The sequence below is a fragment of the Burkholderia sp. AU33545 genome (assembly GCF_020419685.1).
Lineage (GTDB): Bacteria > Pseudomonadota > Gammaproteobacteria > Burkholderiales > Burkholderiaceae > Burkholderia > Burkholderia diffusa.
The window spans coordinates 1-57671 of record NZ_JAIZRQ010000013.1 but is presented as its reverse complement, the minus strand read 5'-3'; the positions used below and the strand labels follow the sequence as shown (position 1 = coordinate 57671).

General features: G+C 67.2%; 44 protein-coding genes and 1 pseudogene (1 of these 45 running past the window's edge). 18 read left to right on the top strand and 27 right to left on the bottom strand.

Translation table 11 applies throughout. The annotated features are described in order from the left end of the window. Positions 1-596 carry the end of a phospholipase D-like domain-containing protein gene (locus LGM71_RS32525; protein WP_226118611.1) on the top strand. It extends 1231 nt beyond the left edge of the window, so only the last 596 of its 1827 coding nucleotides appear in the window; its start codon lies off the left edge, out of view; its stop codon occupies positions 594-596. Between the two features lie 123 nt (positions 597-719). On the opposite strand, the gene LGM71_RS32520 is transcribed toward LGM71_RS32525, so the two are convergent. The 3 genes from LGM71_RS32520 to LGM71_RS32510 all read right to left on the bottom strand — a co-directional run bounded on the left by LGM71_RS32520 (position 720) and on the right by LGM71_RS32510 (position 4494). Continuing rightward, the gene (locus LGM71_RS32520; RefSeq protein ID WP_059464545.1) at positions 720-1394 is read right to left on the bottom strand and encodes a TetR family transcriptional regulator; all 675 of its coding nucleotides are present in this window, start codon (positions 1392-1394) and stop codon (positions 720-722) included. A gap of 115 nt (positions 1395-1509) precedes the next feature. Next, on the bottom strand, positions 1510-2778 hold the full coding sequence (locus LGM71_RS32515) for an NAD(P)/FAD-dependent oxidoreductase (RefSeq protein ID WP_226118609.1): 1269 nt from the start codon (positions 2776-2778) through the stop codon (positions 1510-1512). Positions 2779-2913: 135 nt separating this feature from the next. After that, positions 2914-4494: an amino acid permease gene (locus LGM71_RS32510; RefSeq protein ID WP_226118607.1), complete on the bottom strand. Its 1581-nt coding sequence runs from the start codon at positions 4492-4494 to the stop codon at positions 2914-2916. A gap of 652 nt (positions 4495-5146) precedes the next feature. On the opposite strand from LGM71_RS32510, the gene LGM71_RS32505 reads away from it, so the two are divergent. Then, positions 5147-6658 carry an aldehyde dehydrogenase family protein gene (locus LGM71_RS32505; protein WP_059598724.1) on the top strand — a complete coding sequence of 504 codons (1512 nt, stop codon included), beginning with the start codon at positions 5147-5149 and terminating at the stop codon, positions 6656-6658. Positions 6659-6789: 131 nt separating this feature from the next. On the opposite strand, the gene LGM71_RS32500 is transcribed toward LGM71_RS32505, so the two are convergent. Next, the gene (locus LGM71_RS32500) at positions 6790-9249 is read right to left on the bottom strand and encodes a DUF3772 domain-containing protein (protein ID WP_226118605.1); all 2460 of its coding nucleotides are present in this window, start codon (positions 9247-9249) and stop codon (positions 6790-6792) included. 419 nt (positions 9250-9668) lie between these two features. Here LGM71_RS32500 and LGM71_RS32495 point away from each other — a divergent pair, with 419 nt between their 5' ends. Continuing rightward, positions 9669-11087, top strand: coding sequence for an MFS transporter (locus LGM71_RS32495; protein ID WP_226118603.1), 1419 nt, complete (start codon positions 9669-9671; stop codon positions 11085-11087). Positions 11088-11414: 327 nt separating this feature from the next. Then, positions 11415-12641: a hypothetical protein gene (locus LGM71_RS32490; RefSeq protein ID WP_226118601.1), complete on the top strand. Its 1227-nt coding sequence runs from the start codon at positions 11415-11417 to the stop codon at positions 12639-12641. 78 nt (positions 12642-12719) lie between these two features. On the opposite strand, the gene LGM71_RS32485 is transcribed toward LGM71_RS32490, so the two are convergent. Next, positions 12720-14918 carry a penicillin-binding protein 1A gene (locus LGM71_RS32485; protein WP_226118599.1) on the bottom strand — a complete coding sequence of 733 codons (2199 nt, stop codon included), beginning with the start codon at positions 14916-14918 and terminating at the stop codon, positions 12720-12722. 97 nt (positions 14919-15015) lie between these two features. Then, on the bottom strand, positions 15016-16569 hold the full coding sequence (locus tag LGM71_RS32480; RefSeq protein WP_226118597.1) for a PLP-dependent aminotransferase family protein: 1554 nt from the start codon (positions 16567-16569) through the stop codon (positions 15016-15018). Positions 16570-16695: 126 nt separating this feature from the next. On the opposite strand from LGM71_RS32480, the gene LGM71_RS32475 reads away from it, so the two are divergent. After that, complete coding sequence (locus tag LGM71_RS32475) at positions 16696-17334, top strand: FMN-binding negative transcriptional regulator (protein WP_226118595.1); 639 nt, start codon at positions 16696-16698, stop codon at positions 17332-17334. A gap of 26 nt (positions 17335-17360) precedes the next feature. On the opposite strand, the gene LGM71_RS32470 is transcribed toward LGM71_RS32475, so the two are convergent. After that, positions 17361-17942, bottom strand: a complete 582-nt coding sequence (locus LGM71_RS32470; protein WP_226118593.1) for a thioredoxin family protein — start codon at positions 17940-17942, stop codon at positions 17361-17363. A gap of 228 nt (positions 17943-18170) precedes the next feature. Between LGM71_RS32470 and LGM71_RS32465 the strand changes: the two genes are divergently transcribed. Then, positions 18171-18911 carry a response regulator gene (locus tag LGM71_RS32465; protein WP_226118591.1) on the top strand — a complete coding sequence of 247 codons (741 nt, stop codon included), beginning with the start codon at positions 18171-18173 and terminating at the stop codon, positions 18909-18911. Beyond that, a complete protein-coding gene (locus LGM71_RS32460) occupies positions 18908-20230 on the top strand; it encodes an ATP-binding protein (RefSeq protein ID WP_226118589.1) in 1323 nt (440 codons plus the stop codon). The genes LGM71_RS32465 and LGM71_RS32460 overlap by 4 nt, the downstream gene beginning before the upstream one ends. A 45-nt stretch (positions 20231-20275) precedes the next feature. Here LGM71_RS32460 and LGM71_RS32455 read toward each other — a convergent pair whose 3' ends face one another. From LGM71_RS32455 to LGM71_RS32440, 4 genes are all read right to left on the bottom strand, one after another. Beyond that, on the bottom strand, positions 20276-20887 hold the full coding sequence (locus LGM71_RS32455; protein WP_059598715.1) for an alpha/beta fold hydrolase: 612 nt from the start codon (positions 20885-20887) through the stop codon (positions 20276-20278). Between the two features lie 53 nt (positions 20888-20940). Continuing rightward, the gene (locus LGM71_RS32450) at positions 20941-21675 is read right to left on the bottom strand and encodes a metallophosphoesterase family protein (RefSeq protein ID WP_226118587.1); all 735 of its coding nucleotides are present in this window, start codon (positions 21673-21675) and stop codon (positions 20941-20943) included. A 97-nt stretch (positions 21676-21772) separates the two neighbouring features. Further along, positions 21773-22309, bottom strand: coding sequence for a GNAT family N-acetyltransferase (locus LGM71_RS32445; RefSeq protein ID WP_226118584.1), 537 nt, complete (start codon positions 22307-22309; stop codon positions 21773-21775). Positions 22310-22351: 42 nt separating this feature from the next. Further along, the gene (locus LGM71_RS32440) at positions 22352-22984 is read right to left on the bottom strand and encodes a LysE family translocator (RefSeq protein ID WP_151050782.1); all 633 of its coding nucleotides are present in this window, start codon (positions 22982-22984) and stop codon (positions 22352-22354) included. A 314-nt stretch (positions 22985-23298) separates the two neighbouring features. On the opposite strand from LGM71_RS32440, the gene LGM71_RS32435 reads away from it, so the two are divergent. Continuing rightward, positions 23299-24492 carry a porin gene (locus LGM71_RS32435; protein ID WP_226118582.1) on the top strand — a complete coding sequence of 398 codons (1194 nt, stop codon included), beginning with the start codon at positions 23299-23301 and terminating at the stop codon, positions 24490-24492. A 680-nt stretch (positions 24493-25172) separates the two neighbouring features. Further along, entirely contained in the window at positions 25173-27095 is a 1923-nt protein-coding gene (locus LGM71_RS32430) for an SMP-30/gluconolactonase/LRE family protein (RefSeq protein ID WP_226118580.1), read from the top strand. Between the two features lie 34 nt (positions 27096-27129). On the opposite strand, the pseudogene LGM71_RS32425 reads toward LGM71_RS32430, so the two are convergent. Together LGM71_RS32425 and LGM71_RS32420 are read right to left on the bottom strand one after the other, a co-directional pair. Then, positions 27130-27418, bottom strand: a pseudogene (locus LGM71_RS32425) (c-type cytochrome); the annotation flags it as partial. Positions 27419-27472: 54 nt separating this feature from the next. After that, the gene (locus tag LGM71_RS32420) at positions 27473-29659 is read right to left on the bottom strand and encodes a TonB-dependent siderophore receptor (protein WP_226118578.1); all 2187 of its coding nucleotides are present in this window, start codon (positions 29657-29659) and stop codon (positions 27473-27475) included. A gap of 421 nt (positions 29660-30080) precedes the next feature. Between LGM71_RS32420 and LGM71_RS32415 the strand changes: the two genes are divergently transcribed. Beyond that, entirely contained in the window at positions 30081-30527 is a 447-nt protein-coding gene (locus tag LGM71_RS32415) for a hypothetical protein (protein ID WP_151050977.1), read from the top strand. A gap of 21 nt (positions 30528-30548) precedes the next feature. Here LGM71_RS32415 and LGM71_RS32410 read toward each other — a convergent pair whose 3' ends face one another. The 5 genes from LGM71_RS32410 to LGM71_RS32390 form a co-directional block, all read right to left on the bottom strand. Next, positions 30549-31643, bottom strand: coding sequence for a porin (locus LGM71_RS32410; protein WP_226118576.1), 1095 nt, complete (start codon positions 31641-31643; stop codon positions 30549-30551). Between the two features lie 100 nt (positions 31644-31743). Continuing rightward, positions 31744-33087, bottom strand: a complete 1344-nt coding sequence (locus LGM71_RS32405) for an MFS transporter (RefSeq protein WP_319000407.1) — start codon at positions 33085-33087, stop codon at positions 31744-31746. 152 nt (positions 33088-33239) lie between these two features. After that, positions 33240-34301 carry an aromatic ring-hydroxylating dioxygenase subunit alpha gene (locus tag LGM71_RS32400; protein ID WP_226118572.1) on the bottom strand — a complete coding sequence of 354 codons (1062 nt, stop codon included), beginning with the start codon at positions 34299-34301 and terminating at the stop codon, positions 33240-33242. Positions 34302-34349: 48 nt separating this feature from the next. Further along, a complete protein-coding gene (locus LGM71_RS32395; protein ID WP_226118571.1) occupies positions 34350-35315 on the bottom strand; it encodes a PDR/VanB family oxidoreductase in 966 nt (321 codons plus the stop codon). Beyond that, complete coding sequence (locus LGM71_RS32390) at positions 35312-36391, bottom strand: Rieske 2Fe-2S domain-containing protein (protein WP_226118569.1); 1080 nt, start codon at positions 36389-36391, stop codon at positions 35312-35314. Before LGM71_RS32390 ends, LGM71_RS32395 begins: the two co-directional genes overlap by 4 nt. A 198-nt stretch (positions 36392-36589) precedes the next feature. Between LGM71_RS32390 and LGM71_RS32385 the strand changes: the two genes are divergently transcribed. After that, the gene (locus LGM71_RS32385; protein WP_059532660.1) at positions 36590-37078 is read left to right on the top strand and encodes a MarR family winged helix-turn-helix transcriptional regulator; all 489 of its coding nucleotides are present in this window, start codon (positions 36590-36592) and stop codon (positions 37076-37078) included. A 69-nt stretch (positions 37079-37147) separates the two neighbouring features. On the opposite strand, the gene LGM71_RS32380 is transcribed toward LGM71_RS32385, so the two are convergent. Next, positions 37148-37894, bottom strand: coding sequence for a TetR/AcrR family transcriptional regulator (locus LGM71_RS32380; RefSeq protein WP_059599719.1), 747 nt, complete (start codon positions 37892-37894; stop codon positions 37148-37150). 171 nt (positions 37895-38065) lie between these two features. Between LGM71_RS32380 and LGM71_RS32375 the strand changes: the two genes are divergently transcribed. The 5 genes from LGM71_RS32375 to LGM71_RS32355 all read left to right on the top strand — a co-directional run bounded on the left by LGM71_RS32375 (position 38066) and on the right by LGM71_RS32355 (position 45116). After that, positions 38066-39247 carry an isovaleryl-CoA dehydrogenase gene (locus LGM71_RS32375; RefSeq protein ID WP_059599720.1) on the top strand — a complete coding sequence of 394 codons (1182 nt, stop codon included), beginning with the start codon at positions 38066-38068 and terminating at the stop codon, positions 39245-39247. Positions 39248-39278: 31 nt separating this feature from the next. Beyond that, on the top strand, positions 39279-40886 hold the full coding sequence (locus LGM71_RS32370) for a carboxyl transferase domain-containing protein (protein ID WP_151050990.1): 1608 nt from the start codon (positions 39279-39281) through the stop codon (positions 40884-40886). A gap of 17 nt (positions 40887-40903) precedes the next feature. Next, a complete protein-coding gene (locus LGM71_RS32365; protein ID WP_124629762.1) occupies positions 40904-41689 on the top strand; it encodes an enoyl-CoA hydratase/isomerase family protein in 786 nt (261 codons plus the stop codon). A 36-nt stretch (positions 41690-41725) separates the two neighbouring features. After that, positions 41726-43726 carry an acetyl/propionyl/methylcrotonyl-CoA carboxylase subunit alpha gene (locus tag LGM71_RS32360; RefSeq protein ID WP_226118567.1) on the top strand — a complete coding sequence of 667 codons (2001 nt, stop codon included), beginning with the start codon at positions 41726-41728 and terminating at the stop codon, positions 43724-43726. Between the two features lie 247 nt (positions 43727-43973). Continuing rightward, positions 43974-45116 carry a DUF2827 domain-containing protein gene (locus LGM71_RS32355; protein ID WP_059599724.1) on the top strand — a complete coding sequence of 381 codons (1143 nt, stop codon included), beginning with the start codon at positions 43974-43976 and terminating at the stop codon, positions 45114-45116. A 283-nt stretch (positions 45117-45399) separates the two neighbouring features. Here the strand turns inward: LGM71_RS32355 and LGM71_RS32350 are convergent, their stop codons facing one another. Further along, positions 45400-45936, bottom strand: coding sequence for a hypothetical protein (locus tag LGM71_RS32350; RefSeq protein ID WP_226118636.1), 537 nt, complete (start codon positions 45934-45936; stop codon positions 45400-45402). On the opposite strand from LGM71_RS32350, the gene LGM71_RS32345 reads away from it, so the two are divergent. After that, positions 45859-46662 (top strand): EAL domain-containing protein, encoded by an 804-nt coding sequence (locus LGM71_RS32345; protein WP_059599725.1) that lies wholly within the window; start codon positions 45859-45861, stop codon positions 46660-46662. The genes LGM71_RS32350 and LGM71_RS32345 overlap by 78 nt on opposite strands. Positions 46663-46724: 62 nt before the next feature. Beyond that, on the top strand, positions 46725-47165 hold the full coding sequence (locus LGM71_RS32340; RefSeq protein WP_226118565.1) for a hypothetical protein: 441 nt from the start codon (positions 46725-46727) through the stop codon (positions 47163-47165). Between the two features lie 40 nt (positions 47166-47205). Here LGM71_RS32340 and LGM71_RS32335 read toward each other — a convergent pair whose 3' ends face one another. The 7 genes from LGM71_RS32335 to LGM71_RS32305 all read right to left on the bottom strand — a co-directional run. Beyond that, positions 47206-49176 (bottom strand): FkbM family methyltransferase, encoded by a 1971-nt coding sequence (locus LGM71_RS32335; RefSeq protein ID WP_226118563.1) that lies wholly within the window; start codon positions 49174-49176, stop codon positions 47206-47208. Positions 49177-49199: 23 nt separating this feature from the next. Next, positions 49200-50336, bottom strand: coding sequence for a DUF2827 family protein (locus LGM71_RS32330; RefSeq protein ID WP_059532471.1), 1137 nt, complete (start codon positions 50334-50336; stop codon positions 49200-49202). A 28-nt stretch (positions 50337-50364) separates the two neighbouring features. Next, positions 50365-50832, bottom strand: a complete 468-nt coding sequence (locus LGM71_RS32325) for a DUF4019 domain-containing protein (protein WP_226118561.1) — start codon at positions 50830-50832, stop codon at positions 50365-50367. Between the two features lie 25 nt (positions 50833-50857). After that, on the bottom strand, positions 50858-52012 hold the full coding sequence (locus tag LGM71_RS32320; protein WP_124906270.1) for a DUF2827 domain-containing protein: 1155 nt from the start codon (positions 52010-52012) through the stop codon (positions 50858-50860). Positions 52013-52026: 14 nt separating this feature from the next. Then, positions 52027-53172, bottom strand: coding sequence for a DUF2827 domain-containing protein (locus tag LGM71_RS32315; RefSeq protein WP_174913350.1), 1146 nt, complete (start codon positions 53170-53172; stop codon positions 52027-52029). Between the two features lie 402 nt (positions 53173-53574). Then, complete coding sequence (locus LGM71_RS32310; RefSeq protein ID WP_226118559.1) at positions 53575-54243, bottom strand: OmpA family protein; 669 nt, start codon at positions 54241-54243, stop codon at positions 53575-53577. A 123-nt stretch (positions 54244-54366) separates the two neighbouring features. Beyond that, positions 54367-57671: YadA family autotransporter adhesin (locus LGM71_RS32305; protein WP_226118557.1), on the bottom strand; the 3305-nt coding region annotated here is incomplete at its 5' end.

The window sequence follows — 57671 nt, the reverse complement described above, 5'->3', positions numbered from 1 at the left end:
ACCGCATCAACGTCGGTAGCGCGACGAAGGCTGATGCCGCGCAGCACGATGGGCAGTCGCTCGATGCGGCGACGCTCGCGAACCTCGAGCTTTACCATCGCCAGCGCGATCGGCGCGACGTGATCGATGCCGCCTATTTTTCGCCGGCAACGGTGCCGCAGGGTTTCGAACCGGAGCTGCGCCTCTTTCCGGGCGAGCCGGCGCCGATGTATCCGCCGGTCGTGATCCACCACAAGTTCATCGTGATCGATGCGGAAGGCGCGAACCCGATCGTCTATACGGGCTCGGCGAACATGAGCCGCAACTCCGAGCAGTACAACGACGAGAACCTGCTCGAGATTCACGACACGCGGATCGCGGCGATCTATCTCGCGGAATTCCTGCGGCTCTACGAGCACTACCGCGCGCGGGCGCTGTCGATCGAAACGAAACGGCATGGCGCCGGTGTGCAGCGGCAGCTCGCGCTCGCACCGGATTCGAGCTGGGCGAAGAAATATTACGTGGCGGGAAGCCCGGAAGAGAAGGCGCGGATCGCGCTGGCGTCGACCGTGCCGACGGACTCGCCCGCGACGCACGCGCGGCGTGAGGCGGCATGAAGCAGCGCGCGGCGTGCGCTCGGCTCGTGCCGGTTGCAGGCGGCGCGGCGAGGTTCGGGAGGTGTGCCGGACGGCGAGTGGAATGCTCGCCGGCCGGCCTTCGGGCGGAATCGCGCGGTGCGCCTACGCGGCGACGTAGCGCAGCACGGAGTCGGTGATCGTCTCGCGATGTCGCGCGCGCAGCCGCGGCGCCGACGGATCGCGGCCGAACGCGGCGCCGAACGTATAACGGTTCGACACGCGGTGGAAGCAGAACGAGCTGATCAGCAGATGCAGGTCGAACGCGTCGATGTCCTTGCGGAAGGCGCCGCTCGCCGCACCGCGCTCGAGCAGTTCCTCGAGCGTCTTGATGATGCTGACGTTGCGGTTCTTGAACGACTTCAGCTGTTCGAGATACTTCGCGCCGTGGATGTTCTCGATCGACACGAGGCGGACGAAGTCGCGGTGCTTGTCGTGATAGTCGAACGTGAATTCGACGAGCCGGCGCATGCCTTCGCGCGGCTCCATGTCGCCGACGTGCAGTTCCTGCTCGAGTGCGCGGATGTCGCCGTACACCTTCTCCAGCACGGCCTCGTACAGGCCTTCCTTGCTTTCGAAGTAGTAGTACAGCATCCGCTTCGTGGTGTTCGTACGCTCGGCGATCGCGTCGACGCGCGCACCGGCGAGGCCCATCGCGGAAAACTCCTGCGTGGCGACGTCGAGGATGTTGCGCTTGGTTTGCTCGGGATCGTATTTGCGCCGCGCATCGGTCGCAAGTGCGCGGCTTTCGGACGTGGCGGCCTTGCTTCCAGCTTTCATGTGACTTTGTTGTGGGTTCGCGGCGGCATGAAAAATCCATTCTAGCATGCGGGAAATGCCGGCCCGGCCGACCTTTCGTTCTAATCGGCCGTGCGGTTTCGGCTGCTGCCGCCGCTCAGCGCCGGCACGACGCGAGCGCGTCGCGGGCCTGGTACGCGGTGTACGTGAGCTGCGCGGCGGCGAGTCCCGCGAGCCCGAACGTGCGCGTGAGCCCGAACGCGGCGAAGCCCGCCGGCACGGGCCGCTCCCCGGCCAGCGCGGCGGCGAGCACTTCGCCGGCGACGGTGGTGGGCGCCATCCCGTGACCGCCGAATGCGATCGCGTGCCACACGCCGTCCGCGTCGCGGCCGATTTGCGGCATCTTGTGCCGCGCGTAGCTCATCAGCCCGCCCCAGGCGTATTCGACCTTCACGCCTTCGAGCTGCGGATACACGCGCAAAAGGTCGCGTCGCAGCAGCCGCGCGATCGCGTCGGGGCCGCGGTCGAGCACGGAGATCCGGCCGCCCCACAGAATGCGCGTGTCCTTCAGCGGGCGGTAGTAGTCGAACGCGAAACGCGTATCGTAGATCGCGTACGGCGCGTCGATCGCGTCGGGCAGGCGCGTGCCGAGCGGTTCGGTCGCGATCACGTAGGTCGCGATCGGCAGCACCGCGCGTTCGATGCGCGGCGACACGCCGCGTGCATAGCCGCCGCCGGCGAACACGACGTCCTTCGTGCGCACCGTGCCCTGCGCCGTGCGCACGACGTAGCCGGCGCCTTCGCGCGCGATGCCGAGCGCGGCCGAGCGTTCGTACACGCGCGCGCCGCCGCGCGATGCGGCCGCCGCGACGCCGAGCACGTACTTGAGCGGATGGAAGTGAAACGCGTTCGGCTCGAACAGGCCGCCGTAATAGCGCTGTGTCTTCAGCCGCGCGCGCAGCGCGTCCATCGAAACGGGTTCCCAGTCGACGTTGAATTCCTGCTTCATCAGCGTGCGCACGCCGTCGAGCCGCGATGGATCGTCGAACCAGTTCGCGAGCATCACGCCCTCGTCGACGATGTCGCTGTCGATCCCGTAGCGGGCGATCCGCGCGCGGATCAGGTCGACCGCATCGACGGTGAGCCGGTACAGGCGGCGGCCTTCGTCGCGGCCGAGCGTGCGCAGCAGGTCTGCGTTGTCGAGGCTGTAGCCGCCGAACACGAAGCCGCCGTTGCGGCCCGATGCGCCGAAGCCGACCCGCTCTCCGTCGAGCACGACGACGTCCTGCACGCCGCGCTCGACGAGGCCGAGCGCCGTGCACAGGCCGGCGAGGCCGCCGCCGACGATGCAGACCTGCGTGTCGATGGTGCCGCTCAGTTGCGGGTAGGGCTGGCGGGTAACGGTGGCTTCGTAGAAGTTCTGCATGCGTTTTCGGTGATTCGTCACGACGGAAAAACGGACGGCGCGCGTCGATCTTGCCTGAACGCGCGCGTCGCGTCGAATGGGTTTTTCAGTGCATCGGCCGCGGCGGTCGGGCGGCGGCCGTTGCACGACCGGGCGTCAGGCGCCCGGCGTCGGGTTCGGCGGGGCGGCAACGTAGGCCGGATAGCCGGTACTGGCCTTTACCGTCGCTTCGGGCGTCGCGTTGCGCTCGATCCACGGCGCGATCTCCATGTCCTCGTAGCGGACGAGCCGGCATTTGCGCACCAGCGCGTAGCCGAGCCAGATCGCGAGGAAGAACGGCAGGCCGATGTAGGTCGCGGCGATGCCGGCCCAGTCGATCCTGTCGGCGAGGAACGCCTGGTAGTCCTGGCCGAGTGCGACGACCGCGCACAACGCGAATGCGAACAGCGGGCCGAACGGAAACCACTTCGACCGGTATGGCAGCTGGTCGAGCCGATAGCCCTGCTTGAGGAAGCCCTTGCGGAACCGGTAGTGGCTGACCGCGATGCCGAGCCAGGTGATGAACCCGGCCATGCCCGACGTGTTCAGCAGCCACAGGTAGACGGTCTTGTCGCCAAACAGCGACGTGAGGAAGCACAGCGCGCCGACGGCGGTCGTCGCGTACAGCGCGTTGCGCGGCACGCCGCCCGGCGACAGCTTCGCGAACAGCTTCGGCGCGCGGCCTTCGACCGAGAGGTTATAGAGCATCCGCGTCGACGCGTACATGCCCGAGTTGCCGGCCGACAGCACGGCCGTCAGGATCACCGCGTTCATCACGCCGGCCGCGAACGCGAGGCCCGCGTGGCGGAACACGAGCGTAAACGGGCTCACGCCCACGTCGGTGACGTCGCTCTTCAACAGGCTCGGGTCGGTGTACGGAATCAGCACGCCGATCACGAAGATCGCGAACACGTAGAACAGCAGGATGCGCCAGAAGATCTGGCTGACCGCGCGCGGGATCGTCGTGCGCGGGTTCTCCGATTCGCCGGCCGCGACGCCGATCATTTCGGTGCCCTGGAACGAGAAGCCCGCGATCATCGCGACGCCGAGCATCGTTGCCCAACCGCCCACGAAGGGCGCGTCGCCGATCGTGAAGTTGCCCCAGCCCGCGCTCGGGCCGCCTTGCATGATCCCGAAGATCATCAGCAGGCCGACGCCAACGAACGCGAGCACCGTCAGCACCTTGATCAGCGCGAACCAGTATTCGGCTTCCCCGAAGCCGCGTACCGACAGCGCGTTGAGCGCGAAGATCAGCGCGAGGAAGATCGCGCTCCACCAGACGCCTGGCACGTGCGGAAACCAGTAGTGCATCACGAGCTGCGCGGCGACGAGCTCGACCGCGAGCGTCACGGCCCAGCTGTACCAGTAGTTCCAGCCGAGCGCGAAGCCGAAGCCCTCGTCGACGAATTTCGCGCCGTAGGTCGCGAACGAGCCCGACACCGGCATGAACGCGGCCATTTCGCCGAGGCTCGTCATCAGGAAGTAGACCATCAGGCCGATCAGCATGTACGCGAGCATCGCGCCACCGGGGCCGGCTTGCGAGATCGACGCGCCGGACGCGACGAACAGGCCCGTGCCGATCGAGCCGCCGATCGCGATCATCCGCAGATGGCGCGCCTGCAGTGCGCGGTGGAGGGACGGCTTCGCGGGCGGCGAGCCGGACGGACGGGGCGAGTCGGGGCGGGCATCTGAATGCATGGCGGGTGCTGGGCGCTGTCTCCAGGATTTTTTTTTGGCTACGAAGCGTGACGCGTCGCCGGCCGCCACGGCGGGCAGCGGCACTGCTGCGCGGGCTTGGTCCGGATCGACTGGAACGACCGGTGCACCGGGCTGCGACGCGTGTCGCCTTCGTCTGTCGTCCGGCCGCTGATCGGCGGCGCGTCGGGGCGCCGGGTGCGGTGCACCTCGACGCCGCACCGATCGTATGTGCCGGCCGCATGCGCGGCAAACGATATTTCCGCACTGGGTGATGCAACTTTGTCATCAACTTGTGGCGCATCGAAACCGGCTAGGCGGCCCGGCCACCGGCCCCGGACAGGTCCCGTAACCGTACCGAATCAAGCGGTCTCGTCCTGCCCGGGTGTTGCGTTTTGGGAATGAAGTCGTGAGTTAATATCAATAGCGGCCCGACTTGTGGCCACCGACAATGTGTCTCATGGATCGTGCCTCGCGAGGCCGGGGCGTGCCGTCCGGCCGGGTTTCCGGTGGCGGCGCCGCGCGATGCGCCACGCGGCGCACCGGGCCTGCCGAGCTGCGCATCCGCTTGCACAGGGCGCGCGAACGCGCTCCAATCGAATCACGCGGGCGGCGTTGCCGCCGCACCGATCAATCTGTCCCTGAAGAGGAAGTGATGCAATTCAACGACATTCTTGCTGCGCTCGACATCGATCTCGCCCAGTGGAAAGGCAATGCGCTGACCGCGCGTTCGCCGCTCGACGGCGCGACGCTCGCGACGCTGGCGGTTGACTCGCCCGCCGACGCCGAGCGCAAGATCGACGCCGCGCACGACGCATTCCTCAAGTGGCGCACGGTGCCGGCGCCGGTGCGCGGCGAGCTCGTGCGCGTGTTCGGCAACGTGCTGCGCGAGCACAAGGCCGAACTCGGCCGCCTCGTCACGCTCGAAGCCGGCAAGATCACGTCGGAAGGGCTCGGCGAAGTGCAGGAAATGATCGACATCTGCGACTTCGCGGTCGGCCTGTCGCGCCAGCTTTACGGCCTGACGATCGCGTCCGAGCGCCCGGGTCACCGGATGATGGAGACGTGGCACCCGATCGGCGTGTGCGGCGTGATCTCGGCGTTCAACTTCCCGGTCGCGGTGTGGGCCTGGAATGCGGCGCTCGCGTTCGTGTGCGGCGATTCGGTCGTGTGGAAGCCGTCGGAGAAGACGCCGCTCACCGCGATTGCGTGCCACGTGCTGCTCGAGAAGGCGATCCGCGAATTCGAGAAGACCCACCCGGGCGTCGCGCCGAAGGGCCTGAGCCAGCTGGTGCTCGGCATGCGCGATGTCGGCGAGGTGCTGACGTCGTCGAAGAAGGTGCCGGTCGTCAGCGCGACGGGCAGTGTGCGGATGGGCCAGGAAGTCGCGAAGGTGCTGAGCCAGCGTCTCGCACGCGGCATCCTCGAGCTCGGCGGCAACAACGGGATGATCGTCGCGCCGAGCGCCGACCTCGACCTCGTGGTGCGCGCCGTCACGTTCGCGGCGGTCGGCACGGCCGGCCAGCGCTGCACGACGCTGCGCCGCCTGATCGTGCATCGCAGCGTCGTCGACCAGCTGCTGCCGCGCATCGAGAAGGCCTATGCGTCGGTGAAGGTCGGCAGCCCGCTCGAGGAAGGCACGCTCGTCGGCCCGCTGGTCGACCGTGCGTCGTTCGACGCGATGCAGAAGGCGCTGGCAGACGCACGCGAGCAGGGCGGCGAAGTGAAGGGCGGTGAGCGCATCGATGTCGGTCACGCGGATGCGTACTACGTGCGTCCGGCCATCGTGCGGATGCCGAAGCAATCGGCGGTGGTCGAGCGCGAGACGTTCGCGCCGATTCTCTACGTGATGGTCTACGACAACTTCGAGGACGCGATCGACGTGCACAATGCGGTGCCGCAGGGCCTGTCGTCGGCGATCTTCACGAACGACATGCGCGAGGCCGAGCAGTTCATGTCGTCGGCGGGCAGCGATTGCGGGATCGTCAACGTGAACATCGGCACGAGCGGCGCGGAGATCGGCGGCGCGTTCGGCGGCGAGAAGGAAACGGGCGGCGGCCGCGAGTCGGGTTCGGATGCGTGGAAGGCATACATGCGCCGTGCGACGAACACGATCAACTACAGCCGTCAGCTGCCGTTGGCGCAGGGCGTGAAGTTCGACGTCTGACGGAGGGGCCCGCAAGGGCGCGTTGACGTTCAATGACAAGGGCCGGTTGCCGCGAAGGCGGTAACCGGCCCTTGTCGTTTTCGGCGATGCGTGCGCGGCGATGCCCGATCTGCGCCCGCCCGATCACGTATTCATTTGTGAGGGGCCGATCCGTCGATTGCCGGCATGTTCTGCACGACCAGCATCTGCGGCGTCGACAGCGTGATCTGCGACGTCCGCAACTGTTTCAGGATCTCGAACAGCAGGTCGCTCTTCGTCGCGCTCGCGATCCGCGGGCTCGCCACGTAGCCCGTGACGCTCAGCGTGATCCCGTCGGGCGCCAGCTGGCTGAACGTGACCGACGGCGCCGGCTTGTCGAGAATCGCCGGATGCTCGCGATACGCGTCGAGCAGCAGGTCGCGCACCTGCTCGGGGTCGGTGTTCAGCGGGAACGTCAGCATCAGCGTCGCGACGCCCTGCGTGCTGTTGCCCATCGTCACGTTGCGCACGTTCTGCGAGATCAGTTGCGAGTTCGGCACGATCACGGTCGAGCGGTCGCTGAGCTGGATCTCGGTCGCGCGCACGTTGATGCGGCGGATGTCGCCTTCGACGCCCGCGATGCTGACCATGTCGCCCACCTTCACCGGCCGCTCGGTCAGCAGGATCAGCCCCGACACGAAGTTCTTCACGATCTCCTGCAGGCCGAAACCGATACCGACCGACAGCGCGCTGACGATCCACGCAAGGTTGCTCCATCTGACGCCGAGCAGCCCGAGCGCCATCAGCACGAGCAGCACGTAGCCGACGTTGGTGAACAGCGTGATCAGCGACACGCGCATTCCCGCATCCATGCCGAGTGCCGGCATGAACTCGCTGTCGAGCCAGCGGCGCACCGAGCGCAGCAGGTAGAAGCCGATCGCGAACCCGATCACCGCGTTCATGATCCGGTCGGGCATGATGTTCAGGCTCTGCAGCCGCTGGCCGCCGATCATCGCGACCGCGCTGTCAAGGAGGTCGCTCGGCGTCGTGCCGAAACCGCCCGTCAGCAACGCGATCGCCGCGACCAGCATCAGCAGGCTCGTGCCGAGGCCGGACACGACGGTATGGGCCTGGTCGAGATGACGGTCGTCGAGCGCGAACAGGTGCTTGATCTGCCTGCCGGTCGACAGGTTCGCGGAGAACAGGCTTTCGCTCGCGTCGCGCGTCAGCTGCGTCATGATGTAGACGCTGCACAGCACGATCTCGAACCACACAAGCTCGTAGGTGATGAAGCGTGCGACCGTGATATAGCCGATCAGCAGCGCGCCGAGCGACACGACGATCGCCAGCGTGACGCCCGCATGGATCAGCCCCGCGAGCGTCGAGCGATCCTCGGGCGCCTCGCCGGATGCCGCAAGCGCGCTGCGTACGCGATTCGCGCGCAGGATCGACGCGCCGACGGTCAGCGCGACGACGAGCGAGACGATGCCGCGGCCGAACAGCGTGACGGACAGGCTGGTATCGACGATCCGGTTGATCGATTCGAGCGTGCCCGACATCAGCAGCAGCGCGGCCAGCACGCCGGGGAACGGCTTCATCGCGAGCGCGACGGGATCGGCGAGCGCGGGCAGCCGCCACGACGGATGCTTCGTGCAGAGCAGCGCGCGGCCGAGGCCGGCGATCAGCGCGCAGGTCACGGCGAGCTTCGCGAACTGGTCCCACAGATCGGTCATCGACGACGTGAGCTCGGAGTGGCGGGCGAGCGCGAGATAGAGGATCTGGACGGCGACCGCGGTCGCGAGCAGCGTCGAGAACGCCGTGGCCAGCGCCAGCGCACTGCGGCGCAGCCGGGTGGGCGGCAGGCGGTTCAGGCAGAACCACGCGAGCCCGCGTTCGACGATGCGGCGGCCGCCGAGCCAGACCGCGAGCGCTGCGATCATCAGCAGCGTGGTGAGCGCGCGCTGGCCGGGTGTCCAGGACGAGCGCAGCATGTCGCGCAGTTCGTCGTTGAAATCGTCGAGCCGCTGCACGTCGTCCGGCGACAGATGGAACAGCGGCAGCCAGAACTGCGCGCCGAAGATGCTGCCGGAACGGAACGCGAGCTGGTTCTTCAGCAGGCTGCGGTGCAGCTTCGAGAACTGGTCGTTCAGGTTCGCGAGGTTGGTCTTCTGGTCGGCGGCCTGCTTCAGCGCCGCGTCGATCTGCGCCTTGCGCGCGTTCAGCGTCGCTCGCTGCTGTTCGACGGCGGGTGTTTCGGGCGATGCGCCCGGGGCCGGCGGCGGGCCGAGCACGTCGAGCTGCGCCTGGACCTGCGTGCGCTGCGGCGCGAGCTGGCTCTGCAGCTTGTCGACGTCGGCGCTCAGTTCCTGGGTCGCGTCACCGAGCTCGTCGAGCTCCTTGCTGTTGGTCGCGTTCGACGTCTGCTGCTTGATGCGGTCCTGTTGCACCTGCATCTGCTTGAGTTGCGCAACGGCGTCGCTGAGCGAAATCGTCGGCACGGGGACGCCGACGCCGCTCGCGCCCGGTGCGGACGCGGCCGTCGGAAATGCCGATGCGGTCGCGATCGCCGCGAACTGCAGCAGTGCGAACAGCGCGATCCGGCGTGCGTACGTGGATAGTCGTTGTATGGACATGGAATGCTTACGTTTTGCCGACAATGCCGGGTGCCGCAAGGCGCCCGGAAGCCGGGAGTTGGCCCGGTAGCATGTTACCGGGGCATGGCGGCCGCGGCGCTGCCGATCGTGCGCCTTCCCTTTCGCGTACAGCGGTGCCCGCACGGGCATGCGATTGCCGCGCGGGCCCTTGCCGGCGGGGCCGTGACGGTCGCATTCGCAGTCCGGCAGCGCAACGTCGTGACGCCGGCGAACCTTACAGATCCGACAGAACGTTACGCAATTTACACAATAGCCGGCGCGAAAGTGGGGTGTCCGAACCGGTTGGCCATGCAACGCGGCCCGAGCGGCGTGCCGGTACAATGCAGCGAATCGCCCGACGGCGGCCCGCCGGCCGCCGGACAACAAAACACACGACACGATCAGGAGACACGACCAAGATGGTCTCAACGGACAGCTTTCCACAGGCAACCGCCTCGTCCTCTTCCATCGACGCCGGCTCGATTTCGGCCCGCCTCGATCGCCTGCCGCCGACCCGCAGCGTCTGGAAGCTCGTCGTGCTGCTGAGCCTCGGCTTCTTCTTCGAACTCTATGATCTGCTGTACAGCGGCTACGTCGCGCCGGGCCTCGTGAAAAGCGGGATTCTGTCCGCGACGACGCACGGCCTGTTCGGCACCACGGGCGTCGCGAGCTTCATCGCCGCGCTGTTCTCCGGCCTTTTCATCGGCACGATCGCATGCGGCTTCCTCGCGGATCGCTTCGGCCGCCGCGCGATCTTCACGTGGTCGCTGCTGTGGTACACCGCCGCCAACGTCGTGATGGCGTTCCAGGATACGGCAGGCGGATTGAACTTCTGGCGCTTCGTCGTCGGCCTCGGCCTCGGCGTCGAGATGGTGACGATCGGCACGTACATCTCCGAACTCGTGCCGAAGCAGATCCGCGGCCGCGCGTTCGCGTGCGAGCAGGCGGTCGGGTTCGTCGCGGTGCCGGTGGTCGCATTCCTCGCGTACCTGCTCGTGCCGCACTCCCCGCTCGGCCTCGACGGCTGGCGCTGGGTCGTGCTGATTGGCGCGCACGGCGCGCTGTTCGTGTGGTGGATTCGCCGCGAGCTACCGGAGAGCCCGCGCTGGCTCGCGCAGCAGGGTCGCGTCGACGAAGCCGATCGCATCATGCGCGCGCTCGAGGCGAAGGTCGAAGCCGAATACGGCCGGCCGCTGCCGCCGCCCGCGCCGGCCGAGCCGGTGCCGCCGCGCGGCAGCTTCCGCGACATGTGGGTGCCGCCGTACCGCAGCCGCACGATCATGATGACGATCTTCAACGTGTTCCAGACGGTCGGCTTCTACGGCTTCGCGAACTGGGTCCCGACGCTGCTGATCAAGCAGGGCATCACGATCACGTCGAGCCTCATGTATTCGAGCGTGATCGCGCTCGCCGCACCGCTCGGCCCGCTGATCGGCCTCGTGATTGCCGACCGCTTCGAGCGCAAGTCGGTGATCGTCGCGATGGCGGCGGCGATCGTCGTCTGCGGGCTGCTGTTCAGCCAGACGACGGTGGGCGCGTTCCTGATCGTGCTCGGCATCGGTCTCACGCTCGCGAGCAACATCATGTCGTACAGCTTCCACGCCTATCAGGCCGAGCTGTTCCCGACGTCGATCCGCGCGCGCGCGGTGGGCTTCGTCTACTCATGGAGCCGCTTCTCGGCGATCTTCTCGTCGTTCGTGATCGCGGCCGTGCTGAAGGGCTTCGGCACGTTCGGCGTGTTCGCGTTCATTGCCGGCGCGATGGTGATCGTGATGGCCGCGATCGGATTCATGGGGCCGCGTACCAAAGGCATCGCGCTCGAAGCCATTTCGAAGTAGGCGCGGGTTGCGCACGCACGTGCCGCATGCGGCACGCGCGTGAATTTCCGGCGCTTCGAGTTGCCGGAAACGCCCAGCGAAGCAACCTGCCATGCAGCGGCGAAGCAAGCGGCAACGAGTTGAAACAAAGCGTGACGAAGCGCAAAACCGCCGCGAAACCGGGGGTTCGGCCCTGCCGATTCGTGTCCGAGCGGGTAGAATGAAAGACCTGACGACTCATTAGCCGCCATTGGACCGAACGCGTTGTACTGCGAACGACTCCACCGGGAAGAGGCGTCGGCGCCGGGCGCATGCGTGCCCCCGGCATGTCGATGGCTCGCGCGGGAGATGCGCCGTTTGCAACGTGCGGCGGCCGGATCGGCCGATGGCTTCGATCGCATGATGCTCTCCGACCTGACGCGGCGGTTGTCCAGGCCGCGTTGCCGTACCCTGGCGGTCGCCACGTATGTGTGGCTTGCAGCCGCTCTCCCGATTTCCGTTCTCGTCGCGCGGCCAGCCTTCGCTGCGTCCGACGTGCCGCCGGCCACTGCTACGTTTTCCTTATCATCGGCTTCGGCCGCGCATCCGGCTTCGCCAGCGCATGTGTCGTCGGAAGCTGCGCCGGCGTCCGCCGTGCATCATGCGTTACCCGCCAGCGGGGCATCGCCGGCATCCGCTGCGTCCGCGGCCTCTCCGGCTTCCGCGGCATCTGCGGCATCCGGCACATCGGCAAGCGAAGCCGAAGCACCCGCACCGACGCCGCCGCGCCGGCACCCGCCGCTGTCGGCCGAGGAGGCGAAGAACGCGACCGCGCGTGCGATCGACATGCGCAAGCACTTCACGCAGGAAGTCAAGCGACGCCTGAACGTGCCCGCGAGCGAGCAGCGCGCGTATGGCGATCGCCTTCAGAACGCGCTCGCCGATGCGGATCTCGGCGACCTGGCCGGCGAATACGTTGCGCTCGTCGACCGTGCGCCGAACGTGCAGGCGCTGTTCATCTACTTCCGCGCGACGCCGTCCAATGCGTGGCTGTTGATCGGCGCGTCGCCGGTCGCCACCGGCTGGCCCGGCCAATACGATCACTTCCTGACGCCGCTCGGCGTGTTCCACCATTCACCCGACAACATGGACTTCCGCGCGGAAGGCACGACGAACGACAACGGCATTCGCGGCTACGGCATGCGCGACATGCGCATCTACGACTTCGGCTGGGTGGACGGCGAGCGGGGCTGGGGCAAGGGCGGCAAGTCGCCGATGCGCTTCCAGATGCACGCGACCGACCCCGATCGTCTCGAGCCGCTGCTCGGCATCCGGCACTCGAAAGGCTGTGTGCGGATTCCTGCTTCGCTGAACACGTTCCTGGACCGGCACGGCATTCTCGACGACGACTATCAGGCGCGCGTCGAGGCTGGCAAGTCGTTGTGGGTGCTGCGCCGCGATCGCGACATCACGCCGATCGCCGGCCGCTATCTGGTCGTGATCGACAGCGCGCGCAAGACGCGTCCGGCATGGTCGCCGGCGCCGGGACGCAACGCTTGGTCGAAGCTGCCGAAGAGCGGCGACACGGCGGACTGACGACGGCCGCTCCGACGAAGGCGGTGCATGCCGGGATCGCTTCGTCCGGGAGGACGAGGCGTCGTTGTCGAGCAGTGCTCAGCGGAAGATTTTCAGCCAGTCGAACAGGCCGGGATGCGGACGCCGCCTCGGTGCGGGCGCCGGTGCACTGCGCGGCCGGAAGTCTGGCGAAAACTGCGCGTGCGGATCGATCGCGCGCGCACGCAGCGCCGCATCGTAGAACGAGCCGACGATCGGCAGCGCACTGTGCGCGCCCGCGCCCCAGTAGTCGCTGCGCAGCGTCACGCTGCCGTCGTCGAAGCCGACCCATGCACCAGCCACCAGTTGCGGATGCATCAGGATGAACCAGCCGTCCGTGTTGTCCTGAGTCGTGCCGGTCTTGCCCGCGACGTCGACGCGAATCCCGTAGCGCGAGCGGATGTCGGCACCGGTCCCGTAATCGACGACGCCGCGCATCACGTCCACCAGCGTCTGTGCCGCGGCCACCGGCAGCGCGCGTTCGGGCGGCGCGCTGCCGAACGCGGCGAGCACCTTGCCGTCGCGGTCCTCGATGCGCGTGATCATCTGCGGTGCGACGTACACGCCGCGGTTCGCGATCGTCCCGTACGCGGACACCATTTCCTTCAGCGTGACGGGGCTCGTGCCGAGCGCGAGCGACGGCACCGCGTCGAGCGCGCTGTCGCGCACGCCCATCGCGCGCGCGAGCTGCGCGACCCTGGCCGCGCCTTCGCGCTGCATCACCTGCGCGGTGATGCGATTGCGCGACAGCGCAAGCGCGTCGCGCAGCGTCATCGGTGCGTCGGTCGGCGGCTCGGCATCGGTCGGATGCCATACCGCGTGCGCGCCGATCGGGATTGCGACGGGGCGATCGACGAACGTATCGCCCGGCTGCATGCCGTCCGCGAACGCGGCGCCATAGACGAACGGTTTGAACGTCGAGCCCGGCTGGCGTCGCGCCTGCACGACGTGATCGAACGGCTCGCTGCCGAAATCGGGGCTGCCGACCCACGCGCGAATGGCCCCGTTGCGCGGATCGATCGCGACGAAGCCCGCCTGCACCTGCGTCTTGCGCTCGCACAACGTGCGGATGAACGCGCGATTCGCGCCGAGCTGCTTCAGCGCCGCCACATCGGTGAGCCCCGCATCACGCGCGGCGCGATAGTCGGGCGTCTGCCGGATGAAGCCGCGGAACAGGTCGTTGCGCAGCCCGCAGCCGGACGGGTTGTGCCACGCGCTGTCGGCGATTGCCTGCAGGCGATCGGTCTGCTGCGTCAGCGCTTGCGTCGCCATGTCCTGCAGCTGCGCATCGAGCGTCGTGCGCACGACGAGGCCGTCGGCGTAGAGATCGTAGTTGTTGCGGTCGGCCCATGCGATCAGCCACTTGCGCAGTTGCACCGCGAAGTGCGGCGCGGGGCCGGGTTGCGCGGTCTGCGGCTCGAAGTCGACGCGTAGCGGCCGGCGCTGCAACTGCGCGAGCTGCCGCGGCGACAGCATGCCCATCGCCGCCATCCGGGCGAGCACGATGTTGCGGCGCTGTACCGCGCGCTCCGGGTTCAGCACCGGGTTGTAGTAGCTGTTGCCCTTCAGCATTCCGACGAGCGTCGCGCTTTCGACGATGTCGAGCTGGTCCGCCGACTTGCCGAAATAGGTGCGCGCGGCCATCTCGACGCCGTACGCGTTGTACAGGAACGGCACCGTGTTCAGGTAGGTCTCGAGAATTTCGTCCTTGCTGTACACCGTCTCGATCTTGAATGCCGTGATCAGCTCCTTCACCTTGCGCGTGAGCGTCGGCGCGCGGCCGACTTCGTCCGGATACAGGTTGCGCGCGAGCTGCTGCGTGATCGTCGAGCCGCCCTGGCGGCTGCCCGAGAAAGTGTGAAGCCCGGCCGCGAGCGTGCGGCGCCAGTCGATGCCGTGATGCGCGTAGAAGCGGTGGTCCTCGGTCGCGATCAGCGCGTCGACCATGTGCGGCGAGATCTGCTTGAGCGGCACCCATTCGCGATTGACGGGCCGAAACTCGGCGATCAGCTGACCGTCGGCCGACAGCACGCGCGCAGGGCGGTCGATGCGTGCCTTGCGGATGTCGCCGATGCTCGGCGTGAACGGGACGAACGCGAGCAGGACCAGCAGGCCGAGCACCGGTATCGCGGCGAGCGTCAGGGCGACACCGCGGCGCGTCGGATGGCGCAGGCGATGCCAGGCGCCGGCGCCCAGCAAGCGGGCGCCGGTGCGGCAGCGAAGCCACAGGTCTCGAAGAAACGGCACGAAGCGATTCACGGCGGCAGGAGCGCGAGCGGAAAAGGCGCGATCCTAGCAAACCGCGCACCCTTGCCTGTGGCCAAACAGCCCGTTTTCTTGCAGGATTTACAGACGATTACGTTTGTTTCCCGCGGACAACCTTTGGTCGTACGCGTCGCCGCGATTCTTCCGATGAAACGGTGCAGGCCGCTTCGCCGACCACATCCGCGAGGCGCTGCGCGGCCGCTTCCATCCGTGCGCGATCGAACCCGCCGAAGCCGAGCACGAGGCCCGGGCGCGCGGTGCCCGGCGCGAACATCGGCGATACCGCGCGCACCGCGACGCCCGCCTGCGCGGCGCGCGCCACCACGTCGAGATCGTCGATCCCTTCCGCGAGCCACAGCACGACGTGCATCCCCTGATCCCCAGGCTGCACCCACGCGCGCTCGCGCGGCAGCCGCGCGCCGAGCGTGTCGATCAGCAACGCGCGCTGTTCCGCATAGACGCCGCGCACACGGCGAATGTGGCGGTCGAGATGCCCTTTCGCGATGAAGGCGGCGAGCACGTGCTGATCGGCGGTCGGCGCGTGCCGATCCATCAGCACGCGCGCACCGCAGAACGCGGGCACGAGATCGCCGGGCGCGATCACGTAGCCGAGCCGCAGCGACGGGAACAGGATCTTGCTGAACGTGCCGAGATAGATCACGTGTTCTGGATCCAGCCCTTGCAGCGACGGAAACGGATAGCCTTCGTAGCGCAGCTCGCTGTCGTAGTCGTCCTCGACCACCCACGCGCGATGCGCGCGCGCCCAGCCGAGCAGCGCGTTGCGCCGCGCCATGCTCATCGGCATCCCGAGCGGGTACTGGTGCGACGGCGTGACGAACGCCGCGCGTGCGTTCGGCGCGAGACGGATGCCGGCCTCGACGTCGATGCCGTCCGCGTCGACCGGCACGCGGACCATCGCGTCACGCCGCCCGGTGCTCTCGAGCAGTGCAGTGATGCCGCGATAGGCGGGATTCTCGACCCACGCGCGATCGGTCGGGCCGAGCAGGACCTGGCTCGCGAGGTGCAGCCCTTGTTGCGTGCCGCTCGTGATCACGACCTGATCGGCGCTGCAGCGCACCGAGCGCGAGCGGCGCACGTAATCGGCGATCGCTTCGCGCAGCGGCAGCGCGCCTTGCGGATCCGCATAACCGGACGGCGCACCGGCGCCGCGGGCGCGCAGGCGGTTGCCGAGCCGGCGCCAGATGTCGTCGGGTGCGGTGAGCCCGACCGGCACCGAGATCGCGAACGGCACGGCCGGCAACGGACGGAATTCGCGGGCGATCCGCGCGAACGTCGCGGCCGGTTCGGGCAGCCCGGCGTGTGCGGCACGCCGCCGGGCGGCGGGTGGTTCGACGGCTGGCGGAGAGGGCTCGGCGAGCGCGTTCGCGACGCGCGTACCGGCGCCGCCGCGCGCCGCCAGGAAGCCTTCGGCGACGAGCTGCGCATACGCGTCGACGACGGTGCCGCGCGCGACCTGGAGCGACGTCGCGAGCAGCCGCGTGGACGGCAGCGTGTCGCCGGGCCGCACGTCGCCGCGCCGCACCGCTTCCCGCAACGCCTGCGCGAGCTGGCGGCTCAGGTCGCCGGCCGCGCGGTCGAGCACGCCGAGCGACGGGATTTCGACGATCCGGGCGGTTCTGGCCATGATTCTGGTTTGCTGAAATTGTTCGAAACCGGCTCTACAGAATAAACCAGTTAGCGGTCACAATCTGCGCATGACGGGCCGGTTCCGGCCCGTTCCCTGCGAACCCTGTCCGACCGTGGAGCCGCCATGTATGTCCCTGCCGACTTCGCCGAATCCCGCCCCGACGTGCTGCGCGAACTGATCGTCGATCATCCGTTCGGCACCCTTGTCACGCACGGGAAGAGCGGGCTCGACGCGAACCACCTCCCGTTCGAGTTGCTGCCGGGCGACGGCGGCCTCGGCGAACTGCATGCGCACGTCGCGCGTGCGAATCCGGTCTGGCAGGAGGTCGCGAACGGCGACGACGTGCTCGTGATCTTTCGCGCCGGCGACGCGTACATTTCGCCGAACTGGTACCCGAGCAAGCATGCCGCGCATCGGCAGGTGCCGACGTGGAACTACGTGGTCGTGCATGCGCACGGCCGCATCACGGTGCGCGACGACGAGAAGTTCGTGCGCGGCGTGGTCGCACGGCTGACGCGCACGCACGAGGCGTCGCAGCCGGTGCCCTGGAAGATGGCCGACGCGCCGAAGGACTATCTCGACACGATGCTGCAGTCGATCGTCGGGCTGCAGATCGAGATCACGCGGCTCGTCGGCAAGCGCAAGCTCGGGCAGAACAAGGCGGTCGACGATATCCGCGGCGCGGGCGACGCGCTGATCGCGGACGGGAATCTCGCGATCGGGGAGGCGATGCTGGCGGAGGCGGATGCGAAGCGGAAATAGGTCGCGGTGAATCGCACGGGGGCGCGCTACTGCGTATGCGTCGCGCCCTTCGCCCGTTCTCCCGCCTGCGCCAGCGCCCCCCGGATCGCCGCTTCCGTCTTGTCGTACCCGCCCTCGCCATACCGCGTATAGACGACCTTCCCGTTCGCGTCGAGCAGGTACAGCGCGGGCCAGTACTGGTTCCCGTACGCACGCCACGTGTCGTAGCGGTTGTCCTGCGCGACCGGATACTGGATGCCGAAGCGCTTGATCGCATCGGCAACGTTCTTCGCGTCGCGTTCGAACGGATACTCGGGCGTATGCACGCCCACCACGACGAGTCCCTGGTCGCGATACTTCCGATACCAGTCATTCACGTACGGAATCGTATGAATGCAGTTGATGCACGAGTACGTCCAGAAATCGACCAGCACGACCTTGCCGTGCAACTGGTCGAGCTTGAGCGGCGCGCTATTGTGCCAGCGCTCGATGCCGGTGAAGTCGGGCGCGGGCGTGCCGGCCAGCGAGGTGGTCGTGCCCGCGTCGTCGCGGGTGCCGGCGAATGCGGCGAGCCCTGCCGTGGCGGCGAGGGCGATCACGAGGGCGGCGGTCCTGAATCTGGGCAGCATGGCGGTTCTCCGGTGCGGCCGGCCGCCGCGCAAGTGCGCGGGCCGGACAGGTTTCGACAGCCGTCATTGGGCCGCGCCGACGTATCTGCGGTGTGTCCGGCAAGCCGCGCCTGTGCAATGTTGTGTGTCGTCGCGGCGGCGCGATACATTGGGATACAAACGCGCGCCTGCGATGCGGTATAAAAGCGGACATCGCCAGCCGGAACATCACGCCAACGACATCGACTCATGGACAAGATCGACCACGTACTGATCGTCGACGACGATCGCGCGATCCGCGAACTGATCGCGGACTATCTGGAGAAGAACGGCATGCGCGTGTCGCTTGCCGCGAACGGCCGCGAGATGCGCCACGCGCTCGACGACGGCGCGCCCGACCTGATCGTGCTCGATTTGATGATGCCCGGCGAGGACGGCCTCACGCTGTGTCGCGACCTGCGCGCGGGCAAGTTCCGGACGGTGCCGGTGCTGATGCTGACCGCGCGCGGCGAGGAAACCGATCGCATCATCGGCCTCGAGATGGGCGCCGACGACTATCTCGCGAAGCCGTTCGCGGTGCGCGAACTGCTCGCGCGGATCCGCTCGGTGCTGCGCCGCGCGCGCATGCTGCCGCCGGGCATGCAGGTGACGGAGACGGCCGCGATGCTGGCGTTCGGCGAATGGCGGCTCGACACGACGGGGCGTCACCTGCTCGACACCGAAGGCACGCTGGTCGCGTTGAGCGGCGCCGAGTATCGGCTGCTGCGGGTGTTCCTCGACAATCCGCAGCGCGTGCTGACGCGGGACCAGTTGCTCAACCTCACGCAGGGCCGGCAGTCCGATCCGTTCGACCGGTCGATCGACCTGCTCGTGAGCCGGCTGCGGCAGCGCCTGCGTGACGGCGCGCGCGAGCCGCGCTACATCAAGACGCTGCGCAACGAGGGCTACGTGTTCTCGTCGGCGGTGACCGCGGTCGAAGGCGACGCATGAACACGCGCACCCTATGGCACTGGCCGCGCTCGCTGTTCGCGCGGCTCGCGCTGATCCTGTGCGTGGGCCTCGCGCTCGCGCAGACGCTGTCGTTCTGGCTCACCGTGACCGAGCGCGACCAGGCGACCACCAACCTGATGATGGGCTACATCGAGCGCGAGGTCGCGAGCTCGGTCGCGCTGCTCGACCACCTGCCGCCCGACCAGCGCGCCGCGTGGCTGCCGCGTCTCGCGCGGCGCAGCTACGCGTTCATCCTCGGGCCGGGCCAGACGGGCACGCCTCCGGAGGCGCGGCTCTCGGCGCGCGTCGAGCGCTCGATTTCGGACGGCATCGGCGGCGATTACCCGCTGACCGCGAACGCGCTCCCCGGCGATCGCGAGCATCTGCAGGTGCATCTGCGCCTGACCGACGGCTCGCCGCTGACGATCGACATCCACCCGATGTCGACGGTGCCGCTGTCGGGCTGGCTGCCGGTCGTGCTCGCGCTGCAGCTCGCGGTGCTGGCCGCGTGCTGCTGGCTCGCGGTGCGGCTCGCGACGCGGCCGCTGAAGCAGCTCGCGCAGGCGGCCGACGCGCTCGGCCCCGACCTGAAGGGCGAACGCCTGAACGAGGACGGCCCGTCCGAAGTCGCGCGCGCAGCCCGCGCGTTCAACGCGATGCAGGACCGCATCGCGCAGTACATGGCCGAGCGCATGCAGATTCTCGCGTCGATCTCGCACGACTTGCAGACACCCATCACGCGGATGCGGCTGCGCGTCGACGTGATGGACGACGGTGCGCAGGGCGCGAAGCTGCGCCAGGATCTGCTCGAGATGGAGCATCTGGTGAAGGAAGGCGTCGCGTATGCGCGCACGCTGCACGGCACGGAAGAGGCCGCGCGCCGCATCGATCTCGACGCACTGCTCGACAGCATCGTGTGCGACTACACGGATGCGGGGCAGGACGTCGCGCTGCACAGTGGCGGGCCGCTCGCGCTCGTCACGCGGCCGAAGGCGCTGCGCCGGATCGTCGGCAACCTCGTCGACAACGCGCTGAAGTTCGCGGGCGCGGCCGAGATCGACGTGCAGCCGGCACCGGGCGGCGGCGCGGTCATTGCGGTGCTCGATCGCGGCCCCGGCATTCCGGACGATCAGCTCGACGCGGTGTTCGAACCGTTCCGGCGCGTGGAGACGTCGCGCAATCGCGAGACGGGCGGCACGGGCCTCGGCCTCGCGATCGCGCGTCAGCTCGCGCTCGCGATGGGCGGCACGCTCACGTTGCGCAACCGGCCGGACGGCGGCGGGCTCGAAGCGCGGTTGACGCTGGCGAACGCCGCGTGATGTGGCGTCAAGGGCATTGCGGGTTTCGAATCGAAGCGGCCCGCGTCACACGCGCTGCAGATGCGCGTCGACAAGCGGTGCAAGCGTATCCGCATGCATCGCCGCGAGATCGTGGCGGCCGCCCGGCACGACATGCAGCTGCGCATCGGGCAGCCGTTCGAGCAGGCGCCGGCCGGCCGCGACCGGACTGATCGGATCGTCATCACCCCACAGCAGGAGCGTCGGCTGCGCGATGCGGCCGAGGTCATGCGACAGGTCGGCGCGAAACGTCAGGAACCAGTCGGGCAACTGCGGGTTCGCTTCCGCGAAGGCGGCGCGCCAGTCCTGCGCGCCGAGCCCCTGCATGTCGAGGCCGCCGGACGTGACCGTCAGCACCAGGTGCGTGACGAGCGCCGAACGTTCGAGCGCCGCGCGCATCGCGATCACGCCGCCCATCGATTGCGCGATCACGGCGGTCGGCCGGTCGATCGCGGTCAGCACATGGCGCACGAGGCCGTCGAAGTCGTCGACGGTCGAATCGCGCGGCGTGTCGCCGAAGCCCGGATAGCCGACGATCCGTCGCGCGGCCGGATGCGCGAGGCGGCTCGCGAGCGGTTGCCAGAACGCGGTGCTGCCCGACGCGCCGGGCAGGAAGAGCAGTTGCGATGGAACGGGCATGACGGGATGGTTTTCCGGGAAGCGAAGTGGGTTGAACAAGGCGTGACGCTGCGTCAGCACCGGCCGGTGCGCAGCGCGACGGTCCAGTCGTCGCGGCCGCGCGATGCCGCGGTGACTGCGGCCGTATGCCAGTCGTATTCGACCGCATGGAACTCGGCGTGCCAGCCGGCCGACGTGCGCGACACCATTGCATAGCGCGCATGCGGCGAACCGGTTTCGATCCGGTGCGGATGCGGTAGATCGTCCATGTACGCCTGCAGCCCGACGCTGCCCGGGTTGACGATCACACGGCCGTCGTCGAGCTTCGCGATGCGCGGCACATGCGTGTGGCCGCACAGGATCAGCGACGCCGGCGCGTCGCCTGCGCGCTGCGCGATTTCATCGGGCGTCGCCGCGCGGCAGCCATCGGGCGTCACCGTCTCGAGGAAATAGACGAGGTCGCTGGCGGGCGTACCGTGCACCATCAGCACGTCGTCGTCGAGCGTCAGGCGCTCGGGCAGCGCGGCGATCCACGCGCGATGGTCGTCGCGCAGCGCATCGTGCGCCCAGCGATCGGACAGCCGCATCGTGTCGCGATCGCCGGTCAGCAGTTGCCGTTCGTGATTGCCCTTGATGGTTGGCAGGTCGAGCGCGATCAGGCGGTCGGCCGTTTCGGCCGGATAGAGCGCGCCCGACACGATGTCGCCGAGGTTGACGATCACGTCGGCGCCGCGGCGACGCACGTCGTCGAGCACCGCGTCGAGCGCGGCGAGGTTGCCGTGGATGTCGGACAGCGCGGCGATTTTCATGGTGAGCAAGTCGAGGCGGGGAACGACGATTGTCGCGAATTCGGCGCGGTTCGTCCAATCGCGTCGGTGACGCGACACGCGCGACGCGCGACGAGTTTCAGTCGGTCGCGATGCGCGCGTACATCGCGAAATCGCCCGGCACGCCGCGCACCATCCGGTACGCGCGCAACAACCCTTCGTACCGGTAGCCGCATTTCTGCAGGACGCGCGCGGAGGCGGCGTTGCTGCTCAGCACGACGCCCTGGATGCGCATGAAGCCACCTTCGGCGAACGCCCACGCGGTGACGCTCGTGCACAGCGCGCTCGCGATGCCGCGCCCCCAGTGCGACGGTGCGAGGTCGTACGCGATCTCGGCCGAGCGGTTCGCGGTGGACACCGTATGCAGTCCGATCGTCCCCGTGAGCGCGCCCGACGCGTCGTCGACGATTGCGAGACGGCGGATCGAATCCGGATGAGTCGACTCGATATCGTCGAACAGCGGCAGCAGATCGTCGCGCGCATGCAGGTTCCAGCTCGTGTGGCGGACGACGTCGTGTTTCGACAGGTACGCGTACCACGCGTCGAGATCCGCGCGGTCGAGCTGCCGGAGCGACAGGCCGGGGAAACCGGAGCGGGGCGGCGCGGCGATCCTCATCGCCGACCCATCACGCGCGATGCGGCGCGCATGCCGACGCGCCTATGCGGCATGACGCCGGTACAGCGCGAGCGAACCGGCCAGTGCGAGCAGCATCGCGCCGCACGTGCGTTCGAGCCACAGCGCGCCCGAGCGCTTCAGCAGCCGCACCGCACGAGCGCCGAGCAGCGCGTAGCCGAACATCACAGCCCCGTCGAGCAGTGCGAACGTGACCGCGAGCGCGACGTATTGCGGCGCGAGCGGCGCGGACGGATCGAGGAACTGCGGCAGGAATGCGGAGAAGAACAGATAGCCCTTGGGATTGGTCACCGCGGTCAGGAAGCTCTTCGCGAAGATCGACGCGTTGCGTCCGTGCGCCGTGCCGCCATGCCCGACGGTGACGTCGAGCGAGCCCTTCGACGTGAGCAGCCGGATGCCGACATACGCGAGATAGGCGGCGCCCAGCCATTTCACCACCGAGAACCACCATGCCGAGGCCATCAGCAGGGCGCCGAGGCCGAGCGCGACCGCGACGATCAGCACGAAGTCGGACAGCATCGCGCCGGCGAAACCGTAGGCCGCGCGGCGCACGCCGTAGCGCGAGCCGTTGGTCAGTGCGAGCAGCACGGTCGGGCCTGGCGTCGCGATACCGACGAACGCGACGGCGGCGAAGATCAGCAAGGTCGTTTGATGCATGCCGATGACTCCATGTGGAACGCGGGTGCTCGATTATCGGGCGCGCGTTGTCGCGCTGTACAGCGGCGTTCGCTGCGCGACCGATTATCTCGATTCTGGCAAGAAGTTGTTTTCATTATTGCGCTGTTGATGGGAACCGGTTCCAACTACCATGGCGGCCGTGGCGGGCATGCTCGCCGCGACGTCGCGCGCGCGTATCGCACGCGCGCGTTCCCGTGTGCGGACGCGGCCGGCGTCGCATGCCGGCGGGGCTCCCGGCCGCACGCGCTACTCGCATAGAACAACGGGCTCACCGCCCGGAGACGCTAAAAACCATGAACAAGCAACTGATCGCAGCACCGCTGCTGCTCTCGCTCGCGGGCATCGCATCCGCGCAAAGCTCCGTCACGCTGTACGGCATCGTCGACGCGGGCGTGACCTATCGCAGCAACGAACGGGTCGGCTCGCCGGGCGCCTATACAGGGCATTCGAACGTCGGCCTGACCACCGGCAACCTGTCCGGCAGCCGCTGGGGCATCAAGGGTTCCGAGGATCTCGGCGGCGGGATGCGCGCGCTGTTCGTGCTCGAGAACGGCTTCGACATCACCAACGGCACGTCGGGGCAGGGCGGTCGCCAGTTCGGCCGGCAGGCCTTCGTCGGCGTCGGCAGCAACCGTTACGGCACGGTCACGCTCGGCCGCCAGTACACGTCGCTCGACGACTTCGTGAGCCCGGTCGGCCCGTCGTCGTTCATCGGCGGCTTCGGCGCGCACCCGGGCGACATCGACGATCTCGACCAGACCGCGCGCGTCGACAGTTCGATCAAGTACACGAGCGCGAACTACGCGGGCTTCACGTTCGGCGCGCTGTACGGCTTCGGCAGCCAGCCGGGCAGCATGAAGCAGCGCAACACGTGGAGCATCGGCGCGGCATACGCGGCGGGGCCGCTGCGCGTGGGCCTCGGCTACGAGCGTTCGGACAACAGCAAGACGGGCGCGACCGACCCGACGGCCGGCAAGTGGCAGAGCACCGACGACGGCCTGTTCAACTCGTCGATCAACGAAGGCTATGCGAGCGCGCAGTCGCAGCAGATCATCGCGACCGGCGCGACGTACGACTTCGGCCCGGCCGTGGTCGGCGTGAACTACAGCAACGTGCAGTACCGCAGCGGTGCCCAGTCGCTGTTCAACGGCCACGCGACCTTCAACGTCGCGGGCGTGTTCACGCGCTGGAACGTGCAGCCGCAGACGCAGCTGTTCGCGGGCTACAGCTACACGCGCGGCAGTGACGTCGACGGCATCGACAACCGCGCGCAGTATCACAACGTCACGCTTGGCGCGGTCTACGACCTGTCGAAGCGCACCAGCGTGTACCTGCTCGGCGCGTACCAGCATGCGTCCGGCACGACGCTCGACGCGCTCGGCCGGCCGGTGGCCGCGACCGCATCGGTGTCGGACAAGGCGAACGGCCACTCGTCCGACTCGCGGTCGCAGGCGATTGTCAGCCTCGGCCTGCGCCAGAAGTTCTGACGTCACGCGCATGACCGGCCGCTCGCGTTCGATGCGGGCCGCCGGTTGCGTGGCCCGCTGCTGATCGATGTCTGTTCCACCGCCAGCGCGTGATCGACGTCGTCGATGCGCTGCCCAGGTGCCTCGACGGTTGGGGCGGCGCGACGCTCGACAGCGCGAGCTGACCTGAACCGGCCGCACGCCCGGCCGGGGCGCGGCCTTCCTCATCATCGCTGTCCACCTCTCCTTCGCCGCACGCGGGGTACATCCCGCTTCTCATCCGCATCTTCATTGGCAACGGCAACCCGCCGCACGTCGCCTTATTTCATGTATTCACGATTTTCCCGGCAATGCAGCGCGCACGGGACAATATTTTTTCTCTTTCATTTTAATTTCGATTTGTAATCATTTAATCGATTCGACGGAAATCGAAGTTCAATGCGCGCGAATCAGAAAAAATGACGCGCTCGGATTAGGTGCTTCGGAATAAAGTGCCGGAAAAAGCGGCTCTCGAGAGCGCTGTCGGGCGGGGGGCTGCTATACGAAGCCCGGAGCGATGCGTCTTCAGTCAGGCGGCATCGCGCGGTAAAGGAATGTAATGAATCATTCGCAGCGAAATTGAATCGGTTTTTGAAAAAATCACCAATATTTCATACGCGGCGAATTAGAGTGTAAAAAACGATCGTCCGGGAGCATCATTCATGTTATCGAAACAAATTCGTGCGGCATTGCTTGGGCTGTGCATGGCAATGCTGGCGCCGGCCGGTCACGCACAAGCGCAATACACGACGGACTGGCTCGCGAACACGTTCGGCACGCTCGCCGCGCACGTTGGCAACGGTGCGCGCTCGCTTTGGGTCGCGCCCGAGGGCGTGATCTATACGGCGTCGCGCTGGGACGAGAACGCGGGCGGTGTCGCGATCTACCAGAACGGGCAGACGCTCGGCACGATCGGCATCCATGACGAATTCCAGGGTGGCGCGATCACCGGCAACGCGAACTCGCTGTTCGTCGCGCTCGGCTACAACCGCACGTTCGGCAGCGGCTCGGTCGGCCGCTACAACCGCAGCACGAACCAGCGCGACCTGCGCATTCCCGTCAGCACGTGGACGGGCATCCAGTACGCGGACGTGATCACGGGCCTCGCGACGACCGGCAACCTGCTGTACGTCAGCGACTTCTACGGTAACCGCGTGCGCGTCTACACGACGGACGGCGTGTGGCAGCGCGATATCGGCGTATCGGGCCCCGGTGCGCTGGCGCTCGATGCGGCCGGCAACCTGTGGGTCGCGCGCAAGAGTGCGGGTGTCGTCGCGCAGTTCAGCCCGACGGGCACGGCGATGAGCACGATCCAGATGGCGGCCCGCGCGCGGCCGGCGTCGCTGTATTTCGATGCGCCGAGCGGGCAGTTGCTGGTGGGCGACGAAGGCCCCGACATGAACATCAAGATCTACGCGCTCGTGGGCCAGCCCGTGCAGCTCGGCACGTTCGGCGTGCAGGGCGGGTATCTCGACACGACTTCGGGCATCAAGGGGCAGGTCGGCGACAAGCGCTTCACGCGCGTCGCCGGCATGGGCAAGGACGCGGCCGGCAACCTGTACGTGCTGAACAACGCGTGGGGCGGCGGCTGGGATCTCGGGCGCAATGGCAGCACCGACCTCCATTCGTACAGCCCGACGGGCGTGCTGCAATGGAAGCTGCAGGCGCTGAACTTCGAGGCTGCCGCCGCGCCCGATCCCGCCACCGACGGCGCATTCTTCTACAGCGGCAACAACGTGTACACCGGCACCGCGGGCGGCACGTTCGTCGCGAACACGATCGATCCGTTCACCTATCCGAAGGACCCGCGCCTCGACATGAACGACTACCAGCGCGGTCAACATTTCGGCCAGCTCGCGCTCGTGAACGGCACGCGGATGCTGGTCGCGACCGGACAGAATCCGGGCAACTACAACATCTATCACTTCAACGGCGCGAGCGGCTACATCGCGATTCCGGACGGCTCGATCCCCGGCAAGCCGTTCAACACGACGCTGCAGGTGACGGCCGGCTTCTCGCTCGACGACAACGGCGACGTGTGGGCCGGGCTCGATCGCACGAACAACATTTCGCATTATCCGATGACGGGTTTCGACGCGACCGGGAAACCGACATGGGGCAAGCCGGTGCAGATTCCGATTCCGCGCACCGTGCTGCCGCTCACACGAATCATCTACCAGGCCGACAGCGACACGATGATCCTCGCGCAGGGCATCTCGGGCAGCTGGGACTGGACAGCGATGAACGGGCACATCGAGGTCTATCGCGGCTGGAAGGCCGGCAACACGAGCACGCCGAACGTCGCGATCAACCTGACGAGCGCGAATCCGAAATCGATGGCGGCGGCAGGCCACTACCTGTTCGTCGGCTACGTGCACACGGTGCCGAACGTCGACGTGTTCGACCTGAACACCGGCAGCCTCGTGACCACGCTGACGAATTCGAACACGTCGGCGATGGACGTCGGCAACGACGTCGACTCGATGTATGGCATCCGTGCGTACCTGCGCACGACCGGCGAATACGTGATCACGAAGGACAACTACAACGGGTCGAGCCTCGTCGTGTATCGCTGGCATCCGTGATCTGGCATGCCGCGCCGCTCGGGCCAGCAGGGTTTCATGGCGCGCCGGGCACGCGGCCGTTCACTGCGCGCCTGTACTTCGAGTCGGGCGTGTCGTGGAATTTCGCGCGCGTGTCCTGCACCGAGCCGGCGAAACGGGGGGGCTTGCGGGCGCTCGTGATTGTCCATGAAGGTCGCGACGTCCCGCGCTTCCTGATTGGTCAGCGTGCCGCCGAGGCCGAGCGGCATATTGGCCTTCACGAAGCCGGCCGCGTTGCGGATGTCGCCTATGCCTGCGCCCAAGTTGAACGAGCGGGCACCCCAGAGCGCGGGAAAGACTGGCTTGATCGTCCATGTCATGTTGCCGACGGTGATCGTGCCGCCCGATGCGAAGGTGCATCAGAACGACACCGTCGTCGTCAGCGTGACGAGCCGCGGCTCGCCGACCGCGACGATCAGATTGCTGTTGCTCGACGGATAGTAGGTCTTGTCGAGCAGGTTCTTCACGTTGAGCTGAATGCGTGTCGGGAACTTGCCGATCGTCGTTTCATAGGCCGCGAAAGCATCGACGGTCACGTAGCCGGGCAGCGTGAAGCTGTTCGCGGTGTCGCCGGGCCGTGCGCCGACGAGCCGCGCGCCGCCGCCGAAGCGCCAGCGTCCGGGCAGGTTCGCGATCGCCGTGTCGTACACCGCGAACAGGCTGCCGGTGTGGCGCGCGACGTTGACGAGCGGCGTGTTGCTGTCGCGGTCGTTCGCGTTCGTGTACGCGTAGCTGCCGATCAGGCTCAGATGGCGCGTGAGCTGCCCCGCGACGTCGAGTTCGATCCCGCGCGAGCGCGCGGTGCCGATGGTCGACGTGATGTCGCCGACCGTGACCGCGACGTTGCGCTTGTCGATCTGATAGGCCGCGAGCGTGCCGGTGATGCCGGGCTTCAGGTTGAACTTCAGGCCGGCTTCCAGTACGCGGCCGAATTCCGGCGCGAGCGGCGCAGCGACGTTCGACGCGACGTTCGGCTTGAACGAGCGGCTCACGTTCGCATACGCGGTCAGCGACGGCGTGAGCGCATAGGCGAGCCCGAACTGCGGCAGCCACACGTTGCCGTGCGAGCGGTCGGCGAACACGAACGGCCGCCCCATTCCCGATTCCTGCTGCCAGTCCTCCCAGCGCAACCCGCCGACCGCGGTGAGCCGGTCGGTGATCTTCACGGAGTCCTGCACGATCATCGAGTACGTGTGGACCTTCGAAAGCGAATCGCTTTGCTTCGTGCTTACCGTGCCGCCGGGCGCGAGCAGACCGTAGACGGGATCGTAGAGATTGAAGCCCTTGGTCGCGGTACCGCGAATCGTGTCGCCGCGGAAGCTGCGCTGCCGCTCGTATTCGCCTCCGATGTAGAGCGCGTGGTTCATTCCCGCGAGCGTCAGGTTGCCGAGCAGGCCGAGCGTCGCGATCTGGTCGGAGTCGTTGCGTCCGAGGTTCGCGTCGGACGTGCGCGATAGCGCGCCGGTCGTGCTGTTGAAGGCGGTCGCGCGGGTGATGTATTGATCGTAGCGGTCGCGGCCCCAGCCGTAGGTCGCGCGCACGCGCCATGCGTCGGAGAAGCGGTGCTCGATGCGCGCGCGCAGCGTTTCCTGGATTCCGCTGCTTTGCGCCCACGCTTCCTCGTAGCGGCGATAGCGCAGCGCATCGTCGGGGCGGCCGTTCACGAGCACGGTGCCGCGATCGAACGGCATCGTGTAGTCGACGTACTGGTAGCTGACGTCGATCGACGTGTTCGCGTCGTGCCACGACAGCGCGGGCGCGATCAGCGCATTGCGTTGGCGGCCGAAGCTGCGCCAATAGCGGCTCGTGTCGTACTCGCCGGTGAGCCGGAACGCGAGCGTGCCGCCCGCGACCTGGCCCGGCTTGCCGAGCGGGCCGGTCAGGTCGAACTGCGCGCTGCTGCCGCCGTGGCTCGTGCGCGAGGCCGAGATCGAGCCGCCGAATGTTTCTTCCGGCTTGCGCGTGACGAGGTTGATCACGCCGCCCGGGTCCTGCATCCCGTACAGCAGCGAAGCGGGGCCCTTCAGCACTTCGACGCGGTCGATCGTCGCGAGGTAGCTGTGCAGCACCGGCGTGCGCACGCCGTCGACGAGCACGGAACCGTCGTTGTTCGAGCCGAAGCCGCGCTTGATGAACGCGTCGCGCGTGCCGCCGAGCGTGTTGGTCTGCGTCACGCCGCTGATGTTGCCGAGCACGTCGTCGAGCGAACGCGCCTGCTGGTCCTGCATCACGCTGCTGCTGACCACGGCGACCGATTGCGGAATCTCCTTGAGCGGACGATCGTCGCCGCCGGCGACGCTGCTGGTGCGCGGCTGGTAGCCGACGGTCGGATCGGTGGCCGCCGATGCGCTGACGCTGATCGTCGGCAGTTCGCGTTCGGGCGGCGCGGGCGTCGACGAGCCCGAGGGCGCGGCCGGCGAGGCCGTGGCGACAGGTTCGGCATCCGCATGCGCGCCGCTTGCGACGCAAAGGGTGATCAGGGCAGGCAGGCTCGCGCGCCACGGACGCAAGGTCCGCGCGCGGCGGGGCGGTCGACGGGATGGCATGAATCGATGAATGGACGGAGTGCTAAGGATGAAGGCGCGGGCCGCGGCGCTTCACTGATTCGCCGAGGCAGGACGCGCATGATATACGTAATGAGAATCGTTTGCAATTGTAACGAGGCCGATATGGACCGTGCATCGCGATTGCCGGGCCTTCGGCCGTCTGCTACCGTAGCGGCCAAAATCAGACGCAGTGAAATTCAATGAGAGCCGGGGGCCGCACCATGCCATCTTCCTGTCACGTCGCGTGCAGCGCGATGTTTCGCACCGCCGTCGACCATGCAGGTGGTGAAGTGACCGCAGCCGCGTTCCGCGATTCGAACGAATAAAGCAACGGCAGCACGATCGTCCGGGGTGGTGCCGGGCAGCCGGCGCCGCGCCTCGGTCAACGACTTCAACCACTACGCTTGACGGGAGACCACCCATGAAGAAGATTTCCGCGCCGTTCATGACGGCCGCGTTGGCCGCATGCGCGCTGCTGGCGGGCGTGTACCAGGCCGCCTGCGCCGCGCCGGCCGCCGAGCCCGCGATCGACGCGCACTACGGCACCGTGATCGAGGCCTATACGCAGGACATGGCCGCCGCGAAGACGAAATACGACGGCAAGCGCCTCGCGTTCGTCGGCGCCGTGATCCGGATGGGCAGCGACCCGGGCGGCACGTACTTCGGTGCGTTGACGACCGACGGGGAACAGTTCGATACGCATTTCGACGTGGCCGACCAGGCCGCGCTGAAACCGAAATTCCCCGGCGGCGAGATCAAGCCGTTCACGGCATCCGCGAATTTCCGCTTCAGTTGCGAGAACGAAGGCTATATCGACGCGCCGGTGCTGCCCGGGTTGAAACTCTCGCATTGCCGGCTTGCCGATTGATCGACGGGCGATGTCCGGCGATCAGAACTTCTGCTGGATGCCGGCCATCACACCGAGCTGATTCATCCCGGTGCCGACCGCCCCGCCGGCGGCGACCGCGTTCGCGGCCAGCGTGCTGTTGAACATATAGCCCACCGACGTATAGACGGTCGTCCGCTTCGACAGGAAATAGTTCGCTCGGCCGACGAAGAGCGTGGCGTTCGTGCCGCCTTCGCCGTTTTCGCGGCGTTGCAGGTAGCGCACGCCTTGCAGGTCGAGCGCGAGGTAGGGTGTCGCGTAGTACGTGCCGCCGGCGAACACGATGTCGGCCTGCAGGTGTGCGGCCGCCGCGAGGTTGCGGCGGATCCAGCCGGCGCCGAGTTTCGCGGGGCCGATCTTCACGTAGCCGGCGACGATGTCGCGCGTGTCGGTGTACGCCGGATTGTTCAGCGGCGCGAGCGCGCCGCCACCGCCGCGCATCACGTCGTGCGATGCGGCGACCCCGAAATTGCTCGCGTCATAGGCGAGCATCGCCGTGTATTGGCGGCAGGCTACGATGTCGCCGGGCACCTGTCCCCCGCAGCCCGTCGCGGACGGTCCCGCCGGCCCGGCCGCGTCGCGGCCGAAGCTGTAGGTCGCGCCGAGCGTCACGCCGTGGAACGTGCCCTTGTAGCCGATCGCATTGTCGCTGCGGGCGTTCGGCAGATACGAGTCGAAATCCGCCATCGAATGAATCGACGGGCCGATCACGTCGGCATTGGTCAGCACGATCATCGACATGTTCATCTGGCGGCCGAGGGTCAGCGCGCCGAAGGGACTGTTCACGCCCACGTTCGCCTGCCGCCCGAACAGACGCCCGCCGTAGTTCAGCGCACCGGTGCCGGGCTGGAAGCCGTTTTCGAGCACGAAGAACGCCTGGTAGCCGCCGCCGAGATCCTCGGTGCCTCGCAGGCCCCAGCGTGACGGCACTTCGCCGGTCAGCGTCGGCATCCCGGTGAACGTCCCGCCGTGTGCCGCATTGTTGTAGTAGGACACGCCGGTATCGATGATCCCGTACAGCGTGACGCTGCTTTGCGCACAGGCCGGTCCGGCCAGCGCCATCGCCGTCGCGAATACGACGCCCAGTTTCGTTTTCATGGTTGTCTCCAAACAGTATGTAGATGTACTTATCAATGTTTCAGGCCCGGGACATGTCCGGAATGCCGACGGGTATCGGCAGGACTGCGGGCGTCGCGCGTTACGAGATCGCCGGGTCGCGTTGCCGGTGCGGCGCCGCGGCGCGCCCGCCCGCCACGGCGACGGCGATCGCCGCGCCGGCCATCGGCACGAGGAACGCGAGATAGAGACGGGGCACGGACCAGCCGTCGTCCAGCAGCGCGCCGACCGTCATCGGCGACAGGATCGCGCCGAGTCGGCCGATGCCGACCGCGAGACCGATGCCGGTCGTACGGATCTCGGCGGGATAGGGCGTCGGCGACAACGCATACATGCCGGCCACGCACGCATTGATCACGGCGCCGAGGAACACCCCGACGGTCATCCCGATGCCGAGCGAGCCGGTGTTCATGCCGAACACGACCATCAGCGCGCCGCCCAGCAACAGCGTCGCGCCCAGCAGGTTGCGCAGGCCGAACCGGGTGGACAGCAAGCTGAAGAGCGACGCGCCCGCGATGCCGCCGAGGTTGAGCAGCACGCCACCGGTCACGCCCTGCGATGCCGACAGCCCGGCCTGGACCAGCAGCTTCGGCGTCCAGCTGACGACGAAATAAAAGCTGCCCATCACGAGAAAGAACGCGATCCACAGCGCGATCGTGCGGCGCGTGAGCGGCGCGCGCAGCACGGCCGTCCAGCTCGACGCGGGGCTCGTCGTGTCGATGGACGCGGTCACGGCCGGCAGCGCGTCGATCGGCGCGCGCTTCATTCTCGCGAGGATGCGGTTGATTTTCTGCAGCGCGTCGTCCGGACGCCGTGCCAGCAGGAAGTCGAGCGATTCCGGCAGCAGTGCGAGCACCATCGGAATCGCCGTCAAGGTCAGGATGCCGCCGAACGCGAACACGCTGCGCCATCCCCACGTCGACAGCAGGTAGCCGGCGATGACCCCGCCGGCGGTGGCGCCGATCGCGTAGCCGGTCGACTGCATGCCGATCGCTGCGCTGCGCCATTTGTTCGATGCGTATTCGCCGCTGATGACGGTCAGGCTCGCCAGCATGCCGCCGATGCCGAGCCCCGTGTACGCACGTGCGATCGCGAGTTGCAGCGTGCTGTGCGTGGCCGCGCAGGCGAGCATCCCGGTCGAGATGACGGCGAGGCAGAACAGGATGATGCGGCGGCGGCCGATGCGATCGGCGAGCGGCGCGATCAGCACCGAGCCGATCCCCATGCCGGCGAGCCCCGCGCTCAGCAGCAGGCCGATTTCCTTGCCGCTCAGTTTCCACTCGGCGGCCAGGTGCGGCGCGGCAAACGCGATGGCCAGCACGTCGAAGCCATCGAGCATGTTCAGCACGACGCAGGCCGTGACCGCCATCGTCTGGAACGTGCTCATCGGTGATGCGTCGATCGTATTGCGGATATTTGCACTCACGTCAAAGACCCTTCATAAAAAATAGTATGACTAATCGAATTGGAAAAAATCGAAGCCGGTTTTGGCGAGCGGGGCGAATGCGTGTGCTGTCTGCCAACCGCGGTGAATGCCTGCCGCGACCGTCAGGCGTCGTTCGCGCGCCGGCGCGACGGTTACGCGGGTTCGGGTTGTTGCAGCAGCCGCTGGATCACGCGCCGCGCGCGATTGGGGCCCGCGTCGACGTGAATGTCGATCTGGCGGCTGTCCGGAAATCGAAGCTGATTCCGGTATTGCGCTTCGATCACGGTCTTGTCTTCATCGAACGTCGCCGCGGATTGCTCGATGACCGTTTGCGCGACGCGTTCGACGTCGTATTGCGGATTGGTCGCGACGGTCCAGAAATAGTGCGTCGTGGTGTCCGTCTCTGGCGTGATGCCGTGGAAGCCGCGCATGTGAAAGCCACCGCGCGCGGGATCGAGCAGGTCGCCGGTGCCGGCGTCCATCGCGCCGGTCCAGATCCGGATATGCGACACGTGGAATTCGATTTCCTGCCAGCGATCGACCCGGCCCGCGAACGGCCATGCGGCCGTGTAGGTCGGCGGCGGGTCGGAATCCGGCATCCGGCGGACCAGCGTCACCGTGTCGCCGTCGCTGCTGACGCAGGTTTCCGCACCCATGTGCAGCGGCGCGTTGCCGCCGATCGTTTTCAGGTGGACATAGCCGAGGTGGCTCAGATCCATCAGGTTGTCGTGAATCAGCTGATACGGTGCGTCGTAATGGTAGTTGCCGCCGCCGAACCGGTATTGCGGATCCGTGTGGAACGCATAGCGCGGCGGCGCGCAGGTTGGTTGGGCGTGCGCATCGGCGCCGATCCAGATCCATACGATCGCGTCCTGTTCCCGCACCGGATACGACGGCACGCACGCCTTTGCCGGAATCCGGTCCTGCCCGGGAATCTCCACGCAGGCGCCGTCGCGGTCGAACAGCAGGCCGTGATAGCCGCAGCGCAGGCCGCGCGCTTCGAGCGAGCCGCACGACAGCGGCAGCGACTTGTGGCAGCAGCGATCTTCCAGCGCACCGATTTCCCCGGACGGCAACCGGAACAGCACGACCGGGCGGCCGAGCAGCGTGCGGGCGACGGGTTTGTCCGTCAGTTCGGACGACAGCGCGGCGACCCACCATCGGTCGACCGGGAATCGCGTTGTGTTGATGGGTGGCCGGGCAGGCTGCTCCATTGATCGTCTCCAGTATTGTGATTGGCCGCCGCGTGTCGGGCGGTCCGTCTACAGGTCGAGTACCAGCAGATCGCTTCGCGATCGCGAGCAGCACGGCATGAACTGGTCGCCGGCCGCTTGTTCCGCTTCCGTCAGATACGAATCGCGATGATCGGGCTCGCCTTCGAGCACACGCGTCACGCAGGTGCCGCAGACGCCTTGCTCGCACGACGTGAGCACATCGACGCCGTTGGCTGCCAGCGCGGCGATGACCGTGCATTCGGCCGGCACGTCGATCACCTTGCCGCTGCTCGCGATGCGGACCTGGAACGCGCGATCCGCGCCGGACGACGCAACCGCGCCGCCGAAGAACTCGTAATGCAGCCGCTCGTCGGCCCAGTTGCGCTCGCGCGCGGCGTTCAGCACCGCGTCCATGAAGCCGCGCGGGCCGCACACGTACAGGTGCGTGCCGTCAGGCGCTGCGGCGAGTACGGCGGGCAGGTCGAGGCGTTGCGCGGGGTCGCCGTCGTCGACGTGGAAGCGGGCGCGGTCGCGGAACCCGGCTGCTTTGATCCGCTCGACAAAGGCCATGCGATCGGTCGAACGCGCGCAGTAGTGCATGTCGAAGGGCGTGCCGGACGAGAACAGCCGTTCCGCCATGCAGAGAATCGGCGTGACGCCGATCCCGCCCGCGAGCAACAGGTGGTGCGGCGCGTCGGGCGCGAGCGGAAACTGATTGCGCGGCATGCCGATCCGTACGGTATCGCCTTGCCGGACGTCATCGTGAATCGCGCGCGACCCGCCGCGACCCTCGGCATCGCGCAGCACCGCGATCTGGTATCGATCGCCGGGTTCGGGGTGGTTGCACAGCGAGTACTGGCGCACGAGCCCGCCCGGCAAATACACGTCGATATGCGCGCCGGCGTCGAAGCGCGGCAGGGACGACCCGTCATCGCTGACGAATTCGAAACCGCAGATGTCGCGCGCTTCCTGCCACTTGCGGGCCACCCGGACCGTCAGCGTCGCGGCGCTCATGACGCCTCCTTGATCTGCGCGACCGGAATCACGGGCCGCTGCGGACTCGATGCACTTTCGTCGGCGAGCAGCCGCTCGATCACCTTGCGCGACAGCACGCCGCCGGCGTCGATGTTGAGCTTGAGCAGCTTGCGGTCCGGCCACTGCTCGAGGTTGAGCTGCTGGCGCTCGAGCATCTCGAGATCCTCGGCGAAGATCTTGCCCTGGCCGTCGCGGATCTCGGCGGTCAACGCGTGATCGTCGGGCCGGAAGTTGCGCGCCATCCCCCAGAAATACCAGATCGACGTGTCCGTCTCCGGCGTGATGAAGTCGACCACGATCGACGACGCTTTCAGCTCGGCCGGCGCGTCGTAGCCTCCGTGGCCTGCGTGCGCGACGCCCACTTCGATCATTACGTGGCTCGGCGGCGTGAAGCGGCAGATCTGCCAGCGGTCGACCGCCACGTCATCGGCCAGCCCGTTGCCGCGCAGCGCCATCCGCCAGAACGGCGGCGGCATCACGTTCTCCATGAAGCGGCTCGTGACGACTTCGTCGCCGTTGGCGGTCGTCTTCGGCGGCGCTTCGTCGATTTCCTTCTGGCCGATGCTCGTCGCATGCACGTAGGTCTCGTGCGTGAGGTCCATCAGGTTGTCGATCATCAGCCGGTAGTCGCAACGGATGTGATACAGGCCGCCGCCGTATGCCCAGGCAGGATCTTCGGCCCACTGGAGCGCGGGCAGTTTGTCGGGATTGGCCGCGGACGCATCGCCGGGCCACACCCAGACGAATCCATACCGCTCGACCACAGGAAAGCTGCGGATCGGCGGAAAGCCGCCGACGCGCTGGCCCGGCATGCCGGCCGTCTTGCCGTTGCAGCCCATTTCCAGCCCGTGATAGCCGCACACGAGCACGCCGTCGCGCACGAATCCCAGCGACAGCGGCGCGCCGCGGTGCGGGCAGAAGTCTTCGAGCGCGGCGACCCGGCCGTCCGCCGCGCGGTAGAACACCATCGACTCATTGCAGATCTTGCGGCCCAGCGGCTTGCCGTCGATTTCATCGGGCGTGCACGCGACATACCAAGCGTTCTTGAGAAACACGTTCTTCGTCTCCTTCAGGGCGGTGCCGCCGGTGCGCGGCAATTCTTCATTCCGTGTACTGAATGAGATTCAGTGTACTTATTGATGTTGGTCAGGGCAAGGCGAGCGGTATACTGGTTTTCCCGGGAAATGGCGCGACGCAGTGCCATGCCGTCGGCGCACGCAACAGCGTGCGCCGCCTATGACATCGACTCATTCATGGAAAAAACGAATCCCGCCGACGCGCCCGCTTTCCCGCTCGACCTGTACGACGAACCCGGGCACCTGATCCGGCGTGCGCACCAGATCGCGGTTGCGATGTTCTACGAGAAGCTTGGCCGGGACGTGACGCCCGTGCAGTACGCGGTCCTGCGGATGCTCTACGAGTGCCCGGGGCTCGATCAGGTGACGCTCGCGCAGCGAGTGGCGCTCGACACGTCGACGACCGCGGACCTCGCGGTCCGGCTCGAAGCGAAAGGATTGATCGTTCGCGAAGTGTTACCGCGGCGTCAGCGGCGCTTGTTGCTGACGCCGGCGGGTGTCGAGCTGCTCACGCACCTGATTCCGTCGGTGCAGGAACTGCGCGCCGGCCTGTTCGACGGCATGGGGGAGGACGATTCGCGGGAACTGATGCGCCTGTTGCGCAAGTTCGTTCATTTGAACAACGAGCAGAGCCGTGCGCCGCTGCGGGTCGGCGAGGAGTCGTAGCGGCTGATTTCCGCGCGATGGAAGAGCAGATGCGGCAAGGCGGCAGCAGCTTCGCGCCGCCTGCCTGCATTATGGGCGTGACGCTTCCCCTTCCAGCCGCCGCACCGCTTCCGCGACCTCGTTCCTGAAGCGCACGAGCGCCGCTTGTTCCGGCGCGGGCGGCTGCACGGCGGCCCAAAGCATGTCCACGAGCTGGGTGGCCGTCGTTTCCGTATCGAGCTTGCGGTGCCCGAGGATCGCATCCCACAGCACGTGCTCGATCGGCCCGAACACCATCGAGCGCAGCAGGCTCAGCGGCATGTCGCTGCGTACCTGCCCGGCCGCCTGGCCGCGCGCGAGTACGTCCATCAGCGGCGCCGTGTAGCGGCGCTGCAGCGCGGTGAGCTCGTCGCTCAACGCATGCTGCTTCGCCCGCCCCTCCGACAGCACCAGCGCGCACAGCCCGGTGCCGTTCACCAGCATCAGCCGCAGGTGCGTGCGCACGATGAACGCGAACTGCTGCTGCACCGACGCTTCCTGCGGCATCCCGAGTTCGAACGCGGCAATGATTTCGTCATACCAGTCGGCAATCACGCGCGCGCACAGCTCGCGCTTGCCGCGGAAGTAGCTGAACACCGTCGCCTCCGATACGCCGACGCGCTGCGCGATCTCGGCGGCCGTCGCATGCTCGTAACCCTTTTCGGCGAACACTTCACGACCGGCGCGCAGGATGTCCTGCACGCGCTGCTGGGACTTGCGCCCGGCAGGTGCGCGCGACGGCTCGGGGTGGTCGGCTTTGGCGGTGGCGGTCATGGTGTCGGCGGTAGCGGCTGTCATGCTGCAATGATATCTGAGTGTCACTCAAAAAACTATTGACGCCAAGCCGGACGAGGCGCGAAACTGTGCAAAATTTACGCTGTATTGGCTTAATGAATCGACGCATTGATCCGATTTGAGCGACACTCAGAAATCGGCGCGTGCGCCCCACTTTCTGGAGACGGAGGAGACATGATCAACCTGCCCGGTGTGCAATTCATGCTCGGTGAAGACATCGAGATGCTGCGCGACGCCGTCGCGACGTTCGCGGCCAAGGAAATCACGCCGCGCGCGGCGGAAGTCGACCGCACTGACCAGTTTCCGATGGATCTGTGGAAGAAGTTCGGCGATCTCGGCGTGCTCGGCATGACGGTCGCCGAGGAATACGGCGGCGCGAACATGGGCTACACCGCGCACATGGTCGCGATGGAAGAGATTTCGCGCGCCTCGGCGTCGATCGGCTTGTCGTACGGCGCGCACTCGAACCTGTGCGTGAACCAGATCCACCGCAACGGCACCGAGGCGCAGAAGCAGAAATATCTGCCGAAGCTCGTGTCGGGCGAACACATCGGCGCGCTCGCGATGAGCGAGCCGAACGCGGGGTCCGACGTCGTCAGCATGAAGCTGCGCGCGGACAAGCGCGGCGACCGCTACGTGCTCAACGGCACGAAGATGTGGATCACCAACGGCCCCGACTGCGACACGCTCGTCGTCTACGCGAAGACGGACATCGACGCCGGCCCGCGCGGCATCACCGCGTTCATCGTCGAGAAGGGGATGAAGGGCTTCTCGGTCGCGCAGAAGCTCGACAAGCTCGGCATGCGCGGATCGCACACGGGCGAACTCGTGTTCCAGGACGTCGAGGTGCCGGAGGAGAACATCCTCGGCCAGCTCAACGGCGGCGTGAAGGTGCTGATGAGCGGCCTCGACTACGAACGCGCGGTGCTGTCGGGCGGCCCGACGGGCATCATGGCCGCGTGTCTCGACGCGGTGGTGCCGTATATCCACGACCGCAAGCAGTTCGGCCAGTCGATCGGCGAATTCCAGCTGATCCAGGGCAAGGTCGCCGACATGTACACCACGTTCCAGGCGTGCCGCGCGTACCTGTATGCGGTCGGCCGCCATCTCGACTCGGCGGGCAGCGACCACATCCGCCAGGTGCGCAAGGATTGCGCGGGCGTGATCCTCTACACGGCCGAGAAGGCGACGTGGATGGCCGGCGAGGCGATCCAGATCCTTGGTGGCAACGGCTACATCAACGAATACCCGGTCGGCCGCCTGTGGCGCGATGCGAAGCTGTACGAGATCGGCGCCGGCACGAGCGAGATCCGCCGCATGCTGATCGGCCGCGAGCTGTTCGCGGAAACGATGTAACGCCCCACGATACGCGAACGGAGCCCCGTCGATGCCGATCATCGAATCGAAACTGAACCCGCGTTCGGAAGAATTCCGCGCGAACGCCGCGGCGCTGGAGGCGGTCGTCGCCGACCTGCGCGCGAAGATCGAACAGCTCGCGCAAGGCGGCGGCCAGGCCGCGCGCGACAAGCACCTGTCGCGCGGCAAGCTGCTGCCGCGCGAGCGCATCGCGCAGCTGCTCGATCCGGGTGCGCCGTTCCTCGAGCTGTCGCAGCTCGCGGCGAACGGCATGTACAACGACGACGCGCCAGGTGCGGGCGTGATCACCGGGATCGGCCGGATCGCGGGCCGCGAGTGCGTGATCGTATGCAACGACGCGACGGTCAAGGGCGGCACCTACTACCCGATGACGGTCAAGAAGCACGTGCGCGCGCAGGAAATCGCTGCGGAAAACCGGCTGCCGTGCGTGTACCTCGTCGATTCGGGCGGCGCGAACCTGCCGAACCAGGACGACGTGTTTCCCGATCGCGACCACTTCGGCCGCATCTTCTTCAACCAGGCAACGATGTCCGCCGCGGGAATCGCGCAGATCGCGGTCGTGATGGGCTCGTGCACGGCGGGCGGCGCGTATGTGCCGGCGATGAGCGACGAGTCGATCATCGTGAAGAACCAGGGCACGATTTTTCTCGGCGGCCCGCCGCTCGTGAAGGCCGCGACCGGCGAGGAAGTGAGCGCGGAGGATCTCGGCGGCGGCGACGTGCACACGCGCCTGTCGGGCGTGGCCGACCATCTCGCGCAGAACGACGCGCATGCGCTGTCGATCGCGCGCAACATCGTCGATCATCTCGCGCCGAAGATCGCATCGCCAGTGGCGGTGCGCGAACCGAAGCCGCCGCGCTACGACGCGAAGAGCCTGTACGGCGTGATTCCGGTCGACACGCGCAAGCCGTTCGACGTGCGCGAGGTGATCGCGCGCATCGTCGATGATTCGGAGTTCGACGAATTCAAGGCGCGCTTCGGCACGACGCTCGTCACGGGCTTCGCGCACATCTGGGGCCATCCGGTCGGGATCGTCGCGAACAACGGCATCCTGTTCTCCGAATCGGCCGTGAAGGGCGCGCATTTCATCGAGCTGTGCTGCCAGCGCAAGATTCCGCTCGTGTTTCTGCAGAACATCACGGGTTTCATGGTCGGCCGCAAGTACGAGAACGAAGGCATCGCGCGCCATGGCGCGAAGATGGTGACGGCCGTGTCGAACGCGAAGGTGCCGAAGTTCACGGTGATCATCGGCGGCTCGTTCGGCGCGGGCAACTACGGGATGTGCGGCCGCGCATTCGGCCCGCGTTTCCTGTGGATGTGGCCGAACGCGCGGATCTCGGTGATGGGCGGCGAGCAGGCGGCATCGGTGCTCGCGACCGTGCGCCGCGACGGCATCGAGGCGAAGGGCGGTTCGTGGTCGAGCGACGAAGAAGAGGCGTTCAAGCAGCCGATCCGCGACCAGTACGAACGGCAGGGCCATCCGTATTACGCGAGCGCGCGGCTGTGGGACGACGGCGTGATCGATCCCGCGCAGACGCGCGACGTGCTGGGCCTCGGCCTTGCCGCGTCGATGAACGCGCCGATCGACGATACGCGCTTCGGCGTGTTCCGGATGTAACGAGCGAGGGGCGGACGATGCGATACGAAACCATCAAGGTCAACGAAGCAAATCGCGTGGCGACCGTCACGCTCGCGCGGCCCGACGTGCGCAACGCGTTCAACGAGACGACGATCGCAGAGCTCACCACCGCGTTCGAGTGGCTCGATGCGCACGCCGGCGTGCGCGCTGTCGTGCTCGCGGCGGAAGGCGCGGCGTTCTGCGCGGGCGCGGACCTGAACTGGATGAAGAAGATGGCCGGTTACTCGGACGACGAGAATCGCGCCGATGCGCGCAAGCTCGCGCGGATGCTCGAGGCGATCCATCGCTGCGGGAAGCCGGTGATCGCGCGCGTGCACGGCGACGCGTATGCGGGCGGCGTGGGCCTCGTCGCGGCGGCCGACATCGCGATCGCCGCCGAAGGCGCGAAGTTCTGCCTCTCCGAAGCGCGGCTCGGGCTGATTCCGGCAACGATCGCGCCGTACGTCGTGCGCGCGATGGGCGAGCGCGCGGCACGTCGCTACTTCACGACGGCCGAAGTGTTCGACAGCGCGCGCGCCGCGTCGCTCGGCTTCATTCACGATGCCGTGCCGGCCGAGGCGCTCGACGAAACGGTCGCGAAGCTGGCCGCGACGCTCGTCGCGAACGGCCCCGATGCGGTGCGTGCGTGCAAGCGGCTCGTCGCCGACGTGGCCGGCCGGCCGCTCGACGCGACGCTGATCGAGCAGACCGCCGACTGGATCGCGCGGACCCGCGCCGGCGCGGAAGCGCGCGAAGGGATCGCGTCCTTCCTCGAGAAACGCACGCCTTCGTGGCGTGAATGACGGCGTGCCCCTAACTTTCCGGACGACACCGAAGCCATGTTCGACAAGATTCTGATCGCCAACCGCGGCGAAATCGCCTGCCGCGTCGCCGCGACGTGCAAACGTCTCGGGATTGCGAGCGTCGCCGTCTATTCCGACGCGGACGCGAACGCGAAGCACGTCGCAGCGTGCGACGAAGCCGTGCACATCGGCGGCTCGGCGGCCGCGGACAGCTACCTGCGCATCGAGCGCATCATCGAGGCCGCGCGCGCGACCGGCGCGCAGGCCATCCACCCGGGCTACGGTTTCCTGTCGGAGAACGAGGATTTCGCGCACGCGTGCGAAGCGGCCGGCATTGCGTTCATCGGGCCGCCGGTCGACGCGATCGCGGCGATGGGCTCGAAGGCCGCCGCGAAGGCGCTGATGCACGCGGCCGCGGTGCCGCTCGTGCCCGGCTATCACGGCGACGACCAGGATGCAGCCCACCTGCATCGCGAAGCCGACGCAATCGGCTACCCGGTGCTGCTGAAGGCGAGCGCGGGCGGCGGCGGCAAGGGCATGCGCGTGGTCGAGCGCTCCGAGGACTTTCCGGCGGCGCTCGCGTCGTGTCAGCGCGAGGCCGCGAGCAGTTTCGGCAACGATCGCGTGCTGATCGAGAAATACCTGACGCGCCCGCGTCACGTCGAGGTGCAGGTGTTCGGCGACACGCACGGCAACACCGTCTACCTGTTCGACCGCGACTGCTCGGTGCAGCGCCGTCACCAGAAGGTGCTCGAGGAAGCGCCGGCGCCGGGGCTGCATGAAGACGTGCGCCAGGCGATGGGCGAGGCGGCGGTCGCGGCCGCGCGTGCGGTGAATTACGTCGGTGCGGGCACCGTCGAATTCATCATGACGGGCGAAGCGTTCTACTTCATGGAAATGAACACGCGCCTGCAGGTCGAGCATCCGGTCACCGAGATGGTCACGGGACTCGATCTCGTCGAGTGGCAACTGCGCGTCGCATCGGGCGAGCCGCTGCCGCTGCAGCAGGACGAACTGCGCGTGCACGGGCATGCGATCGAGGCGCGTCTCTATGCGGAGAATCCGGCGCGCGGCTTCCTGCCGTCCACCGGCACGCTGAAGCACCTGCGGCTGCCGGAAGGCGTCGAGTTCGCGATCGGCGCGCCAGTGCGCATCGACAGCGGCGTGCGCGAGGGCGACGCGATCACGCCGTTCTACGATCCGATGATCGCGAAGCTGATCGTGCACGGCGCGGACCGCGCGGAAGCGCTCGGCCGGATGCTGCGCGCGCTGCGTGCGTGCGAGGTGGTCGGCCTGCACACGAACGCCGCGTTCCTGCAGCGGATCGTCACCTGCGAGCCGTTCGCGATCGCCGATCTCGACACGGGCCTGATCGAGCGCAATCACGATGCGCTGTTCGCGCCGCAACGGCCGCCGCGCGCCACGCTCGCGCTGGCCTGCGCGGCGCTGCTCGCGCGCGAACGCGACGCGGCCGCACGGCAAGGCGCGTCGCCGTGGCGTGCGCTGCCGGACTGGCGGCTGAACGGCGGCTATCGCCGCACGCTCGAGTGGCATGCGCCCGAACGCGAAGCGGACGTGACGGTCACCTACGAGGACGACGGCGGCAGCACGCGCCTCGCCGCCGGCGACGCGGCCGCGCAGCCGTTCGCATGGGCACGCGGCGCAACGCCGCTCGACTTCGACGTGACGCTCGACGGCGTGCGCAGCAGCGGCCGCGTGTACGCCGACGGCGACAGTTTCCACGTGTTCACGCAGGGTGTCGCCGAGACCTTCGAATGGCGTAACGTGCTCGCGCACGCGGGCGATGCCGAGCATGGCGGCGGCCGCCTCACCGCACCGATGCCCGGCAAGGTGATCGCGGTGCTGGTCGAGCCGGGCCAGAAGGTCGAGGCCGGCACGCCGCTGATCGTGATGGAGGCGATGAAGATGGAGCACACGATCGGCGCGCCGGGCGCGGGCGTCGTCGCCGAAGTGCTGTACGGCGTCGGCGACCAGGTCGCGGATGGCGCGCAGCTGCTGATGATGGCGGAAGGCTGACCGGGGCGTGCGTCGCACACGGGCCGGCGTGGCGCCTCGCGGTGCGACGCCGGCCTTGTCGCATCTGGCGCTGGCGGCGCGCATGGCGTCCCGTGCGGTGCGCCCGGTTGCCAACCCGGGCCGTTGGCACCGCGTATGACCATGCATGACAGTCTGGCGGCCGGCGTTCCGCTAGACTGGCGGATTGCTCGCGCGGCCGCTTGCCCCGCGCTACACTGCGTCCATTCAACTTCCCACCCCGCCGACGATGACGTCTCCTGTCCTGAACGGCCTGCGCATCGGTATCACGATCGGACTGCGCACCCCCGACGAAAGCCTGTGGATCAACGGGATCAAGCAGAACGCGCTGTTTCTCGCGAAGCTGCTGATGGCGTCGCCGCATGGCTACCACGTGACGCTGGTCAACACGACCGACGTGCCGCTGACCGACGCGCTGCCGTGGGATCGCACCGTGTACGACACGCGCGCGTTCGCGGACATGAAGGATGCGCTCGACGTGGTGATCGAACTCGGCGGCCAGATCGACGCCGCGCAGACGGCCTACCTGAAGGCGCGCGGCGCGAAGATCGTCAGCTACTGCTGCGGCGTCGAGTACATCAACGCGATGGAATCGATGCTGTTCGGCCGCCGGTTGTGGGATTCGCTGTTCATCAACCGCGGCTACGACGAGGTGTGGGCGATTCCGCAGATCGCGCCGTCGTCGCTGCCGTTCCTGCAGTCGCTGCGCCGCTGCCCGGGGCGCGTCGTGCCGTTCGTGTGGGATCCGATGTTCCTCGACGCGCGTGCGGCATCGCTGCCCGAGCACGGCGAGTACCGCCCGCGCAGCGAGCCGGGCAAGCGGCTTACGGTGATGGAGCCGAACCACAACGTCGTGAAGTTCTGCGTGTACCCGATGCTGATCATCGACGAAGCGTATCGCCGCGATCCCGATGCGATCTGCTTCACGCACGTGACTAACGCCGACCGGCTCGCGCATGACAGCCCAGAGTTCGTGATGCTGATGAACTACCTGGACATCGTGCGCGCCGGCAAGGCGAGCTTCGTCGGGCGTTTCGACACGCCGCTGTTCCTGGCCGACCTGACCGACATCGTGGTGTCGCATCAATGGTCGAACCCGCTCAACTACTTCTATTTCGACGTGTGCTGGCAGGGCTATCCGCTTGTGCACAACGCGAGCCTCGCACCTGATCTCGGCTACTACTACCCGGACAACGACGTGCAGAAGGGCACGGAAGCGCTGTTGCACGCGCTGCACACGCACGACGACGACTGGCAAGGCTACACGCGGCGCCAGCGCGAGATCCTCGGCCGCTATACGTCGGCGAACCCCGCGCTCGTCGCCGAATACGATGCGCTGCTCGCGAACCTGATCGGCGCGACGGCGGCATAAGGTTGCGCGTTGCCGCATGCCGTCATCCGGATTGACCGCGGGCAATGTCTGAAGAAATGATGCCATTAAAAAAGAAACCGTCGAACCGGGGAGATTCGACGGTTTTTAAGGCACGAATTTGACGGCTCCGAGGGAAGTCCGTCAGAAATTATTTTAGAGGTTAACAAGTAAGAAAGATTGTTAAACATCTTTCAATCGGTGGTCGTCGCGTAATTCGACTCGATATTATCGTCTCAGAATGGTCTGATTAATATTAGAGTATTATCAATATCGTTTGAAACGATCAAATTGAATTCTGCGGAGACCGAATGCACCGTGCCGAGCCATGGCGGCACAACGTGCGGACGGTTGCGGCGAATCCCGGTGTTGGGTCCGGGCAGGATATCGCCGACGGATATTTATCATACAAAACATCAAACATCCGATTTTTGAAACGAGTCTTGCGGTAATCTGAATCGCCGGGCGGGTGGAGAAAATAAGCGATATAGATTGGCGCTTTGCGGGCGATTTTGTGTAATCTGCCGCACTGTTGTCGATGTGCGTGCGTGGTGTATTTTCCGTGTTTGAATATCGTTGACAATATCGGGTTTGACGGCGCACCGAAATAAAAAGTACGCTCCCGGAAAAGATCGAAACAAGAGGATGGGCCGGGTAGGCGGTGGTGCGTGTCGTGGTCGGCACGCGCCATATGAATCGAGAGCGCGGGCCGTCGTCGGCGGTCCGACATTTGCCGGAGCGCCGGATGAATGCGGTCGAACCTCGCCTTGAGGCGAATAGCGTAGCGAATCGGGACGAGATCGATCTCGTGTTCGGCGCGCATGACGATCACCCCGACCTTGCGTCGGTACGCAGTTTCGTCGAAAGCCGGCTCGGATTCGCGCGCGAGCCGGTCTGCCGCGCCGACCTGTCGGGCGGCGTGCTGTATCACGAATGCCTCGCGCGGCTGCGCTGGGGATCGCGCGAGGCGTTGCCGCCGCTCGCGTTCCTGCCGCGCCTCGAATCGCTCGGGCTGATGCGCTGGTTCGACCGGCTCGTGGTGGGCCGGACGATCGACGCGCTGCGTGCCGATCCGAAGGCCGTGTACGGCTGCAATGTCGCGGCGATGAGCGCGGTGGTGGACGACGCGTGGCTGGCCATTTTCAGGCGGCTCGAGCGCGAGCCGTCGGTCGCGGCGCGGCTGGTCGTCGAGATTACCGAGACGGGGCCGCTGAATCCCGTCGCGGGCCGGTCGTTCGTGAACCGGTTTCGCCAGATCGGGTGCCGTGTCGCGATCGACGACTTCGGCGTCGGCTTCAGCGCACTGAACAACCTGGTGGTCGGCAACCCCGATATCGTGAAGCTCGACAGGTCGGTCCTGTCGCTGATCAAGCGCAACGCGATCGGGCGCTACCAGTTTCGCCGGCTGATCGCGTTCGCGCACGAGAGCGCGCGGCACGTCGTCGTCGAAGGCGTGGAGAACGAGATCGACCGGCAGATCATCCTGGATTCCGGTGTCGCCTGGGCACAGGGCATCCGCTTTACATGGCGGTCACCGGCCGCCGCATGACGTCGCGGCGCGGGCGCGGCGTGCCGGCACAGGGCAACGAAGGATCGGAAAGGGGCTTGGGTATGGCGACGACGAAAGCCGGGCATGGAACGGGCACACGGGCGGCCGATGCGTGCGAACTCGTCGCGATCGCCGAACTGGCAGACATGCTGTGGCAGCTCGGCGCCGAATCGACCGATGCGCGGTTCGACGTCGCACCGTATCTCGATGGCCTGAAGGCCGTTGCGCATCGTATTCACCGGATGAAGCCGCTCGACGCCGACGGCTGCGAAATCGCGGCGCGGCACTACTATGCCGGCGTGTTTGCGGGCGCCTGCGGCGACGATTCGGCAATTGCGCGCGGTGTATCCGGCAGCCTCGCTCGGCACGTCGGCCAGGCCAGCCGTGCCGCGCTCCGCTGTTTCGCTGGGCTCGCGCGTATCGGACGCCGGCATGGCCGCCTGTTTGCCACGCACGGCGGCGACGGTGTGCCGCCCTGGCGTCCGCTCGCGCGCCGCGCCTGACCGGCCGATCACGGGCGTGCGGCGCCCGCCAGGCACCCCGTCAGTCTTTTCCGAATTCCCCGAGCACGAGCGCCAGCGCGCGATCGACAGCATCGTCCCATTGGCCCGGATGCGCGGCGCGCACGATCCGGATGCCCGGATACAGCGCGGTACGCGAGCCGGTTTCCCAGCGCGCATCGGCTTTCGGGCTCAGCAGCAGGACCGCGGGCACACCCAGCGCGCCGGCCAGGTGGATGTGCGCGGTACAGGTGGTGACCACGGCATCAATCGCGAGCATCAGCGCGGCCAGATCGCTGAAATCGCCGATCGCGTGATGCGGGAACGTGACCGGCAAATCCGACGGCTCGGCGTGCGCGGCGATGTCGCGGTTGATGCAGTACGCGGCATGGCCATGCAGTCGCGCCAGTGGCGCGAGATCGCGCAGGCTGGCCGCGCGCAGGAAGCGCGCATCGCTTTCGTCGCGGCCGCGCCAGTTGAGGCCGATGCGGCGCGTGCCCGGTGCGTTGCCGTCGCGCGCGACGCGTTCGCGCCAGGCGGTCGCCCGTTCGGGCGGACACGACAGGTACGCGGCCGGCGCGCCGGCCGGTGCAGGCGCATAGCCGAACTGCGCGGCCAGCACCAGGAACGAACACCAGTAGTCGTGCGCAAGCTGCGACGTGTCGACCCACGCGCCGTGCGCGCCGACGAATTCGATGCGCGGGAACGTATGGCGCATCAGACTGGCCAGCGCGGCGGGGACGATGACCGTCACCGCCGCGCAGCCGAGCGCGTCGAGCGTATGCAGGTAACGTGCGTACTGGAGCTGGTCGCCGACACCGCCGTAGCTGATCACGAGCAGCCGCTTGCCGTGCAGCGGCTGGCCGTCGTAAAGCCGTTCGATCGGCAACCCGAACTGCGCGGCGGTCAGCACGTTCTCGCTGGCGATGGTCGCGCGCGCCGCTTCGTCGCGCCGGCCGGCACGCAGCAGCAGCGCCGAGCGCGCGAGTTCGACACGCCCGCGCAGCGCATCGGGCAGCGCGGCCGGGTCGCCGATGCGTTCGAGTGCCGCGAGCCCGGCGTCGGGCGCGCCGGCGAAGCCGTAGCACGACGCGAGCTGGAACGCGATCGCATCGTCGTCGAGGCCCCGGCCGCGCGCGCGCAGCCAGCGGCCGATCGCGTGGCCCCATTCGCAGCGCGCCTCGTGTTCGAGCGCGCGGTTCCAATGCGTTTCGGGCGGGTCGGTCTCGGCGGCCGCGACGGCATTCGCGTCGTCATGTGCGCGAGCGGATGCACCGCCGATCGGCTCGCCCGAGATGAACAGGCGCTGCCGGTCCCAGCGCGGGTTCGGCACGCACAGCAGATTCGGTCCGTCGAGCCGGTAGAACGTGTAATCGAGGCCGGCGAACGTATCGATGACGCGTGCGTCATCCGCGTCCCGGTATGCGATCCAGCACCACGGCAGATGTGTTTCGATCGACTGGCGTGCACCGTGCAGCGCGTCGATCTCCATTCCATCGATGTCGAGCTTCAGGAAATCGAGGCGCGGCAGGCCAAGCGAATCGAGCCTGACCGTCGGGGCCGGCGTGCCGTCGGCCGCGGGCGCGTCGACATGTGCGGCCGGTTCGGCGTCGGCGGGCCGTTCGTCGTCGACGTCGGGCACCGTCATCGTGCCGTTGCGGCTCGCGAGCCCCATGTTCAGCAGATGAAGGTTGTGGATCTGGTTGAGCGCGACGGTGCCGCCGAGCGCGTGGAACAGCGTGCGCCGCGGCTCGAACGCATGAACGTGGCCGCCGCGTTCGCGCAAGCGCTGCGCGATCGGCACGCAGACAAGTCCCGCATTCGCCCCGCCGTCCACCGCGATCGCGCCGTCGGGCAACTGGTCGATCACCTGCATGATCGTGTCGAGCTCGGCCTGGTTGTGCGGCCGGCCGGTCTTGATCAGCGCGTCGGCCTGCCGTGTGTTGCGCCGGTCGATGACGAACGGGCCGTGGATCGAATCGATCACGACGAAGTTGCGGACGGTTTGCTTCATGAGCCGATGGCCGACGGATGCGCTCAGCCGAGCGCGCGCCCGGCGAACAGACGCTGGATCTGCTCGGAATACGCGCGGACGTTGTGGTCGGCGAGCGTGTCGACCTGCTGCAGACAGCGGCGGGCCGCTGCGGCGTAATCGTCGAGCCGCGCGTCGTGTGTTTGCGCGGCGGTCGCGATCGCGCGCGCCGCGTCGAAGATCTCGAAGTCCGGGTAGTAATAGCCGACGTCGCGCAGGAACGGCGAGTTGTGCACGAGCGGGTAGTTGCCGTACAGCGCGTCGTACAGCAGGTAGTTCAGGCCGTTTTCCCAGTGGTGCGACACGACGATGTCGGTGTGATGCGCGGCCCACGCGACGAACGGCGCGCGCACATCGGCCGTCGCCTTGCCGTCGCGCACCATCTCGAGCCCGAGCGCGAGATGCTTGAAGGCGACGTTTTCCTTCTTGTCGAACGTGTTGGTCATGTACACGTGCTCGACGAGCTCCGGGTGCTCGACGTAGCACGCGTTCGCGGCCAGCATCGGCACGATCGAACTCTTCACGACGTTCAGGTTCGGTTCGAAGAACGCGATGCGCTTGGCCGGGCCGTGATTGCGGTAGCCGAAGCGCGCCTTCAGTTCGGGATCGGCGTCGAGGCTGCGTTCGATGAAGTACGGCGACCAGATGTGCGGCAGTTCGATCACCGGTGCGCGATACACGGCCTGGAAGTAGGCCGCGCACGTGTGCATGTGCTGCGGGTTGGTCCAGATCTCGTCGAATTGCACGCGGTTCGGGTTCGGCCGCCAGTTGTTCTTCTCGAAGTTGATCGTCTCGACCGCGATTACGTAGTCATTGCCGAAGCGGTACGACACGCACTTGCCGCCGCGCTGGCGCACCGCGTCCGTGTGTGACGGATCGATGAACGCGTTCATCTCGATCAGCAGGTCGGTCTGGTGGACGATAGACGACAGCGGCCGCAGCGCGTCGCCGAATGCGTCCATCATCAGCGCCTGCGGGTAGTCGGTGATGCCGTCGTCGTGCGCGAGCCACACTTCGCCGATCAGCGGCGAGCGTTTCAGCAGCATGTACAGGTACACGCAATGCTGGTTCGCGCCGTTGTACCAGATCGACTGCGTCGCGTCGCGCTGAACGTTCATCGTAATCGCGACATTGATTTTCATCGGCTGCTCCGGGCGGACGGTGCGCGGTTCAAGGCGTGTAGTTCTGCGACTGGCGCGGCACGTAGCCGGTCAGGTGCCAGCGGCCGTCGTCGTCGAGGCGAAAGCTCAGCTTTTCGTACACGGTCGTCCCGGTCGTGAGCGTCGTCGCATAGTCGACATTCGCATAAAGCCCGTCGGGAGTCGTCGATGAATTCGAGTAGCGAATCCGCGTGATCTGTGCCCAGCCGCGATGGCTGACCATGCCGACCGACTGGCGCGCGCGCTGCATGTCCAGGGCGAACTGCTCCTGCTTGATGTGCGCCTTCACGAACGCGGCGGAGTCGTTCCACACCGCGCTGTACTGGCCGGCATCGAGCTGTTTGAAGACCGCATCGGCATCGCGCAGCAGCGCGTCGGCCGATTCGCCGCCGGATTGCGCGTGCGCACCGATCGCAATCGACGCGATGGCGCAGCCGATCAGCCATTTCGTGCGGGAGAGGGGCGGGTATGCATTCATGTCGGAGTCCGGAGGAGGCGGCGCGTCATGCGTCGCGATAGAGCGAGGCGATCGCGTCGGAATATGCGGCGACGTTGTCGGGGTTGTAGATGCTGACCGAGTCGAGCACGTGCTTCGATTGCTCGCGGTATGCGTCGAGGTTCGCATCGTGCTCGGCGAACGCCTGCAGCAGCGCGCGGCCGCCGGCCTGGCAATCGAAGTCCGGATAGAAATACCCGGCCTTGCCGAGGAACGGCGAGTTGTGGATCAGCGGATAGTCGCCGTACAGCAGTTCGTAGTACAGGTAGTTCTGCGCGTTTTCCCACGTGTGCGATACCACCGCGTCGCCGTAGGCGGCCATGAACTCGTACACCGCATAGCGGCTTTCGAACGTCGTGATCCCGTGGTTGACGATGTCGAGGCTCTTCGCGAAGTGGACGAACGTCGCGTGTTCCTTCAGGTGCAGCGTGTTGCACACGCGCACGAACTCGAGGAATTCGGGCTTCGCGCGATACGCCTCCTCGGTCACCAGCATCGGGATGATGCTCGTCTTCACCATGCAGATGTTCGGCTCGAACATCGTCACGCGCCAGCGCGGCTTGCCCGGTTGGTAGCCGAACGACAAACCGGCGCCGAGCGTCGCGCGTGCCTTGTCGAACAGCATCGGATGCCAGATGTGCGGCACGATCGTCACCGGCGCGCGCAGGCCCGTCTGGTAATAGTGCAGGCATGAGCGCTCGAATTCCGGAATCGTCCATACCGCGTCGTACGGCGCGCCCGAGAATAGGAAGCCCGACGGCTTGTCGAACATCGCCCGCTCGATGTCGATCACGTAGTCGTTGCCGACCCGCATCGTGACGACCTTGCCGCCGCGGTCGCTGAACGCGCGCAGGTAGTCGGCGCCGAACTGCGCGCTCATTTCGATCAGCACGTCGCAGCGCTCCAGCGCTTCGTCCATCGACAGGAGCGGCACGTCCCATTCGCCGAGCATCATCTGCGGATCGGCGAGCTGTTCGCCGCCGTTCACCATCACGGCTTCCGCGACGAGCGGCGACTGGCGTAGCAGCAGGATCAGCAGCAGGCAGTTCTGGAAGATGCCGTTTTCCCATAGCGACTGGCCGGCGCCGCGCACGAACAGCGATACGCCGACGACGAGACGCTTGCCCTCACCGGGCGCTCGACGGGCTTTGGAGTCCGACATGCGTATGCTCCGGTTCAGGCGACCAGGCGCGCGACGAACGCGTCCAGGTTCGCGGGGTTATCGATCGAGACCGACTGCAGCAGCCGGTCGGCTTTCGCACGATAGTCGTCGAGCCGCTCGTCGTGATGCAGCCATGCATCGCGCAGCGCCTGGCCACCGCCGGCGGAATCGAAATCCGGGTAGTAGTAGCCGGCGTCGCCGAGCAGCGTCGAGTTGTGGATCAGCGGATAGCCGCCGTACAGCACGTCGTAGTACAGATAGTTCTGCGCGTTTTCCCAGTGGTGGGACACGACGGCGTCCGCATGGCGCGCCATGAAGCCCGGCAGGTCGATGCGCGGCTCGAACGTCGCCTTGTGCTGGCGCACGAGGTCGAGGCTGTTCGCGAAGTGCACGAACGTCGGATGTGCCTTCATCTGTATCGAGTTGACGACGAACAGGTGCTGCACCGCGTCCGGTTGTGCGCGGTAGAACTCGTCGCACGCGAGCATCGGGTAGTGGCACGACTTCACGACCGAGATGTTCGGCTCGAGCGTGGCGAGATTCCATGGACGACGGCCCGGCCGATAGCCGAACGTCAGGCCTTCGCTCGCCAGCGCGGCGATGCGGCGATCGAGGAAGTACGGCGACCAGATGTGCGGCATCAGGTGCACTGGCGCACGCAACAGGGTTTGCAGCATCGGCGCACCGGTCTTCGCGTACTGCGGCAGCAGCCATACCTCGTCGAACGGCGCACCGTTGAAAACGTGTCCCGACGGCTTGCCGAAGATCGGCGTTTCGCATACGCCGGCATATACGTGGCCGCAGAAGAACGCAGCGATCTTCTTGCCGAGTGCCTTCATGTGCCTGAGCCATTCGACCGGCAGTTGCGCGCCCATTTCGATCACGACGTCGAGTTCGTGCGTGACGTCGGCAGGCTTCACGAGCGGCACGTCGAGACCGTCGAGGTCGAGGCCGGTCGGCAGTGCGTTGGCGTCGCCGCCATTCAGGAAATAGACGGGGCCGACGCGATCGGAGCGCTTGAGCATCATCGCGAGGAACGCGATGTTCTGGTGAATGCCGTTTTCCCAGATCGCCTGGCCGTCCCGCGCAAACAGCGAGATGCCGACGGCCGGCCGTTGCTTGCGGGTGCCGCTCGAGGCGGCTTGATTGATGTCCGTCACCGGTTGGTTTCCTCTGCGGCGTCGTGTGTCCGGCCGTGGCCGCGAAACGGCGCGCCGTGGATTGTCGTGGTCGCGTTCGCGCCGGCGCGCACTGGAATGCGCGTCGAGCGGCGTGGATCGCGATGCGGCCGCCGGATTCCGGAATGTCGTCGGGCGCGTCTGGCACCGCACGCGACGCGGGCGGAACGCCACGGCAGCTGTGTGCGGCGATTGTGGCACGGAAGGTGCCGTTTTGTGGAGGGGGCTGACGAACTTTGACATAGCCGCCGGCGCGGTAGCCGGGGCTCCGGCGAAGCGGGGGCGACGGGGGCAGCAAGGTGCCGGCGGGGCAACTGCGCCCTGCCGGTGAGGGCCGTCACGAGCAGGCGCAGGGGAGCACACGAGCCCGCGACGGCCGGCTGCTCAGCGCTGCAGCGAGATCTCGACGCGGCGGTTGCTCGCGCGGCCTTCGGCCGTCGCGTTGGACGCGACCGGGTCGGCGCTGCCGCGGCCCGTGACCGATACGGACTGCGCTTTCAGCCCGTGCGCCTTCAGGTAGCTTGCGACGGTTTCCGCGCGGCGCTTCGACAGCGCGAGATTGGCGGCGTCGCTGCCGACCGAATCCGTATGGCCGGTGACCGTCACCTGCGTGTACGTGCGGTCTTCGCGCTCGCTCAACAGCTTGTCGAGCGACGCGCGCGCGGCCGGCGTGAGCGTGGCCAGGCCCGTCGCGAACAGCGCGTCGCCCGCGAGGTTCACATGTTCGACCGCGGCGGGCGCGGGCGCCGGCTCGACGGCCGACGCCGCTGCGGCCGGCGCGGCACCGCACTGGAATACGAGCGTCGCGGGATCCGAGCCGTCGCGCAGCGCACGGGCCGAGTCGACGGTGCGCACCGGCTGGTCGCCGCAGATCTTGCGAGCAGCCTTCATGCAAGTCTGCGGGCCGGACAGCAGGCCGTGGCAGTCCACCTGGAAGGTGCGCGCGCCGTCGCGCGGCTGCAGTTCGGATGCGCTGAAGGTCGGGCCGGATGCGGTCGAGCACGCGGCGAGGGCCGTCGCGGAAAGCGCGAGCGCAAGAGCGAGTTTGTTCACGATTACGTCCTCAATGCCTGGGTTGACTGAAGCCCGCCACGCGTTGCGCAGCGGGCTCGTCCTGCCGTCGGGGCCGCCCGGTGCCGTCCGGCTCGTGAGCCGGCGGCGTGGCGGCGCGACGGGTTACTTCCACTGGTACAGCATGCCGGCGCCGATCACCTTCTGACCGCCGCTGAAGCCGCCGTTGATCGACGCCTTCAGGTTCTCCGTGATGCGCGCCTGCATGTTGACCGCCATCGCCTTCTGACCCAGGAACGACGCGGTGCCGACACCCATCCCGAAGTTGGCGTCGCGATCGAGCTGCGGGATCGACGCCATCGCGCCGACGGCCGCGATACCCTGCTTCGCCATCTGGTCGGTCTGCTGCAGTTGCGAACCCAGCGAGTTGATCTGCGCCTGCTGGCCCGACAGTGCCGTCGACAGTGTCGTCTGCACCTGCGTCAGCTGGTTCACGTTCACCGCGTCCGTGCCTTGCGTACCCGGCGCGACGTTCGTGATCTGGCGCTGCTGCGTGTCGCTGCCGACCGACACCACGTTCGAACGGCCGCCGTCGTTCGAATTCGCGCCGATCGCCACCGAGTTCGAGCCGGCGGTGACCGTCGGCCGGTCGGAGCCGGTGCCGTTCATGTCGGCCGCGACGGCGGTGTTGTTCACCGATCGCGTCGTGTTGTTGTTGATCGTGGTCGACAACTGGCTCACCTGATCGCCGAGATTCGTCACGCCGGTCGACAGCGAGGCCACCGTGCTGTTCGTCGTGCTCAGGCCGGTCGACAGCGAGCCGATGCCGGTCGACGTCGACGTGGACAGCGACGTGAGGTTGCTGTTCGTCGAACTGAGGCCCGTCGACAGCGAGTTGATCGCCGTCGAGGTCGACGTGGACAGCGACGTCAGCGAACTGTTGGTCGAGCTCAAGCCCGTGGACAGCGAACCGATGCCGGTCGACAGCGACGAGATGTTCGACGCGGTCGACGTGGACAGGCTGTTGACCGCCTGGTTCGTCGCGTTGAGCTGGCTGCCGTTTATCGCGTCCGTGCTGGTGGCCGATACCTGGCCTGCCGCGACGTTCGTGATCTGACGGGTGGCGCCCGTGGCTGCGTCGCCGACGCTGACCACGCCTACCGGCGAGGTGCCCGCGAAGAAGTACGTGACGCCGCCGATCGTGGCGCTCGACGTGCCCACCGCGGTACCCGTGACCGAGTTCGCGCCGAGCGCGATCGAGTTCGCGACGTTGGCTTGCGCGTTCGTGCCGAAGGCGAGCGCGTCGGCGGCGGTGGCCGACGCACCCGAACCGTAGGCCTGGGCGCCGGTTGCGCTTGCGACAGCCTTGTTGCCCAGCGCGATCGTGTTGTCCGCGGTGGCCTGGTTCGAGTTGCCGAGGGCGAGCGCGCTGTTGCCGGTGGCCGTGTTCGCGTTGCCGAGCGCCACTGCGCCGGTGCCGGTCGCCGTGTCGTTCGAGCCCATCGCCACCGCGCCGGTGCCCGTTGCGATGCTCGGGTCGCCGATCGCGACCGCGCCGTCGCCGCTCGCCGTGTTGCCGGAGCCGATCGACACCGCCTTGCCGCCAGTGGCCGATGCGTTCTGGCCGATGGCGACCGCGCCGGTCGATGCCGCGTTCGAGCCGTCGCCGACCGCGACGCTGCTGGCGCCTGCTGCGCTGGCGTTCACGCCGGCTGCGAGCGAGTTGACGCCCGTCGCGCCGTTGTTGGCGTAGTTGCCTTGCTGCGTGCCGTTGTCGTTGACGCTGTAGTAGTGCGTCTTCGCGGCTTCGATCGCGGTCGACGTCGAGGTGGACAGCGACGTGATCGAGCTGGTTGCCGACGACAGGCCCGTCGAGGTCGACGTGGACAGCGACAGGATCGTGCTGGTGGCCGTCGAGAGACCGGTCGACGTGGAAGTCGACAGCGAACTGATCGAGCTGGTTGCCGACGACAGGCCGGTCGAGGTCGAAGTCGACAGCGAGCTGATCGAGCTCGTCGCCGACGAGAGGCCGGTGGACGTCGAAGTCGAGAGCGACGCCACCGAGCTGTCGGTCGAGCTCAGGCCCGTGGACAGCGACGTGACGCTGCTTGCGGTCGACGTGGACAGCGACGTGAGCGAGCTGTTGGTCGAGCTGAGGCTGGTGGACAGCGAGCCGATCGAGCTGGTCGCGGACGACAGGCCGGTCGAGGTCGACGTGGACAGCGACGAAATCGAGCTGGTTGCCGACGAGAGGCCGGTCGACGTGGAAGTCGACAGCGATGCGACCGAGCTATCGGTCGAGCTCAGACCCGTGGACAACGAGTTGATGCCGGTCGAAGTCGACGTGGACAGCGACGAGATCGAGCTGGTTGCCGACGAGAGACCAGTCGACGTGGAGGTCGAGAGCGAAGCCACCGAGCTGTCGGTCGAGCTCAGACCCGTGGACAACGAGTTGATGCCGGTCGAAGTCGACGTGGACAGCGACGAGATCGAGCTGGTTGCCGACGAGAGACCCGTCGACGTGGAGGTCGACAGCGATGCCACCGAGCTATCGGTCGAGCTGAGGCCCGTGGACAGCGAGCTGATGCCGGTCGAGGTCGACGTGGACAGCGAGCTGATCGAGCTGGTTGCCGACGACAGACCGGTCGACGTGGAAGTCGACAGCGAAGCCACCGAGCTGTCGGTCGAGCTGAGGCCGGTCGACAGCGAGCTGATGCCGGTCGAAGTCGACGTGGACAGCGAGCTGATCGAGCTAGTTGCCGACGAAAGACCGGTCGACGTGGAAGTCGACAGCGAAGCCACCGAGCTGTCGGTCGAGCTCAGACCCGTGGACAACGAGTTAATGCCGGTCGAAGTCGACGTGGACAGCGACGAGATCGAGCTGGTTGCCGACGAAAGGCCGGTCGACGTGGAGGTCGAGAGCGAAGCCACCGAGCTGTCGGTCGAGCTCAGACCCGTGGACAACGAGCTGATGCCGGTCGAGGTCGACGTGGACAGCGACGAAATCGAGCTGGTTGCCGACGACAGGCCGGTCGACGTGGAGGTCGACAGCGATGCCACCGAGCTGTCGGTCGAGCTCAGACCCGTGGACAGCGAGCTGATACCGGTCGAAGTCGACGTGGACAGCGACGAGATCGAGCTGGTTGCCGACGACAGGCCGGTCGACGTGGAGGTCGACAGCGATGCCACCGAGCTGTCGGTCGAGCTCAGACCCGTGGACAACGAGTTGATGCCGGTCGACGTGGAAGTCGACAGCGAAGCCACCGAGCTGTCGGTCGAGCTGAGCCCCGTGGACAACGAGCTGATGCCGGTCGAGGTCGACGTGGACAGCGAGCTGATGGAGCTGGTTGCCGACGAGAGGCCCGTCGACGTGGAGGTCGACAGCGAAGCCACCGAGCTATCGGTCGAGCTCAGACCCGTGGACAGCGAGCTGATGCCGGTCGAGGTCGACGTGGACAGCGAACCTGTCT

Bases quoted from the DNA above. Each gene is read 5' to 3' on its own strand.
- LGM71_RS32415 (WP_151050977.1), top strand. From the start codon at position 30,081: ATGAAGAAGATTTCCGCGCCGTTCATGACGGCCGCGTTGGCCGCATGC.
- LGM71_RS32450 (WP_226118587.1), bottom strand. From the start codon at position 21,675: ATGAAAATCGCCGCGCTGTCCGACATCCACGGCAACCTCGCCGCGCTC.
- LGM71_RS32410 (WP_226118576.1), bottom strand. From the start codon at position 31,643: ATGAAAACGAAACTGGGCGTCGTATTCGCGACGGCGATGGCGCTGGCC.
- LGM71_RS32345 (WP_059599725.1), top strand. From the start codon at position 45,859: ATGAATGCGGTCGAACCTCGCCTTGAGGCGAATAGCGTAGCGAATCGG.
- LGM71_RS32365 (WP_124629762.1), top strand. From the start codon at position 40,904: ATGCGATACGAAACCATCAAGGTCAACGAAGCAAATCGCGTGGCGACC.
- LGM71_RS32475 (WP_226118595.1), top strand. From the start codon at position 16,696: ATGTATGTCCCTGCCGACTTCGCCGAATCCCGCCCCGACGTGCTGCGC.
- LGM71_RS32325 (WP_226118561.1), bottom strand. From the start codon at position 50,832: ATGAATGCATACCCGCCCCTCTCCCGCACGAAATGGCTGATCGGCTGC.
- LGM71_RS32510 (WP_226118607.1), bottom strand. From the start codon at position 4,494: ATGCATTCAGATGCCCGCCCCGACTCGCCCCGTCCGTCCGGCTCGCCG.
- LGM71_RS32385 (WP_059532660.1), top strand. From the start codon at position 36,590: ATGGAAAAAACGAATCCCGCCGACGCGCCCGCTTTCCCGCTCGACCTG.
- LGM71_RS32445 (WP_226118584.1), bottom strand. From the start codon at position 22,309: ATGAGGATCGCCGCGCCGCCCCGCTCCGGTTTCCCCGGCCTGTCGCTC.
- LGM71_RS32400 (WP_226118572.1), bottom strand. From the start codon at position 34,301: ATGGAGCAGCCTGCCCGGCCACCCATCAACACAACGCGATTCCCGGTC.
- LGM71_RS32430 (WP_226118580.1), top strand. From the start codon at position 25,173: ATGTTATCGAAACAAATTCGTGCGGCATTGCTTGGGCTGTGCATGGCA.
- LGM71_RS32490 (WP_226118601.1), top strand. From the start codon at position 11,415: ATGCGCCGTTTGCAACGTGCGGCGGCCGGATCGGCCGATGGCTTCGAT.
- LGM71_RS32455 (WP_059598715.1), bottom strand. From the start codon at position 20,887: ATGCCCGTTCCATCGCAACTGCTCTTCCTGCCCGGCGCGTCGGGCAGC.
- LGM71_RS32350 (WP_226118636.1), bottom strand. From the start codon at position 45,936: ATGCGCGCCGAACACGAGATCGATCTCGTCCCGATTCGCTACGCTATT.
- LGM71_RS32360 (WP_226118567.1), top strand. From the start codon at position 41,726: ATGTTCGACAAGATTCTGATCGCCAACCGCGGCGAAATCGCCTGCCGC.
- LGM71_RS32505 (WP_059598724.1), top strand. From the start codon at position 5,147: ATGCAATTCAACGACATTCTTGCTGCGCTCGACATCGATCTCGCCCAG.
- LGM71_RS32470 (WP_226118593.1), bottom strand. From the start codon at position 17,942: ATGCTGCCCAGATTCAGGACCGCCGCCCTCGTGATCGCCCTCGCCGCC.
- LGM71_RS32465 (WP_226118591.1), top strand. From the start codon at position 18,171: ATGGACAAGATCGACCACGTACTGATCGTCGACGACGATCGCGCGATC.
- LGM71_RS32330 (WP_059532471.1), bottom strand. From the start codon at position 50,336: ATGAAAATCAATGTCGCGATTACGATGAACGTTCAGCGCGACGCGACG.
- LGM71_RS32480 (WP_226118597.1), bottom strand. From the start codon at position 16,569: ATGGCCAGAACCGCCCGGATCGTCGAAATCCCGTCGCTCGGCGTGCTC.
- LGM71_RS32500 (WP_226118605.1), bottom strand. From the start codon at position 9,249: ATGTCCATACAACGACTATCCACGTACGCACGCCGGATCGCGCTGTTC.
- LGM71_RS32370 (WP_151050990.1), top strand. From the start codon at position 39,279: ATGCCGATCATCGAATCGAAACTGAACCCGCGTTCGGAAGAATTCCGC.
- LGM71_RS32435 (WP_226118582.1), top strand. From the start codon at position 23,299: ATGAACAAGCAACTGATCGCAGCACCGCTGCTGCTCTCGCTCGCGGGC.
- LGM71_RS32355 (WP_059599724.1), top strand. From the start codon at position 43,974: ATGACGTCTCCTGTCCTGAACGGCCTGCGCATCGGTATCACGATCGGA.
- LGM71_RS32375 (WP_059599720.1), top strand. From the start codon at position 38,066: ATGATCAACCTGCCCGGTGTGCAATTCATGCTCGGTGAAGACATCGAG.
- LGM71_RS32395 (WP_226118571.1), bottom strand. From the start codon at position 35,315: ATGAGCGCCGCGACGCTGACGGTCCGGGTGGCCCGCAAGTGGCAGGAA.
- LGM71_RS32320 (WP_124906270.1), bottom strand. From the start codon at position 52,012: ATGTCGGACTCCAAAGCCCGTCGAGCGCCCGGTGAGGGCAAGCGTCTC.
- LGM71_RS32495 (WP_226118603.1), top strand. From the start codon at position 9,669: ATGGTCTCAACGGACAGCTTTCCACAGGCAACCGCCTCGTCCTCTTCC.
- LGM71_RS32460 (WP_226118589.1), top strand. From the start codon at position 18,908: ATGAACACGCGCACCCTATGGCACTGGCCGCGCTCGCTGTTCGCGCGG.
- LGM71_RS32440 (WP_151050782.1), bottom strand. From the start codon at position 22,984: ATGCATCAAACGACCTTGCTGATCTTCGCCGCCGTCGCGTTCGTCGGT.
- LGM71_RS32340 (WP_226118565.1), top strand. From the start codon at position 46,725: ATGGCGACGACGAAAGCCGGGCATGGAACGGGCACACGGGCGGCCGAT.
- LGM71_RS32380 (WP_059599719.1), bottom strand. From the start codon at position 37,894: ATGACAGCCGCTACCGCCGACACCATGACCGCCACCGCCAAAGCCGAC.
- LGM71_RS32335 (WP_226118563.1), bottom strand. From the start codon at position 49,176: ATGAAGCAAACCGTCCGCAACTTCGTCGTGATCGATTCGATCCACGGC.
- LGM71_RS32420 (WP_226118578.1), bottom strand. From the start codon at position 29,659: ATGCCATCCCGTCGACCGCCCCGCCGCGCGCGGACCTTGCGTCCGTGG.
- LGM71_RS32515 (WP_226118609.1), bottom strand. From the start codon at position 2,778: ATGCAGAACTTCTACGAAGCCACCGTTACCCGCCAGCCCTACCCGCAA.
- LGM71_RS32520 (WP_059464545.1), bottom strand. From the start codon at position 1,394: ATGAAAGCTGGAAGCAAGGCCGCCACGTCCGAAAGCCGCGCACTTGCG.